The following is a 57,671-nucleotide window of genomic DNA, read 5'->3' as shown; positions in this document are numbered from 1 at the left end:
CCTGCAGACAACATGTCGCATAATAGGATCTCTGACTGGAACGGCAGTGCAGATATACCGGCACGTCCTTTGGAATTTCGGAAAGTCTGCCGCGCAGCTGCCCCAGCGGAATATTCTTTGCGCACTTGAGATGTCCCCCTTCAAATTCCTCTGGGCTTCTGACATCGATAATGCAGGCACCGCTTTCCGCCAGAGCGCGAACCTGGCTGACATGCACCTGTTTGATTCTGCCGTTGAGTACATTGAGCGCTACCAGTGCCGCCAGATTCACAACGTCCTTTGCAGTCGAAAACAATGGCGCGTAGCACAGCTCCAGCTCTTTCAAATCTTCTAGTGTGCCTCCCATAGTAATCATCGTGGCAATCACGTTAATTCTCTTATCAGTCTCACCGGTTCCAATTGCCTGCGCGCCCAGAATCCTGCCCGTAGGAACTTCGAAAATCAGCTTAAATACCATATAGTTCGCGCCCGGCATAATGCCCACTCTATCTGAAGGGAAGATCATCACAGAATCATAGGAGAAACCCTCCTGTTGTGCTGTCTTTTCGTTGAGTCCGGTGCACGCTGCATTAAGTCCAAACAGCTTGATGCAAGAGGAACCGATAAAGCCTTTGTTGTTTGCAGAAATTCCATAGATGTGATCCGCCGCCGCTCTTGCCTGTCGCTGCGCAGGTCCTGCCAGCGCAATTCTGCCCGGTTTATGTGTCAGACTGTTAAAAGATTCTATGGCATCTCCAACAGCGTAAATATCCGGGTCGGTGGTCTGATAGTTATGATTGACCTTGATGCCTCTGCTCTGCCCGATTTCAAGACCAGCCTTTTCAGCAAGTTCCGTTTCCGGCGCCACACCCACAGCCATAATAACCGCGTCCGCATCGATGCTGAAGGCTTTACCGTCCTTTACCGCTGTTACCTTTCCGTCTTCTATAGCTGTAACCGATGACTCCAGATACAAGTTGATTCCGTGGTCATCCAGTTCCTTATGCAGAATCTGCACCATATCGTAGTCATAAGGCGCCATAATCTGCGCTGTTCCCTCAATGACAGATACCTGCTTTCCAGCTTCCCGTAGGTTTTCGGCTGTTTCAATTCCGATAAAGCCGCCACCGACAACTGCAACATTGTTTATTCCGGCAGCGTCCAGATAGACCTTTAGTCTACTGATATCCGTCACATTTCTGATAGTAAACACATTGCCTGCGTCAATTCCCCTAATACTCTTTGGCATTACAGGCTTCGCGCCCGGAGAAAGCACCAGCTTGTCATAGGAATCCTCAAATTCCTCACCGGTATTCAAATTCTTTACGTTCACAGTCTTTCTGTCACGGTTTATCGCAGTCACCTCATGTCCTGTATATACATCTATATCATGATTGTTCTTAAAATCCTCCGGAAACATCATAATCAGGTCTTCATCAGATCCCACAACACCTCCGAGGTAGTATGGAAGTGAGCAATTGGAAAACGAAACATGCTCCCCCCTTTCATAGATTACAATCTCTGCTTTCGCGTCAATTCTGCGAGCTCTTGCTGCTGCAGATGCACCGCCAGCTACGCCGCCTACCACAACCAGTTTCATCAAACTTCTCCTTTCAGATACAAAATTACTTAGTTAAAGCAATTTTATCACTTCAAAATTACCATTTCAATTTATTAATTTGCTAACTATCTTGTCATCGAAGCGGATATCTTGTTTTTTTTTCGCTTTTCCGCTAAAATAATTTTAACTTACTACATAGTAAAAACTGAGAGGAGTTATGATGATGCAAGACTATACAAAATTACCCCAGGAAGAAAAAGAAGCCCTGATAAAAAAAGCGATGAACGTCGGCATTCAGACGGAAACTGACTACGGCAACTGCATCCAGAGCATGCTAAACGGTCTTTATTCCGCATTTCCTGACTTTGGAATCACCAAAGATATGCTCAAGGCATGTTTTGGTATTGCTGGAGGCTGCGGTTGCTGTCTGGAAGGTACCTGCGGCGCACTCAACGCAGCGGCATGGGCAATCAGTATCTGCTACGGGCGACCAATTGATGACCTGGCCGGCGATTATGACGCCTGTCATGTAATGGTTAGAGAGGTTGCGGATAAGTTCCGTGAAGAATACGGCGGCATCCTCTGCAAAGATGTTATGATTCATACCATGGGCGCTGTTTATGACTGGAAGACGCCAGAAGGCGATCAGGGGTATATGGATCACAACGGAACATTCCACTGCGCTACTGCTGTCGCGTTCTGTGCGGAGATTATCGCAAGAATGATTGTAGAAGGAAAACTAAAACATGAGTAAAATCCAACGATTCGAAACACATATACCTATCGATGAACTGATGAATCAGTATTTTGATTTTGAGCTGACCCACAGCAAGTGCCGTCAATGCTCTGGTTATCAGAAAACCTGGTCCTGCCCTGCTTTTGACTTTGAGCCCGCTGATTTCTGGCGGGGCTTTTCATCGCTTCATCTGATTGTCGACCGCGTCAGCTGCGCATCTGCCGCAACCATAGAAGAAGCACAGAACTGGCTTTTCGCAGAAAAGAGCCGGTTTGATGCGGAAATGCGCGAGCTGGAAAAAAAATCACCCGGAAGCTATGGGCTAGCTGCACAGGAATGTGTGGCTTGCAAAAAATGCGCCCGTCTTTCCGGTCTTCCCTGCATCCACCCCGAAATCATGCGCTACGGCCTTGAGTCTATCGGCATACTGGCAGTTAAACTAGTGGAGGATAAATTTGGTTTTTCCGCAAAGTGGTCTGACGGTGTTTCTATTCCCGACTACTATCTGCTAGTCGGCGGTGTGATATTAAAAGATTGATTAAAAAGAGATGCCGCACGGGCATCTCTTTGTTCTCGTCCATTCTGTTTCTATTTTTATTCCTTTTCATCTTCCATGACTGCGATAATCCGGTCAACCGCAGAGACAATACTTTCCTGATCCTGCAGCACGACAGAAGCATAAAGGTTCATTCCATCCAAATAGCAGACTTCGCTGCTGGACACTCCGACAATGCTCTGCTTTTCTATATCCCACGATGGCATCCCATCAGTCTGCATTTTAATTAGGTTGCGGATATCGTCCTGTGACATATTGATTTCCACACAGTCTTCGATAGAGTCAAGAATCGCTGTATATCTGGTCAAAATCGTCGTACTGGAAATCGCTTTTTTCAAAATTCCCTCCAGCACCTTCTGCTGATTTTTGTTTCTCTGCAAATCCCCGTCGCTGAATGACTTTCGCTCTCTTGCAAATGCCAGTGCTCTTGCGCCGTCCAGATAGTTGGTGCCTTCGTAAAATTCATAGTAAACCCCCATGCCATGGGTAACAAAGGTATAATCGGACTCTACATCAATGCCGCCGATGGCGTCGACCAAAGAGGTAACTGTCGTGTAATTGACCTTTACATAATAGTTCATATCAAGTCCGGTCATCTTTTCCACTGCGGCAATGGTTTCCTTGATTCCGTGTACCCCGGTATGCGTCAGCTTATCCTTCGCGCCGTCGGCATCCGGCAGCTCCAGGTAGTAATCTCTAGGTATCGATGTCAAAAGCACCTTATGGGTTCTCGGATTCACTGTAACAATCATATTTACATCGGAGCGTGAAACCACATCAATAGAGCCTTCTGTGTCCAGTCCGCTTACGTAAATATTAAAAGAATCCTTCGTCACGTTGACGTCTTTTGCGATATTCGTTGTCTCAATCGGCACCTTTACTGTATGCACAATCTTACTGCCTTCCTTAAAACTGCTGTTTTCGCTACACATCGTAGTATAATGCGCTTCACTGATAAAAATCAATTCATAAGATCCGTCTAAAACACCCGATGCCAGCGTACTCAAATCTTCAATCATTTCGTAGGTGACATTCGCCTCTTCCTGTAGCATATTCTTGGCTTCGGAATAGTTAATTTCGTTAGTCAGGAAGGTCTGTACAGCCTTTCCCGTGATGGAAGCTGCCCCATCATAAGTGCTGTCTGCTTTCGCCAGTACATAGTAAGGTTCGGTCTGCTCCTTTACCGTAGTAACTTTGTCCATAAAATCAATCGTTCCATTTATGTACACAATCCCTGCGCCATAAGCCCCGACCAGTGCAATAGAAATAATCAGGGAAATAATTCTTCTGGAATTCTTAAAGCGTTTGAAAAACAGCGCTGGAAAAGTGAGAATCAAAATTATGATAATCAGCCCCGCTGCCATGCATACATACTTAATTGCCAGCACGTCCATATAAATAAAAAAACCAAAAAAAGCAATGGTCACTAATATATAAAAAATCGACCATATCCTGGTAAATACTCTAAACGCGCCTCCGTTCTGTTTCTTCTCGTGTTTATCCTGTCTCATCGGTATCCTCTAATATCTCTCAAAATATTGAAGTTGTCACAGTTTGTAACCATAATATTTTACTATGTCTGTAGAATTTTGTCGATACCTCTTAAGAATTTTTTAGAATTATAGCTTGTAACTTGATCATTGCAGAAAAAAGAAAAGGAAAGTCTTCTGTAGAGAGACTTTCCTTTTCCTTCTAAATATGATGAATTACGTCACCTGCGAATCGCAGACAGCATTTGCTGCTAATTTTCCTTACGTCCTTCAGACGTTTCTTTTTTTCTGAATTTCATGACGGCTATAGCCAGAATTACTGCACTACCAACAAAGGCCAATCCCACACAAAGCGCATTGCTCAACGACCAGCCACTGGTTTCTGTATCTTCCGGTGTACCTGCCAGAGGAACCGCCTCATCATCAATGCGAATCAATTCCTCTTCCTCTTCTTTTTCTTCTTCCGCTGCAGTATCCTCTTGTGAGTTTTCCTCTTCTGAAATGTCAGAAGGCGCTGCGCTCTGCATATCATCTGCAGCCTGGCTACCCTGTATATCTTGTCCTTCCTCTGTCTGCTCGGGCTCCGAAGGTGTTTCTAGTTCTGCCCCTTCCTCTGAATCAACTGCTGGAGCCACTTCCGACTCATCCGCATAGACCCATGAAGCTGGAAGCAGCATGAGAAGCGTCATAATCAGACAAATCAGCACTCTTGATTTTTTCATCTGCCCATCCTCTCTTTCATACACTAAATAGTGTGTGCATTTTTTAAGATTCTTTTGAAATTAGTCTAATAAGTTATATTATACCACACGCTGGTTAGTTTTTTGTTATTTTTTGGTATATAGACTCTTTTATAATGATTATAATAGAAGACCTGCGACTACTCGCAGGTCTTAGCTACTTATTTATTCAAATTGACTCAATATCGTAATTATTCGATGATCTCAGTAACAACGCCGGAACCTACTGTTCTGCCGCCTTCTCTGATCGCAAATCTCAGTCCTTCTTCGATTGCAATCGGGGTGATCAACGCAATTGTCATGGTTACGTTATCTCCTGGCATACACATTTCTGTTCCTTCTGGTAACTGCAGGTCTCCTGTTACGTCTGTTGTTCTGAAATAGAACTGTGGTCTGTATCCGTTAAAGAACGGAGTGTGTCTTCCGCCTTCTTCTTTCTTCAGTACGTATACTTCGCCCTTGAACTTTGTGTGCGGATGAATGGTTCCTGGTTTTGCCAGTACCTGTCCTCTTTCGATTTCTGTTCTCTGCACACCTCTAAGCAGTGCTCCTACGTTATCTCCTGTTTCTGCCTGGTCTAACAGCTTTCTGAACATTTCCAGTCCTGTTACGACTACGCTTCTCTTTTCTTCTGTTAAGCCGATGATTTCTACTTCTTCACCAACTTTCAGTACGCCTCTTTCTACTCTTCCTGTTGCTACGGTTCCTCTTCCTGTGATGGAGAATACGTCTTCTACTGGCATCAGGAACGGCTTATCGTTTGCTCTTTCTGGTTCTGGAATGTAGCTATCTACTGCTTCGAACAGTTCTACTATCTTATCTCCCCATGGTCCTTCTGGGTTCTCTAATGCGCCCAGTGCGGATCCTCTGATGATCGGTGTGTCATCTCCTGGGAATTCATATTCGTCAAGCAGTTCTCTGATTTCCATTTCTACCAGATCCAGCAGTTCTTCGTCATCTACCATGTCGCACTTATTTAAGAATACTACGATGTATGGTACGCCTACCTGTCTGGACAGCAGGATGTGCTCTCTTGTCTGCGGCATCGGTCCGTCTGTTGCTGCGCATACCAGGATTGCGCCGTCCATCTGTGCTGCTCCTGTAATCATGTTCTTTACATAGTCAGCGTGGCCCGGGCAGTCTACGTGTGCGTAGTGTCTGTTCGGTGTTTCGTATTCTACGTGTGCTGTAGAAATGGTGATTCCTCTTTCTTTTTCTTCTGGTGCTTTGTCGATCTGGTCGAATGCTACCTTTTCACCCAGCTGATATCTCTGATACAGGGTGGTTGTGATTGCTGCTGTCAGCGTTGTCTTACCGTGGTCTACGTGACCAATGGTTCCGATATTGATATGCGGTTTGGTTCTCTCAAATTTTGCTTTTGCCATTTTTGTTTTCCTCCTAATTGTATAACGTTATTTTTTAGAAAGGCGGACTTGGGCGTCCCCAAATCTGCTTATTGGGTTTTGCTCAAACCTAAAAAATATTTTAGCATAGTTTTCTGTAGTTTACAAGTCATTTCCATGGTAAAACTGCGGTAAAACCAAAGCAATCTGCCAATGAATACAGCTGCATCAAAAAAGGACGTTTTACATACGTCCTTTTTCACTGTAGCTCTACTTGCGTCTATTCTATTTCCGTTTATAGATTAGTGCTGCACAGCCAGTCCCTGCTGCTGCCAGAATCATCATCCATACTGCCAGCCACAAAAATGCGTCATCTCCGGTCTTTGGGGAACTGTTCTTTGCAGTACCGTTGTCATTCTTCTTTTCAGTTTTATTCGGTTTATCAGCCTTTGGAGTATCAGGCTCATCAATATCAATGCCAGGTGCTAAAGGTACATCCGGCTCATCAATATCCACATCGCCAGGATCGTCTGGATTTTCTTCTCCCGGATTTGGATCAAGGGGAACATCCGGATCCTCAATTTCTGTCGGCGGCGTTACCGGAATATAGGTACTCCGGTACTGCGCTGTGACGGTCAGATTCTCCTGTACATTGGTAAATTCTTTATCCCATCCCGTAAAGCGGTAGCCGCTGCGCACAGGATCTTCAGGAGCTGCTGCATCCTGACCGGCGAGCACTTCTTCACTCTTTAAAACGTTGCCGTTATAATCCACAAAGGTTACAGTAAAGCAATCTGTATATCTCGGTGTAACATAAATATCACCCTGACGGAATCTCAGGCTGGAAGCATCGCTTTCGTCAACCTTTTCAGTACCGCTGTTCACCCACTGCACATCAAAATCATCTTTCTTTGTGGAAAGGGTATAATCCAGTCCAACTTCCCGCGAATCCAGCTTCGAAGTCTGAATCTGACTCATCGTCTGGTCATACTGATAAGTCTGCAGATTGAGACTTGTAATCTTTTTGCCTTCTACATCAAAACGATTTCCTAAAAGTTCTGCAAATCTGATTTCATTATCCTCATGATAATAATCGTATGCAGCAACTCTCACCCACGTACTCTGTGCCGCATCCCAAACATTTACAGTAAAGAGAGTTGGCTGGTAAAAGATTTCTTTAGAAGACACGTTGTTTCGTCCCACATTAAAAACAATATATCGATTTGAATAATCAGTTTTATCCGGACTGTCTGTAATTCCCGTTTTAATATATCCGCCCACTTCCATCGGCGCAAAGTTTTCCTGCGCACGTACATAGATTTTCAAATCTGTATTTTGTTTTGTCAGATAGGTTCTTGAACCTGTCAGGCGGAAAGATTCTGGCTTTACTGTATGCTCATAGCCAAGATAGCCGGTCTTGTAGTTTGCTCTGTGCTCCACATTGGCAAAACGATAATCCTTCAGATAAGTGGATTCTTTCTCTCCCTGAGGAACCGCCGCCGCAAAAACGAGTACAGGCACAGAATAGTAAGAATCCTGGGAATCCAATCGTGCACCGACAATCCCTGAGCTTGCGTCAGCCTCGTTTCTTGCTCTGAAAGTCAAAGTACCGATTCCGTTTTCATCTACTGTATATTTGTTATCATTGGCAGTCGATCCGACCAGTCTCGGCACCTGCGCAATCCAATTTCCCGATCCGGGCCTACTCTCTCTGTCTGGCAAAGCGGCAGGCAGCACATATCCTTCATCTGCCTGCAAGGTCAGTGTAACCTGCAGACCATCAAACTTATAATCAGTAACCTGTACGTTCCATCCATCAAAATGCAGCCGCGCATAGGTTCCAAAGGTTTTTTCATCTGTGTAATCCGGCGCAATTACATTGTCTCCGTTTAATTCCGCCTCCATTGCATCTACGTAATCATTGTAATTATCTCTTGTAATTTTTTCATTGGAAATCGAAGGGCTTTCTCCATCCGAAATCTCTGCTGCTGCAAAACTCAGCTGCAGTGACATTGCAATCATGAGTGCCATAATCAAGCAGCTAAACTTTTTTAATGTTTTCATATTTTCTTCCTTTCTCCTATAAAGCCCTTATTCTTTTCATTGTTGATTTCACTGCAGCCGCAGCACACCGGCAATTCAACTGCATGAAATTATAATATTAACTCAGTGGACTTATCATATCATGATTTAGGTTAGATTCTTGTTATATTTTGTCACCTACTCCCAAAAATTTCAATTCCTTTAATAAACAAAATATTTCTTTTATCATGCTAACTGCATTTAAGCCGCGTTTAGGATAGCTTCAAAATATATTTACATTTATTTTTGTATTCATTTTTTAGCATTATTTTTTGAATACATACAAATCATATCACAGCGAATACAATTATGTAAAGAAAGGATTTGAATTATGGCAAAATTTATTCCACAGAAACAAGATAAAGAAGTAATTTCCATACGGCTTACCTCTGACCTATTAAAATCCATCGATGAAAATGCAGGAAAGGCAGACCTAAGCAGAAATGAATTCATCAATCAGTGCATCATCTTCGCCCTGCAAAATATAGAATTTGAGAATTAAATGAGTACCTGAGAAGTAACAATGAAGCTGAAACCTCGCCCTTTTCTGATTCTCTGCAATTTACAAGAGGCAATCTTTCATCACACAAAAACAAAAGACGCTGGAATTCCAACGTCTTCTATACTTGGAGCTGTTGAGCAGATTCGAACTGCCGAACCTCTTCCTTACCAAGGAAGTGCTCTACCTACTGAGCTACAACAGCATACCAATCGTTCTATATATTACTATATTTTCGGCTCTTTGTCAATGGCAAATTTACAAATCTTCACCGCGGTCATGAAAATCGATAAAAAGCGGTTGCGCACAAGGTTTTATGCCTTTGCTACGTATAAAGCCTTTCTTCCCGCTTTCTCCAATTCAATTTTCTAAAAATCGCTGTATCTTTTTCTTGATTCGCTGAATAGCATTGTCCACTGTCTTAGTAGAGCGGTGAAGATGCCCCGCAATTTCCCTATACTCTTCTCCTTTGAGCATATGGTTCCACACCTTTTTTTCCAGAGGACTAAAAATATCATGCTCGTTGGCTTTCAGAAAATCTACGACTTCTCTCATCAGCATCATCGCTTCTGGGTCCGTGTCTGCGCTATTTGCCGCAAGTCGCTCTGACAAAGCGGCTGCTTCCCCATTTTCAGCATTCTCCGCCTGAGAGTTCAGGGACACAGACTCATTGAGAATCTGATGTTTCTGACGATTCGCCGCTTTAATTGCAGTAATAATCTGGCGATTGACGCAAAGCTCCGCAAAGGTACGAAAAGAAGCTGCCTGGGTCTCGTCATAGTCACGAATCGCTTTAAAAATCCCAATCATACCTTCCTGCACTACATCCTCTATATCACCGCCGGCAATAAAGTAAGTCTTGGACTTCATCTTGGCAAGTTCTTTATACTTGTCAATGAGATATTCATAAGCAGTACTACTTCCCTCCTGCGCCATTTTTACAATGGATTCATCGGTAAGGATATTTAAATCTTTATTATTTTCCATCTCTCTGTCTGCGCACCTCATATAGCAAAACTGCCGCCGCATTGGAGGCGTTCAAAGAAGTGATATTTCCAACCATCGGCATGGAAACTGTAAAATCACACTTCTTTTTAACCAGCGGGCTAATGCCAGCCCCCTCACTTCCAATCACGATTGCAAGTTTTCCGGTTAAATCCTGCTGATAATAGGTCACACCGTCCATATCACAGGCAGCAATCCAGAATCCATCTTCTTTCAGTGCATCAATTGCCTGTCCAATGTTGGCAACTTTGACACAAGGCATGTACTCGACTGCACCAGCAGAAGATTTTGCTACGGTTTCCGTCAATCCGCAAGAGCGGCGTTTTGGAATAATCACGCCATGAGCACCTGCGCACTCGGCACTACGCATGATTGCGCCCAGATTATGCGGATCTTCCAGATTGTCGAGAATCACAATTAAAGGCTGCTCTCCCGCCGCCTCTGCTTTGGCATAGATATCCTCCATCTCACTATAATGGTAGGCTGAAGCATAGGCAATGACCCCCTGGTGAGGCGCACCGCCGGCAATTCTGTCCAGAGTCTGTTTATCGCTCTGATAAATGGGAATTGCCTTTTCTTTTGCCATGGCAATAATCTTCGCAATGGAGCCCTCTGCGCCTTTTCCGACCAGAATCTTTTCCATTTCTCTGTCATTTCTAAGCGCTTCTATCACAGGGTTTCTGCCTAAAATCGCGCCTGCCGGAAGCTCTGCCTGCCAAAACTTTTCTTCACCTTGTCTCGTTTTAGTTCCCGCAGACTTTGTATTTCTCTCACTTCTGCGGCTTGCCTTCGCTTCCTCTGGCGCTCTGTAGGCTTTGCCCTTTCGGGCGTTAATGGATGCCCAGTCTCTTTTATTTTTTGCCATCTTCTTTTCTCCTATATTCAAAAAACTGGTAACAGATTCCTTTTTCCTCCTGCAGTTCACTTTCCCAAACTACCTCAAATTCCGGCATTTCATCCAGATTGACAAACCAGGTATCTGCCGGAAATTCCGCGTAAATCTTAGTAATATAGCAGGTGTCACATTTAGGCAAAAAATCTCTGTAGACCTTTCCACCACCGATGATCATGACTTCGTCAGAATCCAGTCCGGCCAGCACCGCAGAAAGTTCCTCTTCAGAATGCACCACGGTTACGCCGGAAGGCGCGTAATCGGCTCTGGTGGAAAGCACGATATTTTCACGGTTTGGAAGGGGTTTCCCACCTGGCAGGCTTTCTAAGGTGGCTCTGCCCATTACCACAGTTTTTCCGGTCGTTCTCTCCTTAAAATATTTCAAATCACCTGAAAGGTGACAGAGCAGTCCGCCCTGATTGCCAATGGCCCAGTTTTTGTCTGTTGCAAGTATCAGTTTCATAAAATCTCCCTTCGCCCTAGTGGATGCTATCTTTCAATCGGCAACATTGACAAATTATTCTTTTTCCTAATTTTTTGTCAATGTTCAGCCGATATTTATCGCGCAAACAACGATATTTTCCTATCAACTTTGACAAAATTGCCAAAACTTTTGTTTTTTGTCAATCCAGGCAATGTTTTCACTCCAAAACCTTGACAAAATTGACAGATTTCCGATTTCTTGTCAATTTTGTCAAAATTCGCATCGAAAACCGCAATATTAGCCGAGATTTTTGCCGATTTATTGACAAAACCGCAAAAAATTTCAAAATTTGGTAATGCCATCGCAGCTGAAATACCATAGCTGAATTACCGCAATTAAATTGCCACAGGAATATTTTTAACCTGTGGATTTTTCTGGTAATCCTCGATAATGATGTCGTCCACGGTAAAGTCATAGAAATCCTTTATGTCCGGATTGAGTCTGAACTTCGGCGCCGGATACTGAGGTCTTTCGATTAGTTCCTCTACAATCGGCACATGGCGATCGTAAATATGGGCGTCAGCGATAACGTGCACCAGTTCGCCAGGAACCAGTCCGCAAACCTGCGCCAGCATATGTACCAGTACGGAATACTGCACTACATTCCAATTGTTGGCAGTCAGAATATCCTGCGAACGCTGATTCAAAATGGCGTTTAGCTTGTCCCCTGTCACGTTAAAAGTCATACTGTATGCGCACGGCTCCAGTCCCATTTCCATTAAATCACTGAAATTATAAATGTTAGTCATAATCCGTCTGGAGTACGGCGTATTGCGAAGCTGCCAAATGACATTGTCCACCTGATCCATCTCGCCTTGGGCAAAGCGATATTTCACACCTAACTGATAGCCATAGGCTTTTCCAATAGAGCCGGTTTCATCAGCCCAGGAATCCCAAATATGGCTGTTCAGATCATTTACATTGTTTGACTTTTTCTGCCAAATCCACAGCATTTCATCCACCGCAGACTTGATTGCAGTCGGGCGCAGGGTCAGCGCCGGAAACTCTTCCTGTAAATCATAGCGATTCACTACCCCGAAATTCTTGATGGTGTGCGCGGGAGCACCGTCTGCCCATTTTGCACGAACCTGCTGTCCTTCTGTGGAAAAGCCATGGTCTAAAATGCCGCGGCACATATTGACAAATAACACATCTGCTTTACTCATTCTTATCTCCTTCTATTCTGCCCACGGCTTCCTTTACTATTTCTGTCATGCGTTCATCCTGTCCATCCAGATATAGATATCCGATTAAAGCCTCAAAAGCCGTCGCCAGCTTATACGCCACCGGTCCTGCGCTTCTGGATTTTGATACGCTTTTGTGATTTCTGGCACACTTTACAATCGCAGTTTCCTCTTCTGTGAGAAAGTCCCTCATCAAGGATTTTATAGCTTTTGCCTGCGCCTCCGCTCGCACATAAGTCACCGCCATCTTATGCAGCATGTCCGCATTTTTCTGACCGCTTTCCATCACATGTTTTCTTATAAATACTTCATAAACGGCATCGCCGATAAAAGCCAATGCCGTTGTGTTTATTTCCCTTGGATTGAATTGCTCCATATTACTCTTTTATAATCTGCACGCCCTGTGGGGTGTCCTTGAGTGTAATGCCCTTTTCCTTCAACAGATCTCTGATTTCGTCAGCTCTTGCAAAATTCTTTGCCTTTCTCGCTTCCTGCCTCTCATCAACCAGCTTCTGAATATCTTCATCAACAGCACTATCTTCTTCTACCTGCAAAAGACCCAGCACGTCAGCAAATTCCATCAGTGTATCCAAAGATGCTTTCGCAAATTCTCTTGTGGCGCCGTCCTTCACAGCAGTGTTTGCAGCAGTTATCAGTTCAAAAACCGCACTGATTGCGTCAGCTGTATTCAGATCATCGTCCATGGCCTTAACAAAGGCTTCGCGGTACGTCCCATAGTCTTCCAGCTGCTCTTTTTCTGCCTCAGTCATAGAGCCTTCTGCCCCTGCTGTCGTCAGATACGTCAGGTTTTCTTTACAGTTTGCCATTCTGGAAAGACCGTTCTTCGCCTGCTCCATCAGAGCGTCAGAGAAGTTAATCGGGCTTCTGTAATGGCCGGAAAGCAGGAAGAAGCGCATAACCTCTCCGCTATACTCCCTTAGAATGTCTCTTACAGTAAAGAAGTTGCCCTTGGATTTAGACATTTTCTCGTTGTCAATGGTGATATAACCGTTGTGCATCCAGTAGTGGGCAAAGGGTACGCCATTGCAGCACTCAGACTGTGCAATTTCGTTCTCGTGATGCGGGAACTGCAGGTCCTGTCCACCCGCGTGGATATCGATAGTTTCACCCAGGTGCTTTTTGGACATAGCAGAGCACTCGATGTGCCAGCCAGGTCTTCCCATACCCCATGGGGATTCCCATGCAATTTCATCTTCTGTTTTTCTTGCCTTCCACAGTGCAAAATCCAGCGGGTCCTGCTTTACTTCGCCCACCGCAATTCTAGCGCCGGACTCTAAATCATCGATGTTCTGCTTAGAAAGCTTTCCGTATTCAGGAAACTTTCTGGTAGAGAAATATACGTCGCCGTCCGCCTCATAGGCGTAGCCTTTATCGCAGAGCGTCTGTACGAAGTCGATAATTTCCTGAATGTGCTCAGATACCCTCGGGTGTACATCTGCTTTCTTAACGTTAAGCGCAGCCGCATCCTTATAGTATTCACCGATATATTTTTCGGAAACTTCCGGCGCAGTAATGCCCTCTTCTCTGGCTCTGTTGATAATCTTATCGTCAACATCGGTAAAGTTCTGCACAAACTTTACTTTATAGCCGCTGTATTCCATGTACTTTCTCAGCGTGTCAAATACAACGAAAGGTCTGGCGTTTCCAATGTGAAAAAAGTTATATACAGTAGGACCACAGACATAGATAGAAACTTCCCCTTCGCGAATCGGTACAAATTCTTCTTTTTTTCTAGTCAGTGTATTATAGATTTTCATCTTCATTTCCTTTCTGTTCCTTACTTGCAAGCTGATTTAGTTTATTCTCCAGCATAACCACTCTTCTGCGCAGGCATTCAAGTTCCGTTGCTACCGGGTCGGGTAAATCCACCTGATTCAAATCTTCTGTGCTTTCACCGTAACGTCTTACGATTTTTCCCGGAATGCCAACTACCGTGCAACCTGGCGGAATCTCATTAAGAACGATGGAACCTGCGCCAATTTTTACATCGTCCCCCACAGAAAAAGGTCCAAGGACTCTGGCGCCGGAGCTGACAATGACACGATTTCCGATAGTAGGATGCCTTTTTCCGGTGTCCTTTCCGGTACCGCCTAAGGTCACGCCCTGATAAAGCGTCACATCATCGCCGATTTCCGTGGTTTCACCGATAACCACCGCCATGCCGTGGTCAATAAAACACCTCCTGCCGATGGTGGCTCCCGGATGAATTTCTATACCGGTGAAAAATCTAGTCAGCTGAGAAATCATTCTTGCAAGCAATTTAATATTATGTTTGTAGAGAAAATGAGCCGGCTTATGCCAAATCAGTGCCCAGATGCCTGGGTAACAGAGCAGAACCTCCAAACTGTTTCTCGCTGCAGGGTCTTTCTTCAGCACAGTTTGAATATCCTCTCTCACATCTTTCCAAAAAGCCATCTTACAAATTCCTCCTACTTTTAACCAAATCTTTACTCAACTACAATCGTCTTAATCTTTACTGGTTCCAGCGGGCAGTCCATGCGGTCTCTTTTCACATTGACTATATCCTGTGCAACCTCCATACCTTCTGTAATTTTTCCAAAAGAAGCGTACTGACCGTCAAGGTGCGGCGCATCAGCTACCATGATAAAAAACTGGGAGCCTGCAGAATCTGGCATCATCGATCTTGCCATGGACAGAACCCCGGTGGTATGCTTCAGATCGTTCTTTACACCGTTTGAGGTGAATTCCCCCTTGATACAGTATCCCGGTCCGCCGGTGCCGTTGCCCTTCGGACAGCCGCCCTGAATCATAAAGCCTGGAATAACTCTGTGGAAAGTCAGTCCGTTATAAAAACCTTCGTTTGCTAATTTCTCAAAATTTTCTACGGTAATCGGCGCAACGTCTTCGTAAAGCTCGCCCTTCATGATACCGCCATTTTCCATTTCGATGGTTACTGTTTTCATTCTATTCGTCTCCTTTATTCTTTATATCTTAATTTATAATAGGTCATGCCATTTCGTTCTTCTTCTAATATACCCCAAATTTCATCATTGAAAAATTTTGGATATATATGCTCCAGCGTGTTGATTTCTTCGCGGGACATAAAGCGAACCTCGCGGAGCACCTGATGATCGTCATCAAACTCAGGGTCTTTGCCAAGCCCCAGCTGACCACCTCTGATTTCTCCCAGCATATAGTTGACAAAGCGCTGCCCTCTTTCTGGTGAAACCTCTTCAATGTGCCATGCTACGCCCACAACTTCAATATCAAGACCGGTTTCTTCCTTCGCTTCCCGAACCGCAGCTTCGATGGAGTTTTCGCCTTCTTCAATCCCGCCGCCAGGAACCATCCAGATATCTCTGTCCTCGTGGTGCTGCCTTACCATTAAAATTTTGTTTTTTTCTTCATTGGTAATGACTACCCTTACGCCGCCTACCCACATAATATTGCTCCTAACACGCCCGCACCGACGATGATTGCGATGGGGCTTACCTTAAACTTTCCTGCTAAGATTACCGTCGCCAGCGCAATAACAATTGCCACCGGATTCAGCGCAGCAAAGGCGCTCTCACCCATAAAGATGACCGCCGCTGCAATGAGCCCTACCGTAACCGGTCTGATTCCAGCAAAAGCACCGTCGATAATCTTACTTTCTTTGAATTTATTGATAAAATAACATACCAGAATCACCAGGATAAAAGAGGGCAGTGCTACGCCAAGGGTTGCTGCAAAAGCACCACCGTATCCGGCACAGTTAAAACCAACATAGGTTGCAGCGTTCACTGCAATCGGTCCCGGAGTCACCTGAGAAATTGCGACCAGATTGGAAAATTCATCAGCAGACATCAGTCCAAACTGCTTCGCTCCCTGGTAAATAATCGGCAGCATTGCCATCCCACCGCCAAAGCCAAAGAGTCCTATCTTTGCAAAGACAAAGAATAGCTGAAGGTAGATCATACACGCTCACCTCCATCACGGTTCTTTCGCTTTTCCATCACTGCAGTATAAACAAGGCCGGCTGCGATACCGCCCACAATTGCCCATACCGCACTGACAGAAAGTCCTGCTATGAGCCCGAAGGATGCCAGCGCCAAAATCCACTGGAAAGGCTTCTTCAAAACCTGCTTTCCGACTTTGTAGGCAGAAAATGCAATCAGACCTGTCGCCGCCGCCTTAATGCCAACCAAAGCCCCCTTCACATAAGGATTGTCGCCAATCCCCTGCAGAAGTTTTACGATCAGAATAATGATCACAAAGCTGGGAAGTATCACGCCCACTGTAGCTGCCAGAGCTCCGCCAATCCCTTTTTTCCGGTGTCCGATATAGGTCGCCATATTGATGGCAACTACCCCCGGAAGACCTTGGCTGACTGCAATACAGTCCACAGCTTCCTCTTCTGTCATCCAGTGTTTCTCATCAACTACGATTCCCTGAATCAAAGGAATCATCGCCATCCCACCGCCGATAGTGAACAGCCCCAGCTTGAAAAAGGACCAAAACAACTGAAAATATATATTCTCTTTTACTCCGCTCGTTTTACCCATTTAAATTCCGCTTTATTTTTCCCTGTTTACAATTTCAATTGCCCTTGCAATTGCTTCGCTGACAGAAATCTCTTCCTTCTCGGCATCCCTTCTCAGCTTGTATTCTACCTTATCTTCACCTGCCAGCTTTCCAACAGTGATTCTCACTGGAATACCCAGAAGATCTGCGTCCTTAAACTTAACACCTGGGCGCTCTTTTCTGTCGTCCAGCAGAACCTCCACTCTGGCGTCTAACAGTTCCTGATAGATTCTTTCTGCTACGCCTGCCTGCACTTCATCGTCCGGTTTTACCAAAGTGATAATTGCATGGTAAGGCGCTACTGACATTGGCCAGATAATACCGTTTTCATCGTGGTGCTGCTCCACAACAGCCGCCAGGGTTCTGGTTACGCCAATGCCGTAGCAGCCCATGACTATCGGCTGTTCCTTCTGATTTTCGTCTACATAGTTAGCGCCCATGGACTCAGAATATTTGGTTCCCAGTTTAAACACCTGACCCACTTCGATACCTCTGGCATGTTTTACCGGTGCACCGCAGATTGGACAAGGATCTCCTTCTTTGAGCACCTTCAAATCGGTTACAATGTCCCCTTTATAATCTCTTCCGTAGTTGACATTTTTCACATGGTGATCTGCCTTATTTGCGCCTGCGCAAAGGTTTGCAAGACCAGGAAGTTCACTATCCACAACAATGGTACAGTCGTGGAGTCCGCAAGGACCTGTAAAACCGCCAACACAGCCTGTTGCTGCTGCCATCTTTTCTTCATCAGCAAATGCGATAGCATGTTCTGGAATCTTCAGTGCGTTGACCAGCTTAATCATGTTCAGCTCTCTGTCGCCTCTGACAAAGGCTGCCACATAACCGTTTTCTTCACCTTTCTCATCGTAAGTGACAAAGAGCAACGCTTTGATAGTCTGCGTCTGATCAAGCCCTAAGAAGTTTGCAACTTCTTCGATGGTCTTAGTGCCCGGTGTATGCACTTCCTCCATAGGAAGCAGTTCCACATCGGTCTGCGCTGGTGCGTCTACACACTCAGCTCTTTCAGTGGTAGCCGCCATGGTACAGCTTTCGCAGTATGCGATTTCACTTTCACCGACTTCGGAAAGGGCGGTAAACTCATGAGAGTTGCTGCCTCCGATTGCGCCTGTATCCGCTTCTACCGGTCTGAAGGTCAAACCACAACGGGTGAAAATTCTGTCGTAAGCGTCATACATGGTCTTGTAACTTTCGTCAAGACCTGCATAGTCCTTATCGAAAGAGTAAGCATCCTTCATGATGAACTCTCTGCTTCTCATCAGACCAAACCTAGGTCTTGCCTCATCTCTGTACTTAGTCTGAATCTGATACAGGTTCATCGGAAGCTGTCTATAAGACGATACATCATTTCTGATGACATCGGTGAAAATTTCTTCGTGTGTAGGTCCCAGGCAGAAATCTCTGCCGTTTCTGTCCTTCAGTCTCCAAAGCTCAGGTCCGTATGCGTACCATCTGCCGGATTCTTCCCAGAGTTCAGCAGGCTGCACTGCAGACATATGAATTTCCTGGGCGCCAGTTGCGTCCATTTCCTGTCTTACGATTTCTTCGATTTTACGAACTGATCTCCAGCCCAGCGGCATAAAGCCGTACACGCCGGAAACCAGCTTGCGAATCATGCCGGTGCGAAGCAGCAGAATATGACTGGAAATTTCCGCTTCGTTTGGCACTTCCCTTAAAGTTTTAATATGCATTTTTGATAATCTCATTTTATTTTCACGATCCTTTCTGGACGGATTCTACCGATTCAAAAGACACACAGCCTCTGCCGCAATGCCCTCTCCTCTTCCGGCAAAACCCAGTTTTTCTGTAGTGGTTGCTTTTATACTGATCTTACTTTCGGGCACCTTCAGGGTCTTTGCGATGTTCTCGCACATTTGCCCTATAAACGGTGCCAGCTTGGGTCGCTGACACACCACAGTTACATCGGCATTTCCCAGGGAATATCCCTCCTCTGCTAAACGTTTTCCAACTTCCGCTAGAAGCTTCAGACTGGAAATCCCATGGTACGCTTCATCAGTGTCGGGAAAGAGCTTTCCGATATCGCCAAGAGCAGCAGCACCTAGCATAGCATCCATCAGTGCATGGACAAGCACGTCAGCATCAGAGTGTCCGTCGAGCCCCTTGTCATGAGGAATTTCAACGCCGCCGAGTATTAACTTTCTATCTTCTGTCAGCCGGTGTACATCATAGCCCGTGCCGATTCTTGTTTCCATCTGTAAATCCTCCGGTGTAGTAATTTTTAGGTTGGTATACTCGCCGGGAACAATAGATACTTTCTGACCCAGTCTTTCTACAAGGCTAGCATCATCAGTTCCGTAAAAGCCGTCTTCTGCCGCCTTTTCATAGGCGCGCTCTATCAGCGCAAACTGAAATGCCTGCGGTGTCTGCACGCAAAAAAGCTGACTTCGGTCTAAAGTTCCCTGCCGGTTGTGTCTTATAGTATCTTTAGGCGGCACAGCAGGAATTGCCGCACCAGTGCATTTTGCTTTCTCCACAACTGCCGTAATCAGCTGCGTGCTGACATAAGGTCTGACTCCATCGTGAATAAGCACAATGCTATCTGCTGCACCGATTTCATGCAAAACTTTAAGTCCGTTATAAATAGAATCCTGTCGCTCCTGTCCGCCAGTAACCAGATGTACCTGCCCGGCTTCAATCTCTATAGCAAAAAATCGGCGGCAAAGGTTCATATAATCTGCCCCCGTTACAATTACGGTTCCATCGACAACAGAATTCGAAAGAAACTTCTGCACTGTCTTTTCAAGTATGGTCTTTCCGTCAATCGTTAAAAATTGTTTTGGAAGCGGTGCTGCCATTCGTTTACCAGATCCGGCAGCACCGATAATCGCATATACCTTCGTTCCATTTAACATAAATCATCATCTTTCGCCACAGGCTATTTTTTCAGTCTGCCGAAAATCATTCTTCCCGCGGATGTCTGCAGCACACTGGTCACATTGATGCGGGTCGTCTTGCCAATCATTCTTCTTCCATCTTCAACAACAATCATGGTGCCGTCATCCAGATAAGCGATCGCCTGACTGTTATCCTTACCCTGCTTTACCAGAGTCACGGTCATCTCTTCACCCGGCAGAACCACCGGTTTCAGTGTATTGGCAAGCTCGTTTATATTGAGCACGCCTACACCGTTGATGGTTGCCACTTTGTTCAAATTAAAATCATTAGTTACGACTTTTCCGTTCATCAGCTGCGCCAATTTCAAAAGTTTCACATCGACTTCCGGAATTTCCCGCAGAGATTTTTCGTTATCAGTATTATAGATTTCAATACCATAGTCATCCTGAATCTTATTGAGAATATCAAGACCGCGTCTGCCTCTTGTCCGTTTCAGAGAATCGGAAGAATCCGCAATATGACGTAGTTCTACAAGCACAAATTCAGGAATCACAATTGGTCCTTCCAGAAAACCAGTCTTCATAATCTCTGCAATTCTGCCGTCGATGATGACACTGGTATCAAAAATCTTTGGGATTCCATCATTTTTCTTCTTACCTTTGCCAAACAAGGTGGATTCTGACCCTTGTTGTCCCTGCTGATTCTGCTGGTTCTGTCTGCGCACGCCCATGAAAAGGCTGAAAATTTCTCTGCTCTTCTTCGTCGCGATGACTACCCCCAGATATCCGAATAACACATAGGAAATAATCGTCAAACTGGTATAGAGATACGTATTCTTGATGCTTGCATAAATCTGTGTCAAAAGCAACGCAATGAGAAGCCCCAAAATAAGCCCTACTACACCTGTAACCAAATCATTTGCTGACACTCCTCTGAGATCGTCCTCAATATTATCTGCTACTTTTACACTCTGCCTTCTAATCGCCGGTGTCAATCTGAAAAAAATAATTCCAAATATAATAGCAAAAGCGATTTCGATTCCGAGCTGCTCTCCCCCAGTAAAATACTCACTCAGGTTTCCACCGCTTTTAGTATACCAAAGCACCAGCAGTTCAGATAGACCGTAACCTAAGATTGCACCTAACAATGTTACTAATCCTCTGATTAGTTTCTTAAACATATGCTCTCCCCCTTCCTTTAAAAATACATACAGCGTGCATACCGATCTTCAGGGAGAATAAGACAAGCACAGCCCCTACTAATCGGTTTGCAAGGCGGGAGAAGCCTAATCCCCCACTTTACATCTATATAAATACAGTATAGTGCATTCCCGCGTCTTGTGTCAACCCTCCTGTGTATACAAATTTCTTGTTAATTGCACGTCTTTTGTGTTAAAATTAACTATACAGCCTTCATGTAATGAACACAATGAAACTGTATGATATAATTAAGTACATTGAATCGTCAATATTCTATCAAGAGGAGGATTATTTATGTATAAACTTTTAGTTGTTGATGACGAGCCCAAGATACGTGAAGTCATCAAAGAATACGCTGAATTTAACGGATATGAAGTAACCGAAGCCGAAGACGGAATGAGCGCCGTAGGTCTCTGCAAGCTCAACGAATATGACCTTGTCATTCTTGATATCATGATGCCAAAGCTGGACGGCTTTTCCGCCTGCAAAGAGATAAAAAAAATTCAGGACGTACCTATCATCATGCTGTCAGCAAGAGGCGAAGAATACGATAAACTTTTCGGTTTCGAACTGGGCATTGATGATTACATCGTAAAGCCTTTCAGCCCGAAAGAACTGATGGCAAGAATCAATGTAATTCTCGCTCGCAGGAATGCAGTCTCCCAAAGCAAATCCGACGTACTGCAGTTTAATGGACTGGAAATCAATATGGCAGCTAGAACTGTTACCGTAGACGGCCAACGTGTTGAATTGACTCCAAAAGAATATGAACTTCTTTTCTATCTCATCGAGCATAAAAATCTGGCATTATCCAGAGATAAGCTGCTCTCTGACATCTGGGGCTACGACTTCTTCGGCGATGACAGAACGATTGATACCCATATTAAAAATCTGAGAAATAACCTGGGCCCATATCGGGATTACATCGTAACACTCAGAGGGGTGGGATACAAATTTGAATTTGAAGAATAGATTCGATTTTAAAAGCATACGTTTTAAACTTTGGATTTACTTCATCGGTTTTGCTATGCTTTTAATCGGCTTAATCTGGTTTCTGCAAATTTTCTTTCTCAATAACTATTATGACCACATGAAAACTGGTGAAATCACCAAAATCGCCAACATAGTCATTGATGCATACGAAGATAGCGGAAAAAATCTTTACCGTCTGACTGAGGTTCTAGATGACATTTACGTGACGAACGAAGATATCTATATTCAGGTCGACAGTGTCGACGGTTCTGTACAGATTGCCCCAAGCTACAAGGATCATATTTCCCTTTACAGATATAAATACAACTTGCAAATGCAGACCCTGCTGACAAAGCTGAAGGAGAGTCCTCTCAACAAAGTTGCGACCATTTCTGAAGATACCAATCCGTTGACAGGAGAAAAAACGAAAACCTTAGGCTACGCCTGCTATCTTTCCTCTCCCAGCGTACTTTTGCCTGATTCCAGCGGTAGTTCAGAACTTGTCATGTACATATTCTCGCCTTTGTACCCGGTAAAATCAACTGTCTCTATCCTGCGTGTGCAGCTGATTTATATCACCATCATCGCTACACTGCTAGCTCTTGCACTGGCTCTGTATCTTGCCCGCAGAATTTCCAGACCAATTAAAAATATCACCCATTCTGCAGCCGAGATGGGAAAAGGACATTACGGTATCAAATTCCAAGGTGGTCATTATTCGGAAATTACTGACCTGGCAAATACATTAACCAATGCCTCCAGAGAACTGGAGAAAACCGATATGTACCAGAAAGACCTGATAGCCAACGTATCCCACGATCTTAGAACCCCGCTTACGATGATTAAATCTTATGCGGAGATGATTCGTGACCTTTCCGGTAACAATCCCAAGAAGCGCGATGCACATCTGGCAGTCATCATCGACGAAACAGATCGTTTAAACATACTGGTAAATGACATGCTCAATCTGTCCCGCATGCAAAACAGAACTATTTCGCTGGAGCGCACCAACTTCGACTTAAAAGCTACAGCAGAGTCGCTGCTGGCTTCCTATGATTTGCTGGCTGAACAGGAAGGCTACAAGATTAAGTTCAACTGTTCTGCCCCGATGATAGTCAACGGCGACGAAGCCAGAATCAAACAAGTTCTGTCCAACCTAATCACCAATGCTGTAAAATACTGCGGTGAAGACATGGTCATTATCATCAACCTGAAAAAGGCTGGTCGTAAAGTTCGGTGTGAAGTCATCGACCACGGTGCTGGCATCGCCCCTGATGAAATCAATCACGTGTGGGAGAGATACTACAAATCCAGTACTCACCACGTAAGACCGACCGACGGCAGCGGGCTGGGACTTTCTATAGTCAAGGAAATCCTGACCCTGCACAAAGCAAACTATGGCGTCAACAGCAAGCTTGGCAAAGGCAGCACCTTCTGGTTTGAACTGGACTTAGTGAAACAGGATCGCAGTTTCTTTTATAAATCATAGTAAAGATTCGTTATATTAAGACTCAGAGGTTTTCTAATCTCTGAGTCTTTTTTGAACTCTTCTATCTTGTACTTCCTATTTTCGATATTCTCAGCATAGTAAGACCCCCTCCCATGCAAGCTTTTTACAAAAAAGTGTCAAAATCCTACAAAAAAATATCAAAATCCGACATCGACCTTGTTTTACTCTTTAGCATGGGTTATACTTCCATAAAATATATTTATTGGAAATAAGATTGGAGGTTACCATGAATAAACAAAATAGTAAAAATAACTCACCGAATTCTCAGCACGTCGATGACACTTTCTTCAAAAATCCTAACCGCTGGCTCATCGGCTATGAGGATGACTGGGTATTTCATTATGTCTTTGGGCAAAATACAAAAGAAAGCAAAGATGCTCTAATTGCTTTTCTCAATGTCATTCTCTGCAAAGAGAAAAATCCTATCACAAGCATTGAAATTCTCAACCCTATCAATTATCGCACTTATCCAGCTGATAAAGAAACAACTCTGGATATCAAAGCCCGCACATCACAAAACGAGCTCTTTGATATTGAGCTGCAAAATGGAAATTTAAAACATTATCCAAATCGCTGTGTGCAGTACGGTGGGAAACTGGTTAATTTGTCATTGGAAAAGGGAGAAGATTATGATAAAATGGGAAAAAGCATTGTTATCTCCATTGTAACGGGAACCCTGTTCCCGAACATTCCTGGCATTCATACTACATTCCATCTGTGGGAGGATTCCTGCCGCCACCTGCTTAGTGACCGACTGGAAATGCATTTCATCGAGCTGGGAAAAGTGCAGACAGATAAACCAATGGAAGCAATGAACAACGTAGAGCAGCTTGCCGCCTATCTGAAACTGGCAGGCGAAGAAAAATCCGCAAATTATTTAAAGACCCTAATTGAAGATGGAGGTGAAGCAATTCAGATGGCAGAAAAAGTATTTCAGCGTGCATCAGAAGATTTTTATGCCAGAGTTCGTCAGATGGAAATTGAAATGCGCGAACATGATTTGGCGACAAAACGATTGCTGGAGGAAGAAGAACGAGCCGAACGGCTTCAGGAAGCTGAAAATAAAGGCATTGAAATTGGTATGAAAAAGGGAATCAAAAAGGGGATTGAACAAGGGATTGAGCAAGGACTTGAACAAGGACTCAAGCAAGGACTAGAAAGGGGACTTGAGCAAGGGATCCAACAAGGATTGGAGCAAGGGCTTGAACAAGGGCTTGTTCAAAGTATCCGAGTACTGATTCTTGATAATCGCTCCGAAGGGATTTCTGAAGAAAAAATTCTACACAAACTTGTCACAATATTCAACCTGAACGAGAACGATGCCCTGCATTACATGAATCAGTACAAATAAAATAAATTCAAAAATAGAGGCAGTAAACCGGACTCTCGCAGCGCCGTTTTACTGCCCTGTTGCTATGTAAATTCACAATTGTTTCTACTCATTCTCCGCGGAAAGCATCAATTGCCTGATAAATGTTTTCTGCACCAATCATACTGCAGCTTCCCAGTTTCTTTGTATCAATGCGGTCGGCATTTTTCTTAGGCAGGATAATCTGCTCGTACCCCATACGTACTGCTTCCATGACGATTTTTTCAGCATTCTGCACAGAGCGCAAATCGCCAGTCAGACCTACCTCGCCGATTGCCATAACTCGCTTTTGGCTAACAACCCCTCGCATGGAGGAATAAACCGCCAACGCTACCCCTAAATCTATGGACGTGCTGTCTGGCCGCATACCGCCTACCACATTGACATAAACGTCCTGATTAATCATCGTTATACCGGCTTTCTTCTCCAGTACAGCTAAAATCATACTAAGTCTCTGATGATCCACGCCGACTGCCGTTCGTCTCGCAAATCCTACGTTAGCAGGCGCAGTTAATGCCTGAATTTCAAAAAGTACCGGTCTGCTCCCTTCGTATACTGCGGTGATGACAGAGCCTTCACTCTTTACTACAGTGCTTTCTAAAAAAGTGGCCGACAGATTCTTAATCTCGCGCAAACCACCTTCCTCCATCTGAAAGGCACCGATTTCACTGGTAGTTCCAAATCGGTTTTTAAACACGCGAAGAATTCGCAGGTCATGATCTCTCTCCCCGGTAAAATTCAGCACGCAGTCCACCAGATGTTCCACAATCTTGGGTCCAGCCAACTCTCCATTCTTGGTAACATGGGCAACGATAAACACAGGGATATCTCCTGTTTTTCCAAGTTTCATCAATTGGTTTCCCACATCTCTGACCTGAGACACACTGCCGGGCACTGAGTCCAAAGTCTGTGTATACATAGTCTGAATGGAATCTATAATTAAAAACTTCGGTTTAAGATTTTCGCAGGCTGCAACAATATTTTCCATGTTGGTTTCCGCCAGAATATAGAGGTTCTCGTTCAATTCTCCGCAAACCCGATCTGCCCGCATTTTAATCTGTGCCTCAGACTCTTCTCCCGAGATATAGAGAACCGTACCCAGTGACTTAGCCAAATTAGCAGCTGCCTGTATAATCATCGTAGACTTGCCGATACCCGGTTCGCCTGAGATCAAAGTCAAAGAGCCCTTCACCAGCCCTCCTCCTAGTACCCGGTTCAGTTCCCCGATGCCTGTATCAATCCGAACGTAATCTCCTCCCGCACCAATTTCCTTTAGTTTAGATGGTTTAGCTCCTGCGGAGGCTCTTCGTCTCGTATCATTTGTCGGTGCCTCTACAATCTTCTCCTCTACCATGCTGTTCCATGCACCGCAAATACACTGTCCAACCCATTTACTGCTTTCGTAGCCGCATTCCTGACAGACATATACTGTTTTCGCTTTCTTTGCCATAATACGCTAACCTCTCCTCTTTGCAAACATTTGTTCGTATCTTGTATTATACCAAACACTGCCCCATTTGTCCACACCGATTATGCACGCCACACTGCAAAAGTTTGGAATGGCATAAAGGCTAAAGAAAAAACAGAATCCCAAAAGCCACCGACTTCCGGGATTCTGAAATTATTTTATCTAATTATTTTTCCTGCTGTGCCTGATATTCAGCGATAATCTTTTCAGACAGCTGTTTTGGCACTTCTTCGTATCTTTCAAATCTCATTTCAAAGACGCCTCTACCCTGAGTCATGGAGCGAAGAACCAGCGCATAATCGAAGAGCTCAGCCTGCGGCGCTTCTGCAAGAATCTTCTGTCCGCCTCCATTCTGTGGTTCCATACCTAAAATCTTGCCTCTTCTCTTGTTCATGTCGCCCATTACGTCACCCATGTAATCATCGGAAACGAAGATTTCCATGTGCATAATCGGCTCCAGAAGGCAAGGCTTTGCTTCGACGATACCTTTCTTGAATGCCAGAGATGCAGCAATCTTGAAGGATACTTCGTTGGAGTCTACATCATGGTAAGAACCATCGTACAATACAGCCTTAACGTTTACTACCTTGCAGCCTGCAAGAGGACCTTTCTGCATACTTTCAATGAGTCCTTTTTCAACAGCAGGCACGTAGTTCTTTGGAATAGAACCGCCGAAGAGTTCTTCGGAGAATTCAAATTCCTGCTGAGATGGTGAGAATCTGATGTGTACGTCACCGTACTGACCAGCGCCTCCGGACTGTTTCTTATGTTTACCCTGTACATCAGAATTTCCCTTGATGGTTTCCCGATAAGCAATCTTCTGCGGCACAACCTTAACAGTAACACCGAATCTGTCTTTTAACTTCGCCATAATGATACCCAGCTGGATATCGCCCTGACCGCCAAGAAGGGTCTGATGGGTTTCAGCGTTTCTTTCTACTACAAAGGACGGATCTTCTTCTCTCAGTCTTGAAAGACCTGTTCCCATCTTTTCTTCGTCTCCCTTATCAGCAGCTTCAATTGCGACGTAATAAGTCGGAGATGGATAATCCAGTGGCAGATATCTTACGATATCGCTCTTGTCGCAAAGGGTATCGCCTGAAACGGTATACTGCAGTTTTGCAACGGCTACAATGTCGCCTGCTTCTGCATAGTTCAGTTCCAGCTGTTCTTTACCTCTGAGGAAGAACAGCTTGCCAAGCTTTTCAGCTTTTCCTGCTCTCTCGTTGTAAACTTCTGTACCGGAGTTAATCTTACCGGTTACCACCTTCATGATGGAAATTTTTCCTACAAACGGGTCAACAATTGTCTTAAATACAAACGCAGACATCGGTGCGTCGGTGACAGAAATTTTTTCTACCGGCTCGTTCTTGTCGTTGAATCCCGGATATGCACCATGCTGCAGCGGTGTAGGAACATAGGTCAGCAACAGGTCTAGAAGACCTTCAATACCTTGTCCCAGCTGAAATGCCGAAGAGCATACAGGGACAATAACGCCTTCGGAAATGCCTTTGATTAAGCCATTTCTTACTTCTTCATCAGAAAAATCATCTCCGTTGAAGTATTTTTCCATCAGTTCATCGTCAGCCATTGCGATTGCTTCTTTCAGCTCTTCGTCGATTTCTGCAGAAAGTGGCCAGCTGAATGGAATCAGTGTTTCACCGAATTTTGCCTTCAGTTCATCAAAGGTTTTATAAAAGTCAAATTCGTCCTTATCTCTCTTATTGATAACGATGAATCTAGGTTTCTTATATCTTTCACAAGCATTCCATGCAGCTTCGGTTCCTACCTGAATACCTGAACCTGCATCTACCAGAATCACAGCAGCCTCAGCAGCGCGAAGGGCCGCATTTACTTCGCCGACAAAGTCGAAATATCCCGGTGTATCGATAAAATTAATCTTGCTGTTCTTCCACTCAATTGGAACAACAGAAGTATTAATGGAATAACCTTTTTCAATTTCCATTTTGTCGTAGTCGGATACTGTATTTCCGTCCTCGACTTTACCCAATTTTGTGATTACGCCTGTTTCTAACAGAGCGGCTTCCAGGAATGTAGTTTTACCACATCCGCCATGTCCTAATAAAGCAACATTTCTAATTGTTTCGCTTGTGTAGCCTTTCATCGATAAGACCTCCTACATTAATTTTGCGTATGTCAATAGTATAACACATTCTTCTCTTATAGTCTATCGGATTTTCGAATAGTTCGACTATTCCATGAAATTTTTCCCAAATGAAAAAGGCTGCCTCATTACAGCCTCCTTGCTTTTCATTTAACTGCTAAATAGTAAACTGGAATATCGAACCTCCCCGTCCTTATCTTTCCAGCTGATTCCAAGGGTAATCTTGTCCGCTTCGTTTATCGCCGTTTGCGACAGTCTATATGCTTTCTTTGGTGCTCCCTGTGAAAAATGCTTCGAAACTGAGATTGGCACGCTTTCTGCCACTATTCTGCAAGGTTTTGCTTTCTTGCTGCAAAACGGCTGCACTTCTATTTCGCCAATATTTCCCTCTTCATTGCCCAAATAGCACACATACGCCTGATATGTTCCTTCGCCTCTACCGGCGCTTCTGGATATGTACCCTTTCCAAAGTCCATCCTTACTCTCTGCGTAAAACTCGCCCGAATCCCTTACGACCATCGTGCATAAAAAAATCAAGCCTGCTGCAAAAACAACGATTCCAATTTTAAGCCAAATGTTATATCTGCTTCTCATCTCTAATTCCCCCTAAAGTACTGCCATTTATCCCCTGTAAAAATCGTCCGCTATTTAATCTTTGACTTAACTTCAGTTTATTGCAAAGTTTTATCGCTGTCAATAGCTGTAGGAAAATTGTAAGAATTTAATCCCTTTATATAGTTACAGCAGACTTTGAAAAAATAATACACTCCTTTCAATCAGATTGTCATTATAGTCAAATTCTGCTGAATGAATCGGCGTACATTCCATACCCGCGCCCATCCAAACCAGCGCGCCGGATGCTTTTTTCAGATACCAGCCGAAGTCTTCCGAACTTCTAATCGGGTTTTCCAAAGTCTGGGTCTTCCAGCCTTTTTCATCGGCAATATTTCGGATTTTTTCAATGCTTTCTCCGTGATTATAAGTCTCCGGGAACACATCGTGATAAGCAGTTTCCAGTAGAAGACCATACTGCTGCGCCTGCTCCTTTGCAAAATTTTCAATCCGGTCCCGCAATGCATTCATCTCATCTTCAATTTGTCCCCGAATAGTCAAAAGCAGTTTACCCTTATGGGCTGCTACCCCAAAAGCTCTTTCGCCGATATCCACCTGCACTACCGTCGCCAAAATCAGTCCTTCATGACATTCCGGCGCAGCCATCTTTTCTAACGCCAGCACCAATCTGCTAATCACCGCTGCAGGATTCCTCCCCTTTTCAGGCTGACTTGCATGGGCGGAAACTCCTGTAAACGTCAGCTCCATGCCCATGGATGCACAGTTAATCGTACCTTCCCGAAGAAGCAGCGCCCCTTCTTCAAAGCCCGGAAAATTGTGCAGCGCATAAACCGCTTCAATTTGTTTTTCTTCAATCAACTGCGCACAAACTTTGCCGCCAGCGCCGTTTTCTTCCGCATGCTGAAAAATCAAATATACCTCCCTGTCTGTCCCTGTTTCGGAAAGTTCCATGGCAAAGGCTGCCAAGGCAGCGCTGTGCCCATCGTGTCCGCACTTGTGGGCAACACCTGGATTTTCAGAAGCATAAAGCAAATTGCTATCTTCAAAGACTGAAATAGCGTCCATATCCGCACGAAAAGCGATCCTTCCTTTTTCGCTCTTTTTCTTTGGCTCATATACCGCATAAAACCACTGTCCTCTATCGACCACCTGCAAATCTGTATTTACCTTGATAAACTCCATCAGTATTTTCTTTGTACGCACTTCCTTTTCCGAAAGTTCCGGGTATCGATGCAGCTCATGGCGCAGCGCAATCGCTTTTTCCAGCAACTCCTGTTTCATCTGTTCCTCCTCACATAACTGATCTGACATAACCTTTCTTCTTGCAAAAAGAGCCAGGGCTTTCGGTTACCCAGGCTCTTTGTCATATCTTTTTAAAATTCTGCAGTTTTCGGTGTTCTTGGGAACGGCAGAACATCTCTGATGTTGCCCATTCCGGTCAAGTACATAATAATTCTCTCAAAGCCTAAACCGTAGCCGGCATGTTTTACGCCGCCGTATTTACGCAGATCCAGGTACCACCAATAGTCTTTTTCATCAAGACCAAGTTCTGCCATGCGGGCAGTAAGCACGTCAAGACGCTCTTCTCTCTGGCTTCCGCCAATGATTTCACCAACGCCCGGCACCAGCAAGTCGCAAGCTGCAACAGTCTTGTTGTCGTCGTTTAACCGCATATAGAATGCCTTGATGTCCTTTGGATAATCCGTAACGAAAATCGGCTTCTTGAATACTTCTTCTGTCAAATAGCGCTCATGCTCTGTCTGCAGGTCAATACCCCATTCTACCGGATACTGGAACTTCTTGCCGGACTTCAGCAACAAATCTACTGCTTCAGTATAGGTGACTCTGCCAAAATCGGAATTTACGATATTATCCAGTCTTTCCAACAGCCCTTTATCAATGAAGCTATTGAAAAACGCCATCTCTTCCGGTGCATGCTCGCACACGTAATTGATAATATATTTTACCATAGCTTCCGCTAAATCCATGTTATCGTTCAAATCAGCAAACGCAATTTCCGGCTCAATCATCCAAAACTCAGAAGCGTGTCTTGTAGTATTGGAATTTTCTGCTCTAAAGGTCGGTCCAAAGGTGTATACGTTTCTGAATGCCATAGCAAAGGTCTCTGCTTCCAGCTGTCCGCTTACAGTCAAACTGGTTTCCTTGCCGAAGAAATCCTGGCTGTAGTCGATCTTTCCATCTTCAGTCATAGGCAGATTGTCCATATCTAAAGTCGTAATGCGGAACATCTCACCTGCACCCTCACAATCACTGCCCGTAATAATCGGGGTATGTGCATAGACAAAATCCTGCTCCTGAAAGAATTTGTGCACGGCGTAAGCTACCAGAGAACGCACTCTGAACACTGCAGAGAAGGTGTTGCTTCTAGGTCTCAGATGCGCAATCTCTCTAAGGAACTCCATGGAGTGGCGTTTCTTCTGCAACGGATAATCTGCGGCAGAATCCGCCTCCATCGTCACCTCTTCTGCCTTGATTTCAAAAGGCTGCTTTGCTTCCGGTGTCAGCACCAGTGTGCCGCGAACCAGCCAAGCAGATGCAATCGGGGCCTTTGCAACTTCTTCAAAGTTGCTGATTTTGTCAGCCTCATAAACAACCTGCACGGACTTGAAAAAAGTACCGTCGTTGAGTTCTATAAATCCAAACTTATTAGAACTTCTATTGGTTCTGACCCAGCCTCTGACAACAACTTCCTTGTCGGCATAGGAGGCGGTGTTTCTGTGAAGTTCTCTAAGCTGTATATCTTTCATTCTCATAACCTTCCTTTATAAAAATCGTTTATATCATTTATACATCATACCATGTAATTCCAATGACTTCAAGAGCTGATTGCAGCGATTCTAGCAGAAATCAATGCTTTTAAACTTTCTTTCATTTCTTCCGTTAAATATGAATCCTCACATTGCAAAAAAAAGGCGTCCTTCAGTCCACATATCCTTCCAATCATCTTTTCAGCAGATTTTTCAGGAATCCCGCAATGTGCAGCAAACTCCAAGAAATCCCTTCTCTTCAATCTTTTTCTCTTTCCATTTAAGGTAAGCGCTGTTTCATCAGTATCTTCCGGTATAATCACATTAACAGGCAGTAAATCATATGCTTGCGACAGGCAAAATTCTCTATTTGCCGGCGCAGTTTCTATTAAAGAAAAATTCTTTAAATGCATATCAGAGTTTCCAATAATATAAGAAAACACTAGCCGCATATAAAGTTCTGATAAATCAAAGCCCCTATTAACCGAATACGCATTAATTATTTTTCCACATATTTCGTATGACGCTTTATATTTGTCCAAGGTCAATCTTCCCGAAAGCTGGCAAAAGTCCTCCATGGCATACAGTTCTACCGAATCCCCATCTATAAGTCTGTCAATGCGTCTTGTAATATATGCGTATTCGTCATGAATTTTCACCAGTCCGTGAGGCACTGTCTTTACCCCCGCAATCCTTGCTAACCTCATCGCCAAATCTTCAAACTCCGGAAGCTTCTCAAATTCGTCAGTTTGCGGCTTTAAAATATAACCCGTTGGATAGTCTACAAGTGTAAGACGGGATTCCGTTTCTGTGGATAAGTGCAGTGAAAGCTTCTTCTGCACCCCAGGAACTGTCAATCCTTTATTTACCGTCTTCCTTGCTAACTGATTTAATCCCTCTTTTGTCACATCTAAAATAGGCATTTTATCCGTACCAAAAAAAGCTTTTACACACTTCTTGTGCCAGCAAGAATCTTTCTCCTCCAGCGACACCGAATCCCTAATATCCTTTTGACAGTATAAGCATTTCATCTCTATTCTTTCTCCGTTCTGATCGACACATCACCGATACAATCCCTACAAGTTAAAAGCAATAGACCAAACCGGTCGTTAGCATTGATTTTCCAGTTCCTGCTTGCAACATCAAGAAGCCAGCCTTCTGGAACAAGACCATCAAAAAAAGAAAATAGCATGCTAGCACTATAACTCTTCTCGCTTAAAGGTAGTGTCAAGCTAACTGCCACTGCGTTTTCCTTGTTTCTATATTCATTATCATAAGAAAAAGTATATCCTTCCTCTGTTTCTGCTACTACCCCTGCGTACTGATTTTGGATATATACATATCCTTTTCGATACTCTAATGGCATTCTATCTCTCCTTTTTAACAGGCATTGCTTCCATGCCAAACATCGCAAGTGCCTGATTTACCTTATCCAGTCGTACAGTTTCCTTCCCCTGCTCTAACTCTCTGACAAAACGCAGTCCAAGACCCGAACGTATAGCAAATTCCTCTTGCGTCAACCCTAACTTTTTTCTTTCTTGTTTTATATAATATCCAATTCTATTCATATTTACATATTACACCCTATCGGGTGCATTTTCAATCATTTTTTCTATTATATACCCTTTAGGGTATATTTCCGCATTCTATTTTTATAATTTATACCCCTTCAGGTATAGTTTTCTCTTTTTCAAATTCCAGCCGCATATCATTCCAGACTGCACCACCGTGAGCCGACTCTGACACCCCGATTTTCTGAAAGCCGAATTTCTCATAATATGCAATTAAATAATCCTTGCACGCCAGGGTTATTCCCTTAAGCCCTGCCTGCCTTGCCGCCTCAATACTGTACTCCAAAACCTGCCCGGCAAAGCCTTTCTTTCTGTGTTCGTCCGATGTCAGAACTGATAAAATCGCAAAATACGGACCCGCCTCAAGGGATATATTTTCATAAAGCGCATCAGAAAACACATCCCGCTGCGTCAGTCTTCCCACTGCCGCGCTGACAATCTCACCATCAAGCTCTCCCACAAAGAACCAGTCGCTGATGTTCTTCAAGCGATACTCATAAGTCTCTCGCAAAGCCGCCTCCGCTGGCGGAAATGCCTGCTTTTCGATTTCCCAAACTCTGTCCAAATCCGGCAGTCTGCCGTTCCGAATGGTTAGTTTCATCACACCGCGCTCCCTTGCAAAGTTTTCTGCAATCCCCTATTTCTTCCCTTTCAGTACTGCCGCTACGATTCTATCACGTCCTGCCAAATCCTGCAGACAGGTCACGCAGGCAAACTGCTCAGTTTGTTCAATGAGACTGCATACAGCTTCCCTCTGATCGTGACCGATTTCAAACATCAGCACGCCATCTTTTTTCAAACAGTCAGCAGCGTCCGCAATAATCCTTCCGTAGAAGTCTAGTCCACCTGCTCCGCCGTCCAGCGCCATCATTGGCTCGTGGTCGCGAACCTCACGCTGCAGCGTTGGAATCACAGAAGTTTTTATGTAAGGAGGATTAGAGATAATCATGTCAAACCGCTTGTTTTTAAACCGACCCTTAAATGGAAGCAGCAGATTTCCCTCCTGAAAAGTCACTTTGACCCCCAGCTTTCCGGCATTTTCCTTTGCGACCGCAAGGGCGTCTTTACTAATATCCGAGCAGGTCACCTTGGTTCCTTTGCAAAGCTTTGCGAGAGAAAGTCCGATTGCGCCACTGCCGCAGCAAAGATCCAGCACCTCCCAATCCTTTTTTCTCTTTGGGAGAAACGCCTCTCCACGCAGTGTTCCATCAGAAATTACACCCATAGCATCCTCTACCAGTGTTTCCGTGTCCTGACGGGGAATCAGCACGCTTTCATTCACGTTAAATTCCAGGCCCATAAAATCCTGCGTACCAGTAATATACTGGAGCGGCTTTCCGCTGCTCCGCAAATCCAACAGTGTAAAATACTCATCGCACAAACTGTCCGGCAAAAGCTTCTGATATTCCAAAATCAACTGTGCACTAGTAATTTTCATTAAATAGCAATACAACAGTTTGCAGTCGATCGCTGCATCACCGATTTGGCGTTCTTCAAGCTGTCTTTTGCCGATATTTAAAATTTCTTTCACCGAAAGGCTCATTCTTTACTCCTCTTTATCCCTGCGCATCCGCAGATTCCTGCTGGCCCTGCTTAGCGTCCTCCTTGCTCTTTCTCTCTATCTTATGCTCCTGTATCAAATTTCCTTCAAGGTCACAAATCCCCTCAAAATACGGCGTATCCTCAGGCACCATAACTGCTTTCATAGCACAAATAGCAACTTCCAACTGGTCATCGGACGGATTCTTTGTAGTCAACTTTTGTAAGTACAGTCCCGGCAGGCTAAGAATCTTGACAACCCAGCTGTCACTCCTTCCTGCCCACTTCAAAAGCTCGTAGGAAAGTCCTGCAACCACCGGTACCAGCAGCAGCCTTGACACAATTCGGAGTACCAAATCCGGCCAGCCAAGGAATAGGTGAAGCACGAAACTGATAACCATAACAAAGAGCAAAAAGCTGGTTCCGCACCTCGGGTGCAGTGTATAAAACTGCTGCGCATTGGCAGGAGTCAACTCTAAATTGTTTTCAAAACAGTGAATGCACTTATGTTCGGCACCGTGGTACTGAAACACCGTCTTGATATCCTTCATCTGGCTGATCAGCCCCAGATAAATCACAAAAATTCCAATTCGCATGGTGCCTTCAATTAAATTAAAAGCAAAATCGCTGTCAATAATCGGCTGAAGCAGATTTGTCACTACTGTCGGAAGCAAAATAAACAAACCGATAGTCATAGCAAGCGCCAGAATCACAGAAAGGTAAATCATCAGATTCCATGCGCCCTTCTCTCCAAAATGTCTGTTAAGCCATGCTTCCATTTTGTCCTCTTCTGCGTTTTCCTCACTGGACCAGCTGGCTTCCAACACGTCCGCAGAATACATCAGAATGCCGGTCCCCTGCACCAAAGACATGACAAAGGCAACAACCCCTCTGATAATCGGAATCTTTGTCCACTTTCCCATTTTCTTATTCGGCTCTGTTTTCATGTGGATTCGTCCGTCAGGCAGCCTCACCGCAACCGCAGTGCGCGACAGTCCTTTCATCATAATCCCCTCCATGACCGCCTGTCCACCAACGGGCGTTGGGCATGCGTCTTTCAAAAAAATCTTGCTCAAATCCATAATTAACCTCTATCTACTGCTGTATAAAAATCTTTTTTATAATCTGGATAAAATTTTCATTGTTTCTGGTATGCGCCAGATTGTCGATAATCGTCTCTGTCACTTCCTGCACAGGACTGTTCGCAAGAGCTCTTCTCATTGCCCAGATTGCTTCCATCTCATCCTGACTCATCAGCAAATCCTCCTTACGGGTTCCAGATTTGTTCAAGTCGATGGCAGGGAATATTCTCTTCTCTGACAATTTCCTGTCCAGATGGACTTCCATATTACCTGTACCCTTAAATTCCTCAAATATAACATCATCCATGCGGCTTCCTGTTTCAACCAGCGCTGTCGCCAAAATGGTGATGCTGCCACCCTCTTCGATATTTCTTGCTGCACCGAAAAATTTCTTCGGCTTGTGAAGAGCACCTGGATCAAGTCCGCCGGACAAAGTTCTTCCTGAAGCTGGAACCACCAGATTGTAGGCTCTTGCCAGTCTGGTAATACTGTCAAGCAGGATGACTACATCTTTGCCGTGCTCTGCCAGGCGCTGTGCCCTTGCCAGAACCATCTCCGCAACCTTTACGTGGTGCTGCGGCATTTCATCAAAGGTAGAATAGATAACTTCGCCGCCGCTAAGGGAGCGTTTCATGTCGGTCACTTCTTCCGGACGTTCGTCAATGAGCAAAACAATCATCTCCACTTCCGGGTGTTTTTTCTCGATGTTATTGGCAATACTCTTCAAAAGAGTCGTCTTGCCAGCTTTTGGCGGTGCCACAATCAGACCTCTCTGTCCTTTTCCAATAGGCGCAATCAGGTCAATGAGACGCATAGCAAGTTCTTTGCTGCGATCCTCCAAGGTCAGTCTTTCCCTTGGGAAAATCGGCGTCAAATCCTCAAAATCCGGTCTGCGCATAGCCACACCCGGTTCATCCCCGTTGACCGTCAGCACATAAAGCAGCGCGCCGAAGCGTTCGCCCTCGTTAGGCAGTCTGGAAATTCCTTTAATCAAATCACCCGTCTTCAGATTAAATCTTCTAATCTGCGTTGGTGAAACATATACATCCCTGTCACTGGTCAGGAAATTATTAAAACGCAAAAATCCGAAACCACCTTCAGCAATTTCCAAAATTCCCTCCACTTCCGGACGTTCCTGTTCCTTGTGGGTAGGGACTTTTCTGCGCACAGGGTGAGCCTCCTCATGTGCGAGCACCTGCGCTCCTGCTTCTTGGACCTGTCCTGCCTCAGGGCCCAATGGCTGCAATTCCACTTCCGGCTCTATCTTGTCTTCCTCTGACCTCTGTAAAATTTCCATCGCAGGCTTTTCTGCCTGCAATGCTTCCTGCAAAGCCGCCTCTTCCCGCGCTTTTCGCGCCAGCGTCTCTGCCTTTGGCGGGCGCCCCCTCCGTTTCACAGGCTTTGGCTCTGCAGGTTCATCAATTTTCCTGACAATTGCAGCTGCTCCTTCATCCACCTGTGCAGCTTCCGCTGCACGCTTTGCCAAAGTTTCTGCCTTCGGCGGACGACCCCTTCTCTTTGCAGGCTTGATTTCTGCTGCCTGTGTTTCTATTTTCTGTGTTTCTTCTAATTTCTTTCTTGGCATGTAATAATCAGACCCTAAGGCCTGTTCCTTTCTGTGTATAGTGATAATAGCTTTAATTGAAAATTATTTATTAAGGGAAAACGTTTAAGATGCGGCTTTCTAAAATAGAAAAAGCCCTTACCATCAAAAGACGAAAACTCTAATTTCATTATAATACAATGTGAAACCAATGAAAAGGGTATTTTTTTGTAAAAGGACCGCGAAAACTGCTGACAAACTAATATTTCTGCGGAGACATTTCAAATAAAAAGTGATATTGAGCCGAAAAAAGATTCAGGTCAAATGCGGAGAAACCGACGCGCCACAATCTCAATGTTTTTTTGTATCTATGGCGTTCACCCTCTGGAAAACGCCATATTCTAAGAGTTTTTTTGTATAAATGGCATCAGCCACTCGCCAAACGCCATATTTGAATTTATTTTCTAAAATACTGGCGTGCCTGCCTCCTGATATCCACTTTTTTGATATTTTACTGTAGAGTGCCAAAGTTTTTCCGACTATTTGTCTGCATTTCTTTCTGCATCTGCCATTTTTTCTTAAAACACTTTTATATGTGGCACTTTTTCATAGGTCTCCGCCATGTATACAGAAATCAATCCCAAATGTGGCACAGGGGCAAATCACCAGCACGACATGTCTTCATTCTCTTGCTGTTAATCTTACTTCCGTACACAAAACTGCCGCTCTAACTTCTTCAAGCGGAGGCGCTGACCTAAAACAAGAAGCTGTCTCATTTTATCTTGAGACAGCCCCTTTTGTGCATATGTTCTATTTATTTTGTATAATCGTAGAAACCGATACCGGTCTTTCTTCCCAGCTTACCGGCTCTTACCATTTTTCTCAGCAGCACATGTGCTCTGTACTTAGGATCACCGTATTCGCTATACAGTACATCCATAATTGCAAGGCATACATCAAGACCAATCAAATCGCCCAGTTCAAGCGGTCCCATCGGGTGGTTAGCGCCCAGCTTCATAGCTGTGTCGATGCCTTTCGCATCAGCAACGCCGTCAGCCAGAATGCCGATACCTTCGTTAATCATCGGAATTAAAATTCTGTTTACAACAAATCCTGGTGCTTCTGCAACTTCTACTGGAGTCTTACCCAGTTTCTCTGCCAGTTCTACGATTGTTGCCTTAGTTTCATCGGAAGTTGTCAGCCCCTGAATGATTTCTACTAATTTCATAGCAGGAACAGGGTTGAAGAAGTGCATACCGATTACTTTGTCAGGTCTGCCTGTTGCAGCAGCGATTTCGGTAATGGACAGGGAAGATGTATTTGTAGCAATGATTGCTTCTGGCTTAACCAGCTGATCCAGTTCAGCAAACAAAGCTTTCTTTGCTTCCATATCTTCTGTTGCTGCCTCAATAATCAGGTCTGCATCTTTTACAATGCTGATATCAGTGGAACCCTGGATTCTGCCCATGATAGCTGTCTTGTCTTCTGCAGTGATTTTTTCTTTCTTGATCATCTTATCCAGATTCTTTTCTACGGTAGCAATACCTTTATCTACAGAAGTCTGTCTTCTGGCTCTCAGTACTACTTCGTATCCGTTCTGTGCAAGTACCTGAATGATGCCAGCGCCCATAGTGCCGGTTCCTAATACACCAACTTTTTTCATTATAATAACCTCCTACTTAATGATTGTTAATTTTATTCAAAAGTTTTGTTAAAAAATTAACTTTCCTTTTTTCTAATTATATCACAATAAAAAATAAAGTAAACCCCTGAAATAAATTATTTCATTCTTACTGGGCTATAACCAGTAAATCCGTGATCCCCTTTGAAAGCTGCATAAACGCGAATAATTGTCCCAGATTATAGTCGTCCATATGGGTCAAAGAAACTTTCACACCGCAGGCTGTTTTTTCAAAGTGGCGATTTGCTTCCTCTGCCATCAGAAGATTCAGGGAGCCATCTTCGTTACATCCGTCAAAGTATGGCATCATAATATCCAAACTGTCCTTCTCTACAAGGAGCAGGGTCTGAAAAGCTGATTCAAGTTCCACATTCGCCGACTGCGAAGGCATTCTCCTGCAGCTGCCATACCACGCGCCAAAATCTACAAGCTGATTCTGCCAGACAAGCAGCAGCTCCTCACCGGCGCCGCTGTCCTTACCGCATGCTTTTCGATATGCTGCGCGCCCTACTGCGTAATCTACACCATCCAAATCCCAGGACGGTGACGCCAGCATATCGTAAAACCCTGACAAATACAACTCCAAATTTACGCCTTTAATGGCGAGTGCAAGCAGAAGGGCTGAGGTTCCAGCTCCATATGCCGCCGGAATTTCCGGATAAGATAGCAATGGATAATCCTCCGCGGCTGCTTCCGCTGTCAGAAATTTACTTTCTTTTCCTGCAATGGCAAAAATCCGCTCAGCAGCCTGTTCCTTTCCGCAGCTGGAAATAAGCTGCTGCTTGAGCACGCTGTACGCCCCTCGAAGCTGCAAACTCTCTTCCGCCTCTGATATAGCAAGAAGTGTAAAGGATTTTCCTTCCAATGAATGCAGCAATGACACATAGGCTGACGGCGAAAAGGTGTCGCCAAAGACGATGACCTTTGACTTTTCCTCTACTGGCTCTGCTGCAGAAATACCAGCGCGAAGCAGCTTCGCCATCTGCCCCGACGCCAAAACTACAGTCACATCTGCTGACTGCGCGATTTTATCTCCCAAAGCCTGCAGTTCCTCCGCCTGCGCCATGTCTGCTCTTGTTATACTGCGGCGAACCCACTGACTTTCCCAAAGCTGATCCAGACAAGCTGGGCATTTTACTTTCAATTCTTCCGTATGCAGTTTTTCAAAATTTCTCGTTTCAATAATAATATTCATATGTTCAGTTTAACATGAAAATACAGTTCGTTCAATTATTCTCTGTCACAATTTTTCTGCTTTATTTTAACTCTTTTAATTCGTAAACTAATTTTCTTAAAAGTAAAATATAGCCTACTAAAAATGGGCAATCCCGTTATGGAACTGCCCACTCATTTTTGAAAACTATGCAATTTTTCCAAGTCTGCAAACCCGCATAAACGATATACTCCCCATATGATAGTTTTGGATATTTCCATTGTCTACCATATGGGGAGCATATCAAAATACAGCTTTATCAAAAACTCTTAATTGTCCATTGGTTTCATCGTCGGGACGAAATCGGTCATATTGATAAGTTCCTCCATAATCTGTTTTACTGTCCTATTTTCTCGATTCTCCAGATTGTCAATCTGTAATCAGGTCATACTATGAATCACTTTTACATCGTGTATGTGTACGATTTGATGTAAATGATGTATACTCTTATGACTAACTTCTGATTTTATAAGAGAAGTCCTGACATTCCCGATATGGGAACATCAGGACTATATTATTTTACTCATTTTTGAAGTATAAGTCAAGTCCCTCAAATTCGGAGCGCTTGAGTTCCTTTGTCACATCGGTGTAGATATTAAGCGTGGTGGAAATATCCTTGTGACCGAGTGCGTCCTGAATTACCTTCACATTTACTCCTGCTTCACACATTCTTGTCGTGAATGTATGTCTGAGAGAGTGACAGCTAAAGTGTGGCAGCAATACCTCCGCATTTTCATCTTTCAATAACTGCTCATCATTACAGTCCCGGATAATCCGGCGGATTGCCCTGTTCAGCGTTGATTGATGTTGAGCCTGCCCGAAGCGGTTAATAAATATGAAATCGCTGTACCCGTCAATGATAACCTCGCAATGTAAATCAAACATTTCCTGCCTTTCCTTTTCCATAAGGAAGGCTTCTTTTACAAAATCAAGCATTGGTACTTGTCTGTTGCCCGCTGGGGTTTTTGTTGTATTCACATTGAAGTAGCAGCCTTTCTTGCTGTCATCGGTTCGGTGATCGTAGTAAACCAAAGTGTGATTAACATCAATAATGCCTTCTTCCATATCAATATCGCACCATCTCAGCCCGGTCACTTCACCAACTCGTAATCCCGTACCGACCATTACCGCAAATATCGGATACCAGTTTTGTACTTTCGGCGTGTTCTTCAGATAGTCAAGAAACAAATCCTGCTCAGGTCGTGTTAATGCCCTGCGTTTTTCCGTCTTAAAAACATGGGATTTTTTCAGCTCTCTCAACACATTGTCAGACGGATTGTTACGAATGTAATCATCATCAACCGCCATATCCAAAATCTGATGAAGCACGGTATGGATACTGTCAATCGTAGAAGCCTTTACTCCTCTTTCGTCGGCAAGATAATTATAGTACCGCTTAACATCAGATTTTTTCAGAGTTGAAATACGCTGTTTTCCGATATTTGGACGGACGAAAGTCTCATACATATATTTATAATTTTCAAAGGTGTTGTTTTTCAATCCTCGTTTCAAAACTTTCCACAAATCAAAAAGTTCATTTACTGTCGTATAGCGGGCTTCGGTCTTAATGCCATCGCTTTTATCTTTTGCAATCTGTTCTTCCTTTGCACGAAGATCATCTAAGTTCCTCGCATAGACATAACGCCTCTTTTTGTTTGCGTCCACCCACGAGTATTGGTAAGTACCGTTGCTTCTTTGTAATTCCCCGGTACGAAGAACTACTCTTGATTTATCCTTTCTCTTTTCCTTAGCCATAAGTCACCCCTCCTAAATATGCTTTTTACCCTTGATATAGGTATCTAATTTCTCCCGGACAATAAAAACCTGATTCCCAAGCGGCACTACAAACGGGCATTTCTTTTGCTGTGATAATTGTCTGAGCTTCGTTATCCCGATACCGGAATATGCCGCCGCTTCTTCAATAGAAAGACATTTTTTCTCCCATATTGGCTTGTCAGCATTCCTTGCTTCAAGCTTTGCCTTATAAGTCATAACTTCATCATCCATAGTAGTTCCTCCTTAAATCGAATATGATTTTTTTATGTACTCATCAAAAACTTCTCTTTTTATCAGCCTGCGGTTTCCAATCCACAATACAAATGGGCAATCCTCTTTGTTTGTCATCTCGTAGAGCTTATCCCGACTTATCCCTGTATAAGCGACCGCTTCATCAATAGAAAGATTTGTTTTATGCCACAATGGGACTTCATATTTAGACTGCTTTGCCTTCTTATTATCATTCATCAGCCTGTACCTCCTTGTCCCCGGTGGAAGTACGCCTTTCATAAATGATATAATCCCAACCCATATTGTCGCACTTATCGCATTTCTCCCTTTTGGAAGCCAGCGGATCAAGCCGCCTGACAATATAATTCTGTGTTTTCTTATATGCCTGTAAGCAGGCAGGACAAAGGCAGCGAATATCCCCCTTGTGCTTTTGCGGCTTATCCACCCACAAACCAAGCGCTTTCTTTAAGCCGTGATTCACCTTACGGAGCAGATATTCGTTGTCAACAAATCCGATATACTCCACAAGCTCGGACTGATTGACTGTTTTCAGTTGTTCCAGCATAACCATCGAAGGCTCTTTGAGTCCAAATTTATCTCCCAAGATAATATGGGACGGCAAATAACGCTTCTTTATAACTGATGTAAGAGCTGCAACAACCGTTGTCATGCTTGCCTGATTGCCTTCATCGCATTGAACTACAAGAACAGGTCTTACCCCATTCTGAATTGAGCCTGCATTGTTTCCAAAATCATGCAGATAAATTTCTCCACGCTTCACCTTTTCTTTATTCTCTGTTTGCATAGCATTGACCTCGCATTTCCAAGATTAAGTGAAGGGGAAATCTTTATCCGGATTCAAAACAACCCCTTCACTAATTTGGAATCAGTCAGCCAAATGACAACCTATTTTCGGAAAAATCCCTCAAATATTTTTTTCACTTTCTTGACCGCTACGTTCAAATGCTTTTCAATCGCCTGATGAGATACACCCTCCGCTTCGGCAATTTCCCTTGCGCTTTTATTTGCAACATACCGAGATATGAGGTATTTGTATTGCTTTTCGGTAAGGGTTGAGAGAGCCTTGTCCATCAGCTTCATCTTCAACTGATAACGATTTTCTTCGTATTCCTCTGTTATCTGCTGCTCAAAAAAGTCAGGAACAAAGACCTCCGAATGGAATATCCCTATAAGCTCATCGTCACATCCAAAAGCGTCCTCGTTGTTTAAGCTGCGCTTATAGAATTTGCTTTCATTTCTTCTAAACTCATATACTGCCTTTCCCTGTTCAACGGACAGCAGCACGAACGGTATGTAGCGGGATATAATATCAGGGTATTTTTCAAACAGTTCTTTTTCGGATAGTTCTGTAATAACCGCCCATTGCTCCACGCCTATGTATCCCTCATACTCGTACTTCAAATTGATAACCTTACACTCGTTCTGAAACTCCTCTTTCAGAACATCAAATTGGCTTTTTGCCATTTTCTTTACATCCAGTCTGAATTTTCAAAAATGTAAAAATTCAGACCGTAAGGCGGCGAACGGCAGCCGACACTATATAAGGTCGAAATACCACAAAATATAAAAACGCACCTGCATAGCGACAAATTTCGCCGTGCAAGTGCGTTTGTTTCATTGTATTTATGGCATATCAGTTCAGTATGTGAGCCGCATTGTCCTTTTGTGGGGTAAATGCTTTTTTCAATGAAATACTTTCTGATAATACCTTTGTAACAGTTTAATATTCGCTGCTCATCACAAGCAGCGGAACGCCGAGAATAATCCAGCGCATTAAAAAACCTCCGATCCAAAAAAACTCAGAATCGGAGGGTGTAGGCATATTAAATCGCCCTGTCAAAACCTCGTTTTTTTTATTTGGCAGGGTTCATATTTCTTTATAGTTCAGTTATCTGCGAACTGTCAGTCCACTTATAATTGAATTGCTGTGCCATTATAAAGATGGCATAAATCAGTATAATTATATATGGAAGTGGACTGTAAGTGCATAATAAACCTGAAACGCTTGGTTGTATCATTAAGGCAGCTCGTGAACACGCCGGGATCACCATAGAAGCGTTGGCTGAAAAAGCGAATATTACCGAGCGATACCTATATCGGATCGAGAACGAGGGCAAGAAACCGAACTTCGATGTCCTACATAAGCTCGTCCGGGAATTGAACATTTCTGCGGATTCGATTTTCCACCCTGAGAAGCCGTCCAAAGATTCCGAGGTAGAAAATCTCCTCCGTATGCTTTCAGCTTGCGATGAACGGTCGTTAGAAGTCGTTAAAGCAACTGCGAAAGCCTTAATTGATACTGCACCCGAAAAGTAGCCGCAAGGCTGCTTTTTCAATCAGATTAAGTTTATCAAAATAACATCAAATCTGTTTATCGCACTCTGATAAAATCCTTGTAAAGCAAAAACAGAGCCGCAGTTTTTACTACGACTCTGTCTCTCATTATGTTTAGTTTTTAGGAAATTTGATTGTAATTTCAGTACCTTTATTTACAATGCTGTGCAACTCAATTTCCGCATTATGCAGTTTTGCAGCGTGTTTTACAATAGACAGTCCAAGTCCTGTACCACCTATTTCTTTTGAATGACTTTTATCTACTCGATAAAATCGTTCAAAAATGCGCTCTTGATGTTCTGCCGGAATGCCAATACCCGTGTCGGTGATGGTCAGAACAGCAAATTCATTTTCATTCTTTACCCCTACAGATACCGAACCGCCCCTACAGTTATATTTGATCGCATTGTCACAGAGATTGTATATAATCTCCTGAAGCAGCTGCCTGATGCCGTTGATCAAAACAGTTTCTCCATACAGTTCAAATTTTATCCCATTGCTTTCTGCTTCGTCGGCAAGAGAATTTATCGTTTCCTCTGCTACCGCATATAAATCCACCATATCCCATTTCATATCTTCAGCGCCTTCGTCCAAATGTGAAAGCCGTATAATATCTTCCACTAATTGAATCATGCGTTGTGTTTCAGAGTAAATACGCTTTAAAAAGATGGGAATGTCCTCCGGCTTTACCATACCGTTCGCCAAAAGCTCAGCGCTTCCCGATATGGTATGCAATGGCGTCTTTAACTCATGTGAAACATTGGCTGTGAATTCACGGCGTAATTGTTCCGCCTTTTCTTTCTCCGTTACATCAAGTATTAAAAGCACAATCCCGGATACTATATTATTTGATATAACAGGACTTGCCATCATTTGATACCGACCACATCCAAGTTCCACAACTCTTTCTGAATGTTCCCCGTTCTTCGCCCTATTAAGCAATTGGGCTAATTCCAAGCTGCGGTTTATTGACACGATATCCTCACCTATGCAAAAACAATCTGTCCCAAATAGTTTCGCAGCCGCCTTGTTGATACTCAAAACAGTTCCTCTATTATTCAGCAAAATAATTCCCTCAGACATAGCGGAGGTCATCACTTCAAGCTCATTCTGCCTTTGTCTTAATTCCTCACTTTGCCGACTAATCTCTTTTTGCTGTGTATCAATACGCCGAAGCAGAGGAGAAAGTTCATCGTATCCATTATTATCTAAAGGTTTATCCAAATTTAATTCATTCAACGGCTTAACAATTTTCTTTGACAGTCTCGAAGCTAAAAAAGCTGATAAAATAATAGCAATCACAAATATAATCATAATTGGCTGCAACATACCGAGTGTAAGTATGAGCAGAGAATTCTGTGTTACTGAAAGCCTGATAACAGTTCCATCTGGCAGTCGCTTTGCTCCATAGAGATAACGCTGCGTTAATGTGGAGGAATAACGGGAACTTGCACCATATCCCTCTGAAAGTGCTTCTTTTACTTCTTCCCGTTCAAAATGATTTTCCATTTCATCAGCCTCTGATATGCTGTCATAAAGAACTTTACCATCTGTTCCTATCCAAGTAACACGGTAATCTTTTATATTTAAGTTTTTCAGGTAATCAAGTCCTTCATCTTCAACGCCCTGTGAAGCAAGATCAATTTGCATACGCAGTTGATTTTGTTGGATACCAGAAAAATAGTCATACAGTACAGTCATAAAAAGTACGGCTGAAGCAATAAATATGCTGATGGCAACAACGAATACAGTACGAAAAATTCTTTTTGTCATAGCTTCGCCTCCATTCGATACCCAACACCTCGGACAGTTTCTATATAACTTCCACATTCTCCGAGTTTTGTACGGAGAGTTCCAATATGAACATCGACTGTTCTTGTTTCGCCTATATAATCAGAACTCCATATTAATTGTAATAATCTGTCACGGGTGAAAACTTTTCCAAGATTATCCATAAACAAATACAAAAGATCGTATTCTTTTAATGTAAGCGTGATACGCTCGCCGCAGGCATAAACAGTATGCTCAGATTCCTTTATTTCAAGATTTCCCACCTTTAAAGTTTTTGGGGTGTTTTTTGGAGCTGTCCGCCTAAGTACAGCTTTCACACGGGAAACCATTTCCATCATTCCGAATGGCTTTGCAAGATAATCGTCTGCACCTGTGTCAAGACCGATTACCTTGTCATATTCAGTTCCTTTGGCTGTTGCCATAATAACCGGAATATCTGCGGTAACAGTATTGTTACGAAGCTTTTTTAGAATCGTGATTCCGTCATCACCCGGCAGCATAATATCAAGTATAATAAGTTTCGGCTGATCCGCTTGCAACGCACTAAAAAATTCTGTACCGTCCGTGAAGCCTTTTGCTTCAAACCCAGCAGAATTTAAAGCATATATCATTAAATCTCTAATTCCATTGTCATCCTCTACACAATAAATCATTGTCATTCTCCTTCTGCATAAAAATACCCATATTATATTATGGCATAAACCCGCCTCTTTTTCAACTTTGCTTATATGCAATGAAATTATCGTTTATCTCTCTTTCCTTCCAGTAATAGAAAACAATACCCACTTTGCAATTTCCACCGCATGATCACCCATACGCTCAAAATACTTTGCAATCATAAGAAGGTCGAGAACTTTTTCTCCGTTTGATTCAGGATTACCAAACTTTTCTATCAAATCTGTCTTTACTTCGTCAAAGAGACCGTCTACCACATCATCGTAGGTAATGACTGCATTTGCAATCTCTATATCTTTCTTCACAAAGGCGTCAATACTGTCTGTTACCATTTTGATTGTCGCTCTTGCCATATCCTGAATATGCTCCGTATTATCGGAGGGTGAAATGTTCGCCATAGTCACAATTTCTGCAATATCGCCGGAATTGTCCCCAATGCGCTCCATATCCGTCACCATTTTCAGTGCGGAGGAAATCGTTCGCAAATCCTTTGCCACCGGCTGCTGCTGAAGGAGCAGCTTCATACACATGGTTTCAATATCCCTCTCTTTTCTATCTATCTCAGTTGACAATTCGGGGACTTTTGCCGCCATTTTCGTGTTGCCCTCTGAGAGTGCTTTTGCCGCCATTGCTATGGCATTTTCACAAAGAGCGCCCATTTCAATAAGCTCTTTATGAAGCAGTTCCAGTTGTTCATCAAATTTTGACCGCATTTAACCAAACCTCCCTGTAATATAATCCTCTGTGCGTTTATCCCCCGGTTGTGAAAACATTGCTTCTGTCTCTGAAAATTCAACCAAATCCCCCAGCAGAAAGAATGCCGTATGATCTGAGATACGGACAGCCTGCTGCATATTATGTGTAACAATGACAATCGTATATTTTTCTTTCAGCTTCATTGCCAGTTCCTCAATATGCGAAGTGGAAATTGGATCAAGCGCCGAAGTCGGTTCATCCATCAGGAGAATCTGCGGCTCTACTGCAAGTGCTCTCGCAATACAGAGCCTTTGCTGCTGACCGCCGGATAGTCCCAAAGCATTTCTTTTCAGCCTGTCCTTTGCTTCCTCCCAAATAGCTGCATCCCGGAGTGAGCGTTCCACAATATCATCGAGTTTTGCTTTGCTTCTAATTCCGTGTGTACGAGGTCCGTAAGCAATATTGTCATAAATGCTCATTGGAAATGGATTCGGTTTTTGAAACACCATTCCGATATTTTTACGAAGTTCGTTTACATCAACTGAATTGTCATAAATATTCTCACCGTTATACATAACTTCGCCCGTAATCTTAACGCTGGAAACCAAATCGTTCATCCTGTTAAGTGTTTTCAAAAATGTGGATTTTCCACAACCCGACGGACCGATAAGCGCCGTTATGCTTTTTTCGGGGATTTCCATATTGATATGTTTAAGTGCCTGTGCTTTTCCATACCATAAGCACAGATTTCTTACTGTCATTATACTGCTCATAGGCTTCTCCTTTTCTTGAAATAACGGCTGACAATATCAGCGGCAAGGTTGATAAGCAGCGTCATAATCATTAGTATTGCGGCAATCGCAAAAGCTATTTCAAATTCACCCTGTTCCTTTGCATAAACATATAACGCTACTGTCAGCGTACTGCCGGAGTTTTGCAGCCCCTCAAATAATCCATATAATTCGTGGGCAAGTCCAGCTGTAAATAAAAGCGCCGCCGATTCGCCAAGAATTCTTCCGACTGACAGGATACATCCTGTGACCACCCCATCCACACAACCGGGAAGTACCACAGTACGAATTACCCGCCATTTTCCGGCTCCAAGTCCGAACGCACCTTCCCGGTAGTTCTGTGGCACGGTTTTCAGGCTTTCCTGCGTAGTGCGCATAACAGTAGGCAGATTCATAATAACAAGCGTCAGCGCACCAGCCAAAAGGGATGTTTTCATATTTAAAAACTGACAGAAGAACAACATACCAACAAGCCCGTAAATGATTGATGGGATTCCCGACAGGGTTTCCGCAGCATATTCAATCGCCGTAACAATTCTTTTATTCTTTGCATATTCCGTTAAATAAATCGCCGCCCCCACTCCAAGAGGTATTACAAAAACAAGCGTGGCAAGAATAATATACAAGGTGTTCAGAATATTTGGCAGAATCCCAATGCGTTCTTCAATATAGCTCGGTTTTGTAGAGAGCAGTTCCCAAGTGATATGGGGAATTCCTTTCACAAGAATATATCCGAGCAAAAACAATACAAGTGCCGCCGTAATTCCCACTGACAGCCACATGAGCAGCTTCATAGTAAAAATATATCCTTTTCGACTTTTGTTCACTTTGAACCCTCCTTATCCCGCTTCAAAAAGAAATTAAGTGCAGCGTTTATCAGCATAATAAAGAGAAACAGTACAAGGGCGATGGAGAACAATGCCTGCTGTTGTAACCCACTTGAATAAGACATTTCTGAAGCAACTGCTGTTGTAAGAAAACGCACACTCCCAAATAGGGATGGCATATTGGCTACATTTCCTGCCACCATCATTACTGCCATCGCCTCGCCAATGGCACGTCCTACGCCCAACACAACAGCCGCCGCAATTCCGCTTTTTGCCGCCGGAACAGACACCCGGAAATAGGTTTCCACCGGAGTAGCGCCAAGTGCCAAAGATGCGTCCTCATATTCCTTCGGTACAGCTTCCAATGCGGTTATGGAAACTTTGATAATTGACGGGAGAATCATTACCGCCAAAACAATCATTGCCGCAAACAGACTTGCACCGTCCGGCAGATGAAACAGCGTCCGAACTGCCGGCACTAATACAAGCATTCCCACAAGACCGTAAACCACCGACGGGATTCCCGCAAGCAGACTGACCGCCGATCCCATAATGGTTTTTATTTTTTCCGGAGCAAGCTTTGCAAGATATACAGCGGTCATAAAGCCGACCGGTACACCGATTACGATAGCTCCGGCTGTACCGTAAACGCTGGTTAAAATAAACGGCAGAATTCCATAGGAAGCTTTTGCTGCTGTGGAAGCCCAAACTTTCCCAAACAGAAATTTGAAAACTCCAATTTCCCGAATAGCGGGAATACCCGATATGATAAGATACACTGTAATCAGCAAAACAAATCCTACTGTAATAAGCCCCAATATCAGGAATATGCCGTGTATGATGGTTTCAAATAATCTCTTTTTCTTCATCACTACATTCCTTTCAAAATGTGAAAAGCAGCGGTTTCCTATCGCCGTCGCTTTTACAGTCCTTTATTTTACCGGTACGGCTCCTGCTTTCCTGATTAGTTCCGAAGCGTCGCTTGAAGTAATGTAGTCAAAGAATTTCTGTGCTGCATCAGACAGTTTACCCTCGGTTTTCGTAACCAGCACAAAATTACGCTGCACCTTATAACTGCCGTCCTTAATTGTTGTTTCGCTGGGCGTTACGCCTCCGACTTTCAATGCTTTTACGCTGTCCTTTACGGAAGCAAGAGACGCATATCCGATTGCTGCCGGATTCCCCGCAACGGTCGTAATCACATCTCCGGTAGAGGTAAGTTCCTGCTTCAATTTGCATTGATCCTTTGTTCCCGTAATGGATTCAAAGCCGTCACGGGTTCCGCTTCCTGCTTCTCTTCCAATTAAGACAATCTCAGCGTCCTTACCGCCGACTTCTTTCCAGTTTTTAATCTCACCAGTATAGATTTTGGCAATATCCTCAATCGTAAGATCATCTACGGTATTTTCGGGATTGACAATGATTGCAATACCATCATAAGCAATAACTGTTCCTTCAAGTCCTTTTGCTTTTTCTTCATCCTTCAAATCACGGCTGGAAAGTCCGATGTCACAGCGTCCTTCCGCTACTGCTGTAATGCCTGTACCAGAACCAGTGGGATTGTATGTAACGGTAATTCCTTCGTTCTCTGCCTCAAAGGTTTCTTTCAACGAGCCGATTACTTTTTCCATAGAGGTAGAACCATCTGTTGAAACTGTACCTGTTTCCTGTTTTCCACATCCGGCAAGCATACCGAAAACACAAACTGCGCCAAGTGCTAATGCAAGTATTTTCTTTGTTTTCATAATCAAATTCTCCTTTTGTTTTTTCTCCATAATCTTTTCGATTACGGTTTTATTATACCGACCGAACATCAAATTCGTTATCTTGCGATTGTAAAAACATTGTAAAGTTGATTTTATGTAAGCCGCTTGCATTTCTGCAAACGGCTTGTTTTCTAATACTGTGGCACACCGTATCCGTAAATCTGATAATTCCCTATTGGGTACTGATTGATTCGGCAGCTATCGCCGGAATTGCCTTCTACGGTGTAAACAATACCGTTTTCGACTTTTTCCACAATTCCAACATGATCGGTTTCACCATCGCTCTCCCAATCAAAGAAAATAATCATTCCGGGAACAGGCTCGGCAGATCCGTCAAGCCATTGTCCTCTGTCCTTAAACCATTGTGCGCCGTTGACGCAGCCCGCAAATTTCGGGATAACCCCAGTATCAATATAGCCGCACTCGTTAGCGCACCAGCTTACGAAACAGGCACACCATTCCACACGAGAATTGAAGCTGTACCAACTTCAGTACGGCTCTCCGCCGACATTGCCGACCTGAGACAACGCAACGGTTACAATCTGATCGCTGCTGTACGAGATACCATAAAGGACAGCCGACCAAAGCGAATTGTTTTCATCTTTCAGCAATTCGGCAAGGTAGTCCTTGTAGTTTGCGAATTGAGACAAAAAATTCCCCTGAGAAGCTTCTTTATCTCAGGGAAACATTGCTATCCACATATTAAAAACCATTTCAAATTGCGGCTTTATTCATAAAGCAAATCTTTTTATAAGCAAATTCCTTCTGCTTTTTCGTCGGCAATATCTTTAATAACTCCTCCTGCGTAAAATCTTCCATCGGCGTTCCTTTTGAAAGAGCAAAAAGCTGTGTAATCAGCCAATCCTGCCATAAGTCCTCCAACATATCCCTGCTGTCCGTATAAGTCGTGACACTGTCAAATCCCTCGTTTGGCATATAATTCTGCAATTTCACAAACCCGAACCTTCCGGCGTCCACCACCAGCACATCATCTTCCTGATAGATTTCCAAAAAGGCATTGGCAACCTTTCTGCATTTTTCCCTTTCTTCCTCTGTTATATATGTCTGTTTATTCATAGGCTTTCCCTCCTGTATTTCCCTTGCAATTACATTGTATTGGAAATCAAAGAAAACTTGAAGTTTGCGACCGGATACACCGCACAACGCAAAAAAGACCTTGAAAGGTGTTGTCCTCTCAAGGTCTTAATCTTAGAAATTATGGGATTTTTTAGTCCATTGGTTTCATCGTCGGGAACAGGATGATATCTCTAATGCTCGGAGAATCTGTGATTAAAATAACCACTCTGTCGATTCCAATTCCAAGTCCGCCTGTCGGTGGAAGACCTACTTCCAGCGCATTGACAAAGTCCATATCCATCGGATGTGCTTCATCATCTTCACCGGAATCAAGCTGTGCCTGCTGTTCGGTAAATCTTTCGAACTGGTCGATTGGATCGTTCAGCTCGGAGAACGCATTGCAGACTTCCCATCCATTGATGTAGCCTTCGAATCTTCTGGTGATCCTCGGATCTTTCGGGTCTCTCTTTGCCAGCGGCGAAATCTCTACAGGATGTCCCACAACAAAGACTGGTCCGTCCAGATAGCCCGGAACATCTTCGCAGTATTCTTCAAACATCTCAGCAATAATCTTGCCGCGTGTCATTTCCTTCACTTCTTCCGCATCCATGCCATAGGCGATAGCGGCGGCTCTCGCATCTTCGTCAGAGTCAATCTTGTGGAAATCAACGCCGGTAATTTCCTTTACGGCATCGGTCATATCCAGTCTTCTCCAAGGCGGAGTCACATCAAAATCCTTGCCCTGATAAGTGATAACTGGTGTACCGTTTACAGCCATGGCTGCCTTGTAGATTACCTGCTCTGTTACGTCCATCATGCTTTCCATATTGCCGTAAGCCATATAGCATTCCATGGAAGTAAACTCAGGGTTGTGGTTTCTGTCCATGCCTTCGTTTCTGAACATCTTGCCCATTTCGTAAACTCTGTCAAGACCGCCTACAATCAGTCTCTTCAGATAAAGCTCGTTGGAAATACGCAGTTTCATGTCGATGTCCAAAGTATTGTGATGGGTATTGAACGGTCTTGCGTTGGCGCCGCCTGCAATGGTAGTCAGAATCGGTGTATCCACTTCCAGGAAGTTGTAATCCTCTTCCAGTACTCTCTTGATCTCATGGATAATCTTTGCTCTCTTATAGAAAGTCTCTCTGACATCAGGATTTACGATTAAGTCCACATATCTCTGCCTGTAGCGGATATCCGTATCCTTCAAACCATGCCACTTGTTTGGCAGCACCTGCAATGACTTGGATAAAAGTACCAGTCTCTTTACCTGAATGGAAATTTCCCCTGCTTTTGTCTTAAAAATAGTTCCTTCTACACCGATGATATCACCGATATCATAGGTCTTAAACCAGGTGTATTCATCTGTGCCGATGTCGTCTCTCTTGACTACGCACTGGATTCTGCCCTGCTTATCCTGAATGTCGACAAAAGCCATCTTGCCCATTCTTCTGAACGCCATGATTCTTCCGGCGCAGGACACTTCCTGATCCTCCATGGCGTCAAAGTTATCTTTGATGTCCATGCTATGGGCAGTCACATCCCATGTTTCGTTGACAAAAGGATTTCTGCCAGCTTCCTGCAGTTTCTTCAGCTTTTCTCTTCTGATCAATCTCTGCTCATTCAGATTTTCTTCCGAAAGTTCCTCAACTTCCGGATTTACATTCATGTTGTTATCTTGTGTACTCATATCTATCATCCTTTATACTACTTAGTTATTTCTTCAATTCTGTAGTGCAGCACCCCATCCGGAACTACGATTTCGGCAACCTCGCCAATTCCTTTTCCGAGGAGTCCCTGACCTACAAGTGATTCGTTGGAAATTCTGGCAGGCTCTGCAAACGGGTCTGCTTCTGTAGATCCTACGATAACAAAGGACTGCTCCTCACCGGTCTGTGTCTCTACTACTCTTACAGTCAAACCTACGTTTACGTGATCGCCGGAAACTTCATCTTCGTTGATAATCTTTGCATTTCTCATCATGGTTTCCAGTTTGTGGATTCTCTCTTCCAGTTCAGCCTGCTCATTTTTAGCGGCATCGTATTCTGCGTTTTCGGAAAGGTCTCCGTAAGAAATCGCTTCCTTCAATCTTTCGGAAACTTCTTTTCTTCTAACGGATACCAGCATGTCTCTTTCGGCCTCTAATTTATCATAACCCTCCTGGGTTAGAAGTATTTCTTCTGACATATTCTAATTCTCCTTTCAGCAATGCCATAGTCCGAGTATTATACTCTAAAATTGTGCATTTGTCAATGTTTTCGCCCTTTACTTGTTTCCTTTTTTGTTTCCTTCGACGAAACGTTTAATTTTTTTACCTGTGGTCTTCTCAAAATCTTCTCTGCGGATGCGGAGCTTTTTGATTTTTTTATAGTACGGAAGTTTCTCGTTGATTTTATCAACGGCTTCCCATACCAACTCCTTTGCATCCTCTTCGGTAAAAGCTTCTCCCAGCGCTTCACTGATTTCCTCTTCATCTAAAGTCACTGTCGCTGCGATGGTCATATCGTTTCCATCTTCAACCTCATCTCCCCAAACCATACTTTCTGAAATATATGGTACAGCGCTCAGATAGTATTCCAGCTCTTCCGGAAAAACATTCTTACCGTTCTTAGTGATGATCACATTTTTCTTTCTTCCTGTAATATATATGAAGTTCTCTTTATCCACATAACCCAGATCACCGGTATGAAGCCACCCGTCTTCCATTACCTCTGCAGTCGCTTCGGGATTCTTGTAATATCCCAGCATTACATTATCGCCTTTGTAGCAAATCTCGCCAACGCCGTCTTCGTCAGGCTCTGCAATTCTGACTTCCATGCCAGGCAGCAGATGTCCCACAGAAGCAAGTCGCATATCTTTTTCGACGTCCGGATTCAGCGCTGTCATCGGTGAGCACTCCGTCAAACCGCAGCCCTGCACACAAACAATGTCCAGGTCATTGAAGAACTGTAAAATCTCAGGGTCGATTGCCGCGCCGCCGGAAATGATAACACGCATTCTACCGCCAAATACTTCCAGAATTTCCTTGGTAAACGGCTTGCTGATGGACACACCCATCTTCTTGGTCTTTCTGTTCATCGCCAGAAGCCGTTTCAGCATCTTTTCTTTGCCTTTTGCTCTGACATTTTTCCAAATCTTCTTATATAAAGTCTCGATGAGCACCGGCACGCCAAGAAGCATAGTCGGTTTCACCTCTTCAAGGTTCTTTGTGATATATTTCAAGCCCTGGCAGTACGCGATTGCGGCGCCTTTGTAAAGCGGCATCAGGAACGCGCAGGTACACTCGTAGGTGTGGTGCACCGGCAGTACCGAGAAGAAAATATCAGTCGGATTGACTTTCAAAATCGTCGGTGCGCTCATCAGGTTGCTCGCCAGATTGTAATGAGACAGCATAACGCCTTTGGCAATTCCAGTAGTACCGGAAGTATACAGGATAACACTCATCTCATCACCGTAAATTTCTGCATCCAGGAACTGTCTGTCTCCCTGCGCAACCAACTCCTTGCCCTCTTTGATGAGGGACTTCCAGGAAAGAGTTTCCTCTTCATGCTCTTCTGTGTCAAAGTTTACCAGAATTTCTAATCCAGTTTCTCCGCTGCGTTTCATGTCGCGGAACATATCCGCAAATTTTCCGCCGAAGATAACGCCGGAAACCTCGGCATCGATAATCTGTGCTTTCAGTTCTTGCTCGCCAAGTTCTTTATCCAGAGGCACTACAACACCAGTTCCGCATAACACTGCCAGATAAGAGGACTCCCACTGATAGCAGGTTTCCCCAATAACTGCAACGCGTTTTCCTTTGAGACCGCGGTTAATCAGCGCCGTTCCCAGACCGTTGACATCGGCAAGCGCCTGTTTATATGTGATTGCTGTATACGGAGCGTCTTTCTCAAATTTCTGCATAAAGGCGACATTGTCTCCGTAAAGTTCTGCGCTGGTTTCAAACATGTGCTTGATATCTGTAATCGGGCGGCTCTCCTTATATCTTACGTAAGGATCCGTGCTTTCAGAAATCGCTTTCACAAAAGCCTTTGCCCTCTTCATCTCAGCATCCTTCATCTGCGCATAACCAGGCTTTTCCTGCGGCTCTGTCTGCACGCTGTCCGCTGCAAAGTTACCGTAGCGCTTAATCTTTCCGGTGGTCGTCTTATCAAATTCTGTTTCTCTGATATTGATGCGTTTGATTGCCTTATACGTCGGCATTTTTTTGTTGGTTTTGTCGACCAGTTCCTTGTAAAAATGATAGACATCGCTGCTGCTCATCTCGCCAAAACGCTCTTTCAAAAGCGGGTAATTCGGGAAAATATCGGCGGTAATCATCACATTGCCGACTTTGTCATCTTCTCTGCCATACACCAGCGCTTCCTGTATCAGTTCATCTTCCATGAGCACAGTTTCCACTTCCTCAGGGAAGATATTCTTGCCGCCCTTGGTGACGATAACAGTCTTCTTTCTGCCGGTCAGGTAGAGGAAACCGTCCTCATCAAGATATCCCAAGTCGCCAGTGTAAAGCCAGCCGTCTTTCAGCACCTCGTCGGTAGCTTCCTGATTGTTGTAATACCCAATCATGACGGAGTCACACTTGCAGACCACTTCACCGATTCCGTCTTCGTCGGGGTTCTCAATGCGAACCTTTGTGCCGGGCATCGGTTTTCCGACTGAGGCGGCCTTGCTGTATCTGTCCTGATTTACTGCGATAATCGGTGCGCATTCACTCATGCCGTAGCCTTGAATCATCGGAAGCCCCATGGCTTCAAAGTCTTCGATAACCTTAGGGTCAATCGCTGCACCGCCTGCAATGAGCAGGGTGATATTGTTGCCGAAATTCTGGTGAATCGCCTTAAACAACTTTTTCATCAACTTCGGATTGTTGTAAAGTTTCAGTTTCTTGGACAGGTCAATTGCCTTGCGCAGCTTTTCCGCCTCGCCCTGCTTTTCAGCCTGTTTCCACATGCCTTTGTACATTTTTTCGAAGACGAGAGGCACGCCTAACATAATCTGATTATGAACTTCGTTCATGTTTTTCTGGATATATTTGATTCCCTCGCATATGACAACAGTTCCTCCCTGATAGAAGCAGGTGCAGATGTCGCAAGTGAACTC

Annotated in this window: 58 protein-coding genes, 1 tRNA gene and 1 pseudogene (2 of these 60 cut by a window edge); 7 read left to right on the top strand and 53 right to left on the bottom strand. The window is 43.9% G+C overall.

The genetic code is table 11. From position 1 onward, the window contains the following. A protein-coding gene (locus tag NFR88_RS08890) for an FAD-dependent oxidoreductase (protein WP_251615268.1) crosses the window boundary here: on the bottom strand, positions 1-1,579 show its 5' portion. 122 nt of this gene lie to the left of the window's left edge; 1,579 of the gene's 1,701 nt are visible here — the first part of the coding sequence; it begins with the start codon at positions 1,577-1,579; the stop codon falls past the left edge of the window. A 184-nt stretch (positions 1,580-1,763) separates the two neighbouring features. Between NFR88_RS08890 and NFR88_RS08885 the strand changes: the two genes are divergently transcribed. Both NFR88_RS08885 and NFR88_RS08880 read left to right on the top strand, forming a co-directional pair. Beyond that, on the top strand, positions 1,764-2,294 hold the full coding sequence (locus tag NFR88_RS08885) for a C-GCAxxG-C-C family protein (RefSeq protein ID WP_161909444.1): 531 nt from the start codon (positions 1,764-1,766) through the stop codon (positions 2,292-2,294). After that, positions 2,287-2,814, top strand: coding sequence for a DUF2284 domain-containing protein (locus NFR88_RS08880; RefSeq protein ID WP_251615265.1), 528 nt, complete (start codon positions 2,287-2,289; stop codon positions 2,812-2,814). Before NFR88_RS08885 ends, NFR88_RS08880 begins: the two co-directional genes overlap by 8 nt. A 56-nt stretch (positions 2,815-2,870) precedes the next feature. On the opposite strand, the gene NFR88_RS08875 is transcribed toward NFR88_RS08880, so the two are convergent. The 4 genes from NFR88_RS08875 to NFR88_RS08860 form a co-directional block, all read right to left on the bottom strand. After that, positions 2,871-4,343 carry an LCP family protein gene (locus NFR88_RS08875; protein WP_161909446.1) on the bottom strand — a complete coding sequence of 491 codons (1,473 nt, stop codon included), beginning with the start codon at positions 4,341-4,343 and terminating at the stop codon, positions 2,871-2,873. A 230-nt stretch (positions 4,344-4,573) separates the two neighbouring features. Further along, a complete protein-coding gene (locus NFR88_RS08870; RefSeq protein ID WP_160203250.1) occupies positions 4,574-5,044 on the bottom strand; it encodes a hypothetical protein in 471 nt (156 codons plus the stop codon). 209 nt (positions 5,045-5,253) lie between these two features. After that, positions 5,254-6,447, bottom strand: a complete 1,194-nt coding sequence (gene tuf / locus NFR88_RS08865) for an elongation factor Tu (protein WP_160200804.1) — start codon at positions 6,445-6,447, stop codon at positions 5,254-5,256. Positions 6,448-6,690: 243 nt separating this feature from the next. Then, entirely contained in the window at positions 6,691-8,469 is a 1,779-nt protein-coding gene (locus NFR88_RS08860) for an InlB B-repeat-containing protein (protein ID WP_251615262.1), read from the bottom strand. Between the two features lie 349 nt (positions 8,470-8,818). On the opposite strand from NFR88_RS08860, the gene NFR88_RS08855 reads away from it, so the two are divergent. Beyond that, a complete protein-coding gene (locus NFR88_RS08855; protein WP_160202996.1) occupies positions 8,819-8,989 on the top strand; it encodes a ribbon-helix-helix domain-containing protein in 171 nt (56 codons plus the stop codon). A gap of 125 nt (positions 8,990-9,114) precedes the next feature. Here the strand turns inward: NFR88_RS08855 and NFR88_RS08850 are convergent. From NFR88_RS08850 to NFR88_RS08780, 16 genes and pseudogenes are all read right to left on the bottom strand, one after another. After that, positions 9,115-9,191, bottom strand: a tRNA-Thr gene (locus NFR88_RS08850). Positions 9,192-9,346: 155 nt separating this feature from the next. After that, positions 9,347-9,973 (bottom strand): RNA polymerase sporulation sigma factor SigH, encoded by a 627-nt coding sequence (sigH, locus tag NFR88_RS08845; RefSeq protein WP_161909397.1) that lies wholly within the window; start codon positions 9,971-9,973, stop codon positions 9,347-9,349. Beyond that, entirely contained in the window at positions 9,963-10,856 is an 894-nt protein-coding gene (rlmB, locus tag NFR88_RS08840; RefSeq protein ID WP_160202982.1) for a 23S rRNA (guanosine(2251)-2'-O)-methyltransferase RlmB, read from the bottom strand. The genes sigH and rlmB overlap by 11 nt, the downstream gene beginning before the upstream one ends. Continuing rightward, positions 10,843-11,346 (bottom strand): dihydrofolate reductase, encoded by a 504-nt coding sequence (locus tag NFR88_RS08835; protein ID WP_160202981.1) that lies wholly within the window; start codon positions 11,344-11,346, stop codon positions 10,843-10,845. The genes rlmB and NFR88_RS08835 overlap by 14 nt, the downstream gene beginning before the upstream one ends. A gap of 356 nt (positions 11,347-11,702) precedes the next feature. Beyond that, positions 11,703-12,533 carry a thymidylate synthase gene (thyA, locus tag NFR88_RS08830; RefSeq protein ID WP_251615260.1) on the bottom strand — a complete coding sequence of 277 codons (831 nt, stop codon included), beginning with the start codon at positions 12,531-12,533 and terminating at the stop codon, positions 11,703-11,705. After that, positions 12,526-12,927: a Mini-ribonuclease 3 gene (locus NFR88_RS08825; protein ID WP_251615256.1), complete on the bottom strand. Its 402-nt coding sequence runs from the start codon at positions 12,925-12,927 to the stop codon at positions 12,526-12,528. The genes thyA and NFR88_RS08825 overlap by 8 nt, the downstream gene beginning before the upstream one ends. Position 12,928: 1 nt before the next feature. Continuing rightward, positions 12,929-14,329, bottom strand: coding sequence for a cysteine--tRNA ligase (cysS, locus tag NFR88_RS08820; protein ID WP_251615297.1), 1,401 nt, complete (start codon positions 14,327-14,329; stop codon positions 12,929-12,931). Next, positions 14,316-14,987 (bottom strand): serine O-acetyltransferase, encoded by a 672-nt coding sequence (gene cysE, locus NFR88_RS08815; protein WP_160202978.1) that lies wholly within the window; start codon positions 14,985-14,987, stop codon positions 14,316-14,318. Before cysE ends, cysS begins: the two co-directional genes overlap by 14 nt. Positions 14,988-15,019: 32 nt before the next feature. Next, positions 15,020-15,496 (bottom strand): peptidylprolyl isomerase, encoded by a 477-nt coding sequence (locus NFR88_RS08810; protein ID WP_160202977.1) that lies wholly within the window; start codon positions 15,494-15,496, stop codon positions 15,020-15,022. A gap of 14 nt (positions 15,497-15,510) precedes the next feature. Beyond that, positions 15,511-15,975: an NUDIX domain-containing protein gene (locus NFR88_RS08805; protein WP_160202976.1), complete on the bottom strand. Its 465-nt coding sequence runs from the start codon at positions 15,973-15,975 to the stop codon at positions 15,511-15,513. Continuing rightward, positions 15,966-16,490, bottom strand: a complete 525-nt coding sequence (locus NFR88_RS08800) for a chromate transporter (RefSeq protein ID WP_160202975.1) — start codon at positions 16,488-16,490, stop codon at positions 15,966-15,968. Before NFR88_RS08800 ends, NFR88_RS08805 begins: the two co-directional genes overlap by 10 nt. Beyond that, positions 16,487-17,077 carry a chromate transporter gene (locus tag NFR88_RS08795; protein ID WP_251615253.1) on the bottom strand — a complete coding sequence of 197 codons (591 nt, stop codon included), beginning with the start codon at positions 17,075-17,077 and terminating at the stop codon, positions 16,487-16,489. The genes NFR88_RS08800 and NFR88_RS08795 overlap by 4 nt, the downstream gene beginning before the upstream one ends. A 12-nt stretch (positions 17,078-17,089) precedes the next feature. Then, the gene (locus tag NFR88_RS08790; RefSeq protein ID WP_161909402.1) at positions 17,090-18,820 is read right to left on the bottom strand and encodes a proline--tRNA ligase; all 1,731 of its coding nucleotides are present in this window, start codon (positions 18,818-18,820) and stop codon (positions 17,090-17,092) included. A gap of 30 nt (positions 18,821-18,850) precedes the next feature. Beyond that, on the bottom strand, positions 18,851-19,327 hold the full coding sequence (ispF, locus tag NFR88_RS15235) for a 2-C-methyl-D-erythritol 2,4-cyclodiphosphate synthase (RefSeq protein WP_334296748.1): 477 nt from the start codon (positions 19,325-19,327) through the stop codon (positions 18,851-18,853). Between the two features lie 6 nt (positions 19,328-19,333). Continuing rightward, a pseudogene (gene ispD, locus NFR88_RS15230) lies at positions 19,334-19,987 on the bottom strand (2-C-methyl-D-erythritol 4-phosphate cytidylyltransferase); the annotation flags it as partial. 23 nt (positions 19,988-20,010) lie between these two features. Beyond that, positions 20,011-21,150, bottom strand: a complete 1,140-nt coding sequence (locus NFR88_RS08780) for a PIN/TRAM domain-containing protein (protein WP_160202971.1) — start codon at positions 21,148-21,150, stop codon at positions 20,011-20,013. A gap of 313 nt (positions 21,151-21,463) precedes the next feature. On the opposite strand from NFR88_RS08780, the gene NFR88_RS08775 reads away from it, so the two are divergent. The 3 genes from NFR88_RS08775 to NFR88_RS08765 all read left to right on the top strand — a co-directional run bounded on the left by NFR88_RS08775 (position 21,464) and on the right by NFR88_RS08765 (position 25,002). After that, on the top strand, positions 21,464-22,141 hold the full coding sequence (locus NFR88_RS08775) for a response regulator transcription factor (protein WP_160202970.1): 678 nt from the start codon (positions 21,464-21,466) through the stop codon (positions 22,139-22,141). Further along, the gene (locus NFR88_RS08770; protein WP_160202969.1) at positions 22,125-23,630 is read left to right on the top strand and encodes a HAMP domain-containing sensor histidine kinase; all 1,506 of its coding nucleotides are present in this window, start codon (positions 22,125-22,127) and stop codon (positions 23,628-23,630) included. Before NFR88_RS08775 ends, NFR88_RS08770 begins: the two co-directional genes overlap by 17 nt. A gap of 247 nt (positions 23,631-23,877) precedes the next feature. Next, entirely contained in the window at positions 23,878-25,002 is a 1,125-nt protein-coding gene (locus NFR88_RS08765; RefSeq protein ID WP_251615246.1) for an Rpn family recombination-promoting nuclease/putative transposase, read from the top strand. A gap of 88 nt (positions 25,003-25,090) precedes the next feature. Here the strand turns inward: NFR88_RS08765 and radA are convergent, their stop codons facing one another. From radA to NFR88_RS08670, 19 genes are all read right to left on the bottom strand, one after another. Next, positions 25,091-26,470 (bottom strand): DNA repair protein RadA, encoded by a 1,380-nt coding sequence (radA, locus tag NFR88_RS08760; RefSeq protein WP_160202967.1) that lies wholly within the window; start codon positions 26,468-26,470, stop codon positions 25,091-25,093. A 184-nt stretch (positions 26,471-26,654) separates the two neighbouring features. Continuing rightward, positions 26,655-28,613, bottom strand: coding sequence for an elongation factor G (locus NFR88_RS08755; RefSeq protein ID WP_160202966.1), 1,959 nt, complete (start codon positions 28,611-28,613; stop codon positions 26,655-26,657). A 150-nt stretch (positions 28,614-28,763) separates the two neighbouring features. Further along, positions 28,764-29,207, bottom strand: a complete 444-nt coding sequence (locus NFR88_RS08750) for a hypothetical protein (RefSeq protein WP_251615242.1) — start codon at positions 29,205-29,207, stop codon at positions 28,764-28,766. 144 nt (positions 29,208-29,351) lie between these two features. Beyond that, positions 29,352-30,497: a M20 metallopeptidase family protein gene (locus NFR88_RS08745; RefSeq protein WP_251615226.1), complete on the bottom strand. Its 1,146-nt coding sequence runs from the start codon at positions 30,495-30,497 to the stop codon at positions 29,352-29,354. Between the two features lie 62 nt (positions 30,498-30,559). After that, complete coding sequence (gene asnS, locus NFR88_RS08740; RefSeq protein ID WP_251615223.1) at positions 30,560-31,954, bottom strand: asparagine--tRNA ligase; 1,395 nt, start codon at positions 31,952-31,954, stop codon at positions 30,560-30,562. A gap of 68 nt (positions 31,955-32,022) precedes the next feature. Beyond that, positions 32,023-32,985, bottom strand: a complete 963-nt coding sequence (locus NFR88_RS08735; RefSeq protein ID WP_160202962.1) for a HipA domain-containing protein — start codon at positions 32,983-32,985, stop codon at positions 32,023-32,025. 2 nt (positions 32,986-32,987) lie between these two features. After that, complete coding sequence (locus tag NFR88_RS08730; RefSeq protein WP_251615220.1) at positions 32,988-33,320, bottom strand: HipA N-terminal domain-containing protein; 333 nt, start codon at positions 33,318-33,320, stop codon at positions 32,988-32,990. A 1-nt stretch (position 33,321) separates the two neighbouring features. Next, complete coding sequence (locus NFR88_RS08725) at positions 33,322-33,522, bottom strand: helix-turn-helix transcriptional regulator (protein ID WP_160202960.1); 201 nt, start codon at positions 33,520-33,522, stop codon at positions 33,322-33,324. A 91-nt stretch (positions 33,523-33,613) separates the two neighbouring features. Then, positions 33,614-34,126, bottom strand: a complete 513-nt coding sequence (locus NFR88_RS08720) for a GNAT family N-acetyltransferase (RefSeq protein WP_251615217.1) — start codon at positions 34,124-34,126, stop codon at positions 33,614-33,616. Between the two features lie 36 nt (positions 34,127-34,162). After that, positions 34,163-35,056, bottom strand: a complete 894-nt coding sequence (gene prmC / locus NFR88_RS08715; RefSeq protein ID WP_251615213.1) for a peptide chain release factor N(5)-glutamine methyltransferase — start codon at positions 35,054-35,056, stop codon at positions 34,163-34,165. Positions 35,057-35,081: 25 nt separating this feature from the next. Beyond that, a complete protein-coding gene (locus NFR88_RS08710; RefSeq protein WP_251615210.1) occupies positions 35,082-36,146 on the bottom strand; it encodes a DUF1385 domain-containing protein in 1,065 nt (354 codons plus the stop codon). Between the two features lie 13 nt (positions 36,147-36,159). Next, a complete protein-coding gene (rho, locus tag NFR88_RS08705) occupies positions 36,160-37,731 on the bottom strand; it encodes a transcription termination factor Rho (protein WP_161909413.1) in 1,572 nt (523 codons plus the stop codon). A 772-nt stretch (positions 37,732-38,503) separates the two neighbouring features. Beyond that, a complete protein-coding gene (locus NFR88_RS08700; protein ID WP_160202955.1) occupies positions 38,504-39,352 on the bottom strand; it encodes a 3-hydroxybutyryl-CoA dehydrogenase in 849 nt (282 codons plus the stop codon). 127 nt (positions 39,353-39,479) lie between these two features. After that, positions 39,480-40,565, bottom strand: a complete 1,086-nt coding sequence (locus tag NFR88_RS08695; RefSeq protein ID WP_251615207.1) for a hypothetical protein — start codon at positions 40,563-40,565, stop codon at positions 39,480-39,482. A 537-nt stretch (positions 40,566-41,102) separates the two neighbouring features. Next, positions 41,103-42,338 carry a tyrosine-type recombinase/integrase gene (locus tag NFR88_RS08690; RefSeq protein ID WP_251615203.1) on the bottom strand — a complete coding sequence of 412 codons (1,236 nt, stop codon included), beginning with the start codon at positions 42,336-42,338 and terminating at the stop codon, positions 41,103-41,105. Positions 42,339-42,350: 12 nt separating this feature from the next. After that, on the bottom strand, positions 42,351-42,590 hold the full coding sequence (locus NFR88_RS08685; RefSeq protein WP_251615200.1) for an excisionase: 240 nt from the start codon (positions 42,588-42,590) through the stop codon (positions 42,351-42,353). Positions 42,591-42,602: 12 nt separating this feature from the next. Then, entirely contained in the window at positions 42,603-42,827 is a 225-nt protein-coding gene (locus NFR88_RS08680) for an excisionase (protein ID WP_251615197.1), read from the bottom strand. Next, positions 42,820-43,395: a type II toxin-antitoxin system PemK/MazF family toxin gene (locus NFR88_RS08675; RefSeq protein ID WP_251615195.1), complete on the bottom strand. Its 576-nt coding sequence runs from the start codon at positions 43,393-43,395 to the stop codon at positions 42,820-42,822. Before NFR88_RS08675 ends, NFR88_RS08680 begins: the two co-directional genes overlap by 8 nt. A gap of 101 nt (positions 43,396-43,496) precedes the next feature. After that, the gene (locus NFR88_RS08670; RefSeq protein ID WP_251615193.1) at positions 43,497-44,075 is read right to left on the bottom strand and encodes an RNA polymerase sigma factor; all 579 of its coding nucleotides are present in this window, start codon (positions 44,073-44,075) and stop codon (positions 43,497-43,499) included. A 519-nt stretch (positions 44,076-44,594) separates the two neighbouring features. Here NFR88_RS08670 and NFR88_RS08665 point away from each other — a divergent pair. Beyond that, complete coding sequence (locus tag NFR88_RS08665; protein WP_251615191.1) at positions 44,595-44,927, top strand: helix-turn-helix domain-containing protein; 333 nt, start codon at positions 44,595-44,597, stop codon at positions 44,925-44,927. A 132-nt stretch (positions 44,928-45,059) separates the two neighbouring features. On the opposite strand, the gene NFR88_RS08660 is transcribed toward NFR88_RS08665, so the two are convergent. The 13 genes from NFR88_RS08660 to NFR88_RS08605 form a co-directional block, all read right to left on the bottom strand. Beyond that, positions 45,060-46,718, bottom strand: a complete 1,659-nt coding sequence (locus NFR88_RS08660) for a sensor histidine kinase (RefSeq protein ID WP_160201802.1) — start codon at positions 46,716-46,718, stop codon at positions 45,060-45,062. Beyond that, positions 46,715-47,389 (bottom strand): winged helix-turn-helix domain-containing protein, encoded by a 675-nt coding sequence (locus NFR88_RS08655; protein WP_160201803.1) that lies wholly within the window; start codon positions 47,387-47,389, stop codon positions 46,715-46,717. Before NFR88_RS08655 ends, NFR88_RS08660 begins: the two co-directional genes overlap by 4 nt. A 93-nt stretch (positions 47,390-47,482) precedes the next feature. Further along, entirely contained in the window at positions 47,483-48,124 is a 642-nt protein-coding gene (gene phoU / locus NFR88_RS08650; protein WP_251615189.1) for a phosphate signaling complex protein PhoU, read from the bottom strand. After that, on the bottom strand, positions 48,125-48,880 hold the full coding sequence (gene pstB / locus NFR88_RS08645) for a phosphate ABC transporter ATP-binding protein PstB (RefSeq protein ID WP_160201805.1): 756 nt from the start codon (positions 48,878-48,880) through the stop codon (positions 48,125-48,127). Beyond that, positions 48,877-49,725 carry a phosphate ABC transporter permease PstA gene (pstA, locus tag NFR88_RS08640; RefSeq protein ID WP_465250584.1) on the bottom strand — a complete coding sequence of 283 codons (849 nt, stop codon included), beginning with the start codon at positions 49,723-49,725 and terminating at the stop codon, positions 48,877-48,879. The genes pstB and pstA overlap by 4 nt, the downstream gene beginning before the upstream one ends. After that, the gene (gene pstC, locus NFR88_RS08635; protein WP_160201806.1) at positions 49,722-50,594 is read right to left on the bottom strand and encodes a phosphate ABC transporter permease subunit PstC; all 873 of its coding nucleotides are present in this window, start codon (positions 50,592-50,594) and stop codon (positions 49,722-49,724) included. Before pstC ends, pstA begins: the two co-directional genes overlap by 4 nt. 63 nt (positions 50,595-50,657) lie before the next feature. After that, positions 50,658-51,470 carry a phosphate ABC transporter substrate-binding protein gene (locus NFR88_RS08630; RefSeq protein ID WP_160201807.1) on the bottom strand — a complete coding sequence of 271 codons (813 nt, stop codon included), beginning with the start codon at positions 51,468-51,470 and terminating at the stop codon, positions 50,658-50,660. A 152-nt stretch (positions 51,471-51,622) separates the two neighbouring features. After that, positions 51,623-51,955 carry a CHAP domain-containing protein gene (locus tag NFR88_RS08625; RefSeq protein ID WP_465250583.1) on the bottom strand — a complete coding sequence of 111 codons (333 nt, stop codon included), beginning with the start codon at positions 51,953-51,955 and terminating at the stop codon, positions 51,623-51,625. 24 nt (positions 51,956-51,979) lie between these two features. After that, positions 51,980-52,141 (bottom strand): hypothetical protein, encoded by a 162-nt coding sequence (locus NFR88_RS15225; RefSeq protein WP_463602668.1) that lies wholly within the window; start codon positions 52,139-52,141, stop codon positions 51,980-51,982. A 64-nt stretch (positions 52,142-52,205) separates the two neighbouring features. Then, positions 52,206-52,568 (bottom strand): hypothetical protein, encoded by a 363-nt coding sequence (locus tag NFR88_RS08620; protein WP_160201808.1) that lies wholly within the window; start codon positions 52,566-52,568, stop codon positions 52,206-52,208. 151 nt (positions 52,569-52,719) lie between these two features. Next, the gene (lysS, locus tag NFR88_RS08615; protein ID WP_251615187.1) at positions 52,720-54,258 is read right to left on the bottom strand and encodes a lysine--tRNA ligase; all 1,539 of its coding nucleotides are present in this window, start codon (positions 54,256-54,258) and stop codon (positions 52,720-52,722) included. A 17-nt stretch (positions 54,259-54,275) separates the two neighbouring features. Continuing rightward, positions 54,276-54,755, bottom strand: a complete 480-nt coding sequence (greA, locus tag NFR88_RS08610; RefSeq protein ID WP_160201810.1) for a transcription elongation factor GreA — start codon at positions 54,753-54,755, stop codon at positions 54,276-54,278. 78 nt (positions 54,756-54,833) lie between these two features. Beyond that, positions 54,834-57,671, bottom strand: the 3' portion of a protein-coding gene (locus tag NFR88_RS08605; RefSeq protein ID WP_251615185.1) for an AMP-dependent synthetase/ligase. It continues 723 nt past the right edge of the window; the window shows 2,838 of its 3,561 coding nt (coding positions 724-3,561); its start codon lies off the right edge, out of view — the gene reads right to left on this strand; the stop codon is at positions 54,834-54,836.

The sequence above is a fragment of the Senimuribacter intestinalis genome (assembly GCF_943192965.1).
GTDB classification, from domain to species: Bacteria; Bacillota; Clostridia; order Peptostreptococcales; family Anaerovoracaceae; genus Senimuribacter; species Senimuribacter intestinalis.
This window is presented reverse-complemented; position numbering and strand designations above follow the sequence as displayed.

Coding starts and splice junctions, on each gene's coding strand:
- thyA (WP_251615260.1), bottom strand. CDS start 12,533: ATGAGTAAAGCAGATGTGTTATTTGTCAATATGTGCCGCGGCATTTTA.
- NFR88_RS08695 (WP_251615207.1), bottom strand. CDS start 40,565: ATGAATATTATTATTGAAACGAGAAATTTTGAAAAACTGCATACGGAA.
- NFR88_RS08720 (WP_251615217.1), bottom strand. CDS start 34,126: ATGAAACTAACCATTCGGAACGGCAGACTGCCGGATTTGGACAGAGTT.
- NFR88_RS08810 (WP_160202977.1), bottom strand. CDS start 15,496: ATGAAAACAGTAACCATCGAAATGGAAAATGGCGGTATCATGAAGGGC.
- NFR88_RS08800 (WP_160202975.1), bottom strand. CDS start 16,490: ATGATCTACCTTCAGCTATTCTTTGTCTTTGCAAAGATAGGACTCTTT.
- NFR88_RS08780 (WP_160202971.1), bottom strand. CDS start 21,150: ATGTTTAAGAAACTAATCAGAGGATTAGTAACATTGTTAGGTGCAATC.
- radA (WP_160202967.1), bottom strand. CDS start 26,470: ATGGCAAAGAAAGCGAAAACAGTATATGTCTGTCAGGAATGCGGCTAC.
- NFR88_RS08790 (WP_161909402.1), bottom strand. CDS start 18,820: ATGAGATTATCAAAAATGCATATTAAAACTTTAAGGGAAGTGCCAAAC.
- greA (WP_160201810.1), bottom strand. CDS start 54,755: ATGTCAGAAGAAATACTTCTAACCCAGGAGGGTTATGATAAATTAGAG.
- NFR88_RS08870 (WP_160203250.1), bottom strand. CDS start 5,044: ATGAAAAAATCAAGAGTGCTGATTTGTCTGATTATGACGCTTCTCATG.
- NFR88_RS08670 (WP_251615193.1), bottom strand. CDS start 44,075: ATGGCAAAAAGCCAATTTGATGTTCTGAAAGAGGAGTTTCAGAACGAG.
- NFR88_RS08855 (WP_160202996.1), top strand. CDS start 8,819: ATGGCAAAATTTATTCCACAGAAACAAGATAAAGAAGTAATTTCCATA.
- NFR88_RS08620 (WP_160201808.1), bottom strand. CDS start 52,568: ATGAATAAACAGACATATATAACAGAGGAAGAAAGGGAAAAATGCAGA.
- sigH (WP_161909397.1), bottom strand. CDS start 9,973: ATGGAAAATAATAAAGATTTAAATATCCTTACCGATGAATCCATTGTA.
- cysE (WP_160202978.1), bottom strand. CDS start 14,987: ATGGCTTTTTGGAAAGATGTGAGAGAGGATATTCAAACTGTGCTGAAG.
- NFR88_RS08655 (WP_160201803.1), bottom strand. CDS start 47,389: ATGATTTATTGTGTAGAGGATGACAATGGAATTAGAGATTTAATGATA.
- NFR88_RS08690 (WP_251615203.1), bottom strand. CDS start 42,338: ATGGCTAAGGAAAAGAGAAAGGATAAATCAAGAGTAGTTCTTCGTACC.
- NFR88_RS08875 (WP_161909446.1), bottom strand. CDS start 4,343: ATGAGACAGGATAAACACGAGAAGAAACAGAACGGAGGCGCGTTTAGA.
- tuf (WP_160200804.1), bottom strand. CDS start 6,447: ATGGCAAAAGCAAAATTTGAGAGAACCAAACCGCATATCAATATCGGA.
- NFR88_RS08710 (WP_251615210.1), bottom strand. CDS start 36,146: ATGGATTTGAGCAAGATTTTTTTGAAAGACGCATGCCCAACGCCCGTT.
- NFR88_RS08750 (WP_251615242.1), bottom strand. CDS start 29,207: ATGAGAAGCAGATATAACATTTGGCTTAAAATTGGAATCGTTGTTTTT.
- NFR88_RS08775 (WP_160202970.1), top strand. CDS start 21,464: ATGTATAAACTTTTAGTTGTTGATGACGAGCCCAAGATACGTGAAGTC.
- pstC (WP_160201806.1), bottom strand. CDS start 50,594: ATGAAGAAAAAGAGATTATTTGAAACCATCATACACGGCATATTCCTG.
- lysS (WP_251615187.1), bottom strand. CDS start 54,258: ATGAGTACACAAGATAACAACATGAATGTAAATCCGGAAGTTGAGGAA.
- NFR88_RS08885 (WP_161909444.1), top strand. CDS start 1,764: ATGCAAGACTATACAAAATTACCCCAGGAAGAAAAAGAAGCCCTGATA.
- NFR88_RS08765 (WP_251615246.1), top strand. CDS start 23,878: ATGAATAAACAAAATAGTAAAAATAACTCACCGAATTCTCAGCACGTC.
- NFR88_RS08880 (WP_251615265.1), top strand. CDS start 2,287: ATGAGTAAAATCCAACGATTCGAAACACATATACCTATCGATGAACTG.
- pstB (WP_160201805.1), bottom strand. CDS start 48,880: ATGAGCAGTATAATGACAGTAAGAAATCTGTGCTTATGGTATGGAAAA.
- phoU (WP_251615189.1), bottom strand. CDS start 48,124: ATGCGGTCAAAATTTGATGAACAACTGGAACTGCTTCATAAAGAGCTT.
- rlmB (WP_160202982.1), bottom strand. CDS start 10,856: ATGGCAAAAAATAAAAGAGACTGGGCATCCATTAACGCCCGAAAGGGC.
- NFR88_RS08730 (WP_251615220.1), bottom strand. CDS start 33,320: ATGCCATTAGAGTATCGAAAAGGATATGTATATATCCAAAATCAGTAC.
- NFR88_RS08755 (WP_160202966.1), bottom strand. CDS start 28,613: ATGAAAGGCTACACAAGCGAAACAATTAGAAATGTTGCTTTATTAGGA.
- NFR88_RS08675 (WP_251615195.1), bottom strand. CDS start 43,395: ATGCAAACAGAGAATAAAGAAAAGGTGAAGCGTGGAGAAATTTATCTG.
- NFR88_RS08735 (WP_160202962.1), bottom strand. CDS start 32,985: ATGAAATGCTTATACTGTCAAAAGGATATTAGGGATTCGGTGTCGCTG.
- rho (WP_161909413.1), bottom strand. CDS start 37,731: ATGCCAAGAAAGAAATTAGAAGAAACACAGAAAATAGAAACACAGGCA.
- NFR88_RS08860 (WP_251615262.1), bottom strand. CDS start 8,469: ATGAAAACATTAAAAAAGTTTAGCTGCTTGATTATGGCACTCATGATT.
- NFR88_RS08680 (WP_251615197.1), bottom strand. CDS start 42,827: ATGAATGATAATAAGAAGGCAAAGCAGTCTAAATATGAAGTCCCATTG.
- NFR88_RS08700 (WP_160202955.1), bottom strand. CDS start 39,352: ATGAAAAAAGTTGGTGTATTAGGAACCGGCACTATGGGCGCTGGCATC.
- asnS (WP_251615223.1), bottom strand. CDS start 31,954: ATGAAAGATATACAGCTTAGAGAACTTCACAGAAACACCGCCTCCTAT.
- NFR88_RS08835 (WP_160202981.1), bottom strand. CDS start 11,346: ATGAAACTGATACTTGCAACAGACAAAAACTGGGCCATTGGCAATCAG.
- NFR88_RS08805 (WP_160202976.1), bottom strand. CDS start 15,975: ATGTGGGTAGGCGGCGTAAGGGTAGTCATTACCAATGAAGAAAAAAAC.
- NFR88_RS08685 (WP_251615200.1), bottom strand. CDS start 42,590: ATGGATGATGAAGTTATGACTTATAAGGCAAAGCTTGAAGCAAGGAAT.
- NFR88_RS08745 (WP_251615226.1), bottom strand. CDS start 30,497: ATGTCAGATCAGTTATGTGAGGAGGAACAGATGAAACAGGAGTTGCTG.
- NFR88_RS08825 (WP_251615256.1), bottom strand. CDS start 12,927: ATGGAGCAATTCAATCCAAGGGAAATAAACACAACGGCATTGGCTTTT.
- NFR88_RS08725 (WP_160202960.1), bottom strand. CDS start 33,522: ATGAATAGAATTGGATATTATATAAAACAAGAAAGAAAAAAGTTAGGG.
- NFR88_RS08660 (WP_160201802.1), bottom strand. CDS start 46,718: ATGACAAAAAGAATTTTTCGTACTGTATTCGTTGTTGCCATCAGCATA.
- ispF (WP_334296748.1), bottom strand. CDS start 19,327: ATGGAAACAAGAATCGGCACGGGCTATGATGTACACCGGCTGACAGAA.
- cysS (WP_251615297.1), bottom strand. CDS start 14,329: ATGAAAATCTATAATACACTGACTAGAAAAAAAGAAGAATTTGTACCG.
- NFR88_RS08795 (WP_251615253.1), bottom strand. CDS start 17,077: ATGGGTAAAACGAGCGGAGTAAAAGAGAATATATATTTTCAGTTGTTT.
- NFR88_RS08630 (WP_160201807.1), bottom strand. CDS start 51,470: ATGAAAACAAAGAAAATACTTGCATTAGCACTTGGCGCAGTTTGTGTT.